This window comes from Runella sp. R0.1_18 (genome assembly GCF_057652155.1).
Genome location: NZ_JBYFCK010000034.1, coordinates 1 through 49,965, shown reverse-complemented (window position 1 = coordinate 49,965; position 49,965 = coordinate 1). Strand labels below are relative to the sequence as shown.

Below are 49,965 nucleotides of genomic sequence, written 5' to 3'. Positions count from 1 at the left end.
CGCCTTCAAGTCCGATATTTCTTTAATCAACTCTTCCATAATCTCATCTATGCAAATAGCGTACCTAAACAGTTACAGTTGTTTTTAAATCAACTGCAAATTTGACCTCTTCATTATGTTTATTTATAAAAGTTAGATCAGGGTAATAATTTTGGTGCTCAGTTAGTAATATTTTATATCCAATTTCGTCAGCAAACTGAAGGATTTGAGGAAAAATGTGTATTTCAAGAATTTTTGACACAATCTTAGTGTCAGAAGAAATTGTATAGATGTTTTTATAAACATCAATGAACCCCTTTACTGACCAGTCGCCATTATCAGTTGAGACATATTTTTCTAACTTATTGGTAAATCTTTCAAGCCCCCTTTTGAAGTCTGCCTTATATCTTTCCTTATCCATTGCTGTCATTTATCAAATTTATTAAAAAATATTGCTCTTTTCGGTGTATCAGGGTTAATACTATCATTTGTTGCCATTGAATATAAGACCGAAACATGATTTCTACTCTGCCCGCACAATGTACTCGGGCTTCACTGTCTCAAATTGATTGAGACGCAGCCAAAGCTGGGCCAAAACCACTACGTCTTCTTTGCAGTAGCGACGGATGCGGTCGAGGTCTTTTTCGGCATAATACACCCGTGTTACATCTTCGCCGCTGATGTCCGATTTACTACTCGGAATTCCAAAAAGCGCCGCCAACAAGTCCAATTGCGCAAAACTTTTATAGTCACCATAGCGCCACATGTCAAGCGTGTCTTGGTGAAGGATTTCCCACGGCTTTTTCCCCGAAAGCTGGAGCGATTCGGGCAGCGTAATACCGTTGACCAACATCCGTCGGCAGATGTAGGGAAAGTCAAACTCCTTGCCATTGTGAGCGCAGAGAATGAGTTGGTTTTGGGGGTATTTTTCGAGCAATTCTTTAAACTCCAACAACAGGGCACGTTCGTCGTCGCCCGCCAGGGATTTTACTTTAAAACGCGGCTGCTCGTCGGTGGTATTCCAATACAACGCCCCAACGCCGATACAAATAATTTTGCCAAACTCCGCATAAATCGCCGCTCGACGGTAAAACAAATCGAATGGCGCTACGTGGTCGTCGTTGCGAATATTGGCTGCTTTACGTTCCCACTGCTCCTGCATTCGTTCGTCAAGCTGGTCAAATGAAGCTTTCGACGAAACCGTTTCGATGTCGATAAAAAGTACGTTTTTAGCTTTTTTGCGGAGATCCATGGCGGTGAAGTTTAAGGGAGGAATGTAAGAACAATTCAGAAGTCGGGTTGCTCACAACCCGACGATTTGTTTACTTCGGGAAGCGCATACGGTAATCTACCTTCACTGCGCCTTTCGTAATGTCAGCCAAGCGTTTTTTGAGCATTTGGCGCTTGAGCATCGGCAAATAGTCCGTAAACAATTTACCTTCTAGGTGATCGTATTCGTGTTGAATGATACGAGCCGCCATGCCATCGTATTCTTCGATGTGTTCGTTCCACTCAGGGTCACGGTATTTTATTTTGAGCTTTTCGGGACGATATACATCCGCCCGAATGCCTGGAATACTCAAACATCCTTCTTCAAACGCCCATTCATCGCCCGTTTCTTCCAAAATTTGGGGATTGATAAACACCTTTTTGAATCCTTCCAAACTTGGATCTTTGTCCTCTTCTTCTTCGTCCTCGTTGAGAATAGTACCATCTACGACAAACACACGAATACTTTGTCCTACTTGTGGCGCTGCCAACCCAATGCCCGACGATTCGTACATGGTTTCGTACATATTTGCTACAAATTCGGCCAAGTTGATTTCGTCCTTTTCAATAGGTCGAGCCACTTTACGCAAAACGGGGTCCCCGTATGCTACGATGGGAAATATCATGGAAATTATTTTTTCGTGGTTAAATACGATTGTAAAATGATAGTCGCGCTCATTTTGTCGATATTGGATTTATCTTGACGGTCACTTTTTTTGGTTCCCATCGAAATCATCGTTTGGAGTGCCATACTGCTGGTAAAACGCTCGTCGTGTTCGTAAACGGGTGTTTCGGGAAAAGCTTTTTTGAGTTGTTTGATAAAGCCCTTCACGTGCGGCGTGTTGTTGGTATCGGTATTATCCAATTTTCGGGGCATTCCTACCACAAACGACTCAACGGCTTCCGTAGCGGCATAGCGCTTCAAAAAGTCGATTAATTCATGCGAACGAACCGTATCTAGCGCCGTCGCAATGATTTGCAATGGGTCTGTCACCGCAATACCCGTTCGTTTGGTTCCGTAATCAATCGCAATGATTCGCGCCATTTATTCGTTGTTTCTAATCGAAACCTTATAGGTTTTAAAAACCTACAAGGTTTACGAATCAATTAAGCTGCAAATATAGCAGAAAATTCGTCAGCCTCTTTGGGGAAAAATGTTGAAAAACCACCCCAACGAAATGACATTTTGGCAGAATTGGCGTGCTCGCATTATTATTTTACAGAAGAAAGTGTTCTCCAAACAATGTCTTGTTAAATATTGTTAAAAGTTAGAAATTGGGGCACGGAATGCTTTTAAAACGCGTTATCTCGGTACTTTTTTACAAGCAATCACTCAAAAAAACCATAACCAAAAGCTCATAAAAGTCATGAATCAGAATTGGAAATCATTGGCATTGGTTGGACTTATTTCAAGTGCAGCGACCATCGGAGGTTACAAGCTTATTGGAGGTCTTGACGATACCAAAGACGTTATTTTCAAAGAAGCCGACAGCCCATTGACGCGCTTCACTTCGGCTCCTCCTGCGGGTGCAGCCGTTGATTTTACCTATGCGGCCGAAATATCCACGCCTGCGGTCGTTCACATCAAAGCATCGGCCATGCGCCAAGCCCAGCAAAGAGGCATGGATTTATTCGATTTCTTTGGAGAAGACTTCGGTTTTCGCCGTGGCGGGCCTCAAAAGCAAGAGTCATCAGGCTCGGGGGTCATCGTTAGCGCCGACGGGTTTATTGTCACCAATAACCACGTAGTAGAAGGTGCCGAAGAACTCGAAGTAGTGATGTCGAACAAGCGCACCTACAAAGCCAAAGTCATTGGAACTGACCCTTCTACAGACATTGCGGTCATTCAAATTCCAGCCAAAGACCTTCCTTCGCTTGCGTTTGGAAACTCCGACGCCATCAAAGTGGGAGAATGGGTAGTAGCCGTAGGAAACCCCTTCAATTTGGAATCAACCGTTACGGCGGGGATTGTAAGTGCCAAAGGGCGTGGAATTGGAATTCTGAACCAACGCCAATCAGCCAACCGCCAAGGAGGTGACACGCCACTTGAGTCGTTTATCCAAACCGATGCCGTTGTTAACCCTGGTAACTCAGGAGGTGCATTGGTAAACCTCAAAGGGGAATTGGTGGGTATTAACACCGCCATCGCCAGCCCAACGGGAAGCTACGCAGGTTATGCGTTTGCCGTACCTGCTAGTTTGGTAAAAAAAGTATCAAGTGATATTATTAAGTTCGGTGGGGTTCAACGTGGATACATTGGTATCATCCCTGAAGAACTCGACAGCAAAAAAGCTGACCAATACGACGTTAGAGTAGCAACGGGAATTTATGTCAAAGGATTTGGCGATGGCAGTAGTGCCGCCAAAGACGCTGGCTTAAAAGTGGGTGACGTTATCACCAAAGTCGATGGCATTGAGGTGGATTCTGACCCTAAATTCCGCGAACTTGTGGCCCGTAAGCGCCCAGGCGAAGCCGTCAACTTGACCGTTAACCGCAATGGCTCGGTGAAAGATTACAGTGTGATTCTCCGTAACCGCGAAGGTGGAAAAGAAATCATCAAAACCGATGAAGCAGATGCCGCCCTTGGTTCGCTTGGTGCTCAGTTTGGCGACCTCAACTCACGCGAAGTACAACGTCTTCAACGTGCCAACATCAGTGGAGGTGTAAAAGTAACGGCTATGCAAGGCGGAAAACTTGCCCGAGTAGGTGTAGAAGAAGGTTTTGTGATTACGAAAGTCAACGACAAACCTGTCCGTTCGGTGAAAGAACTCAAAGCAGCTCTGGCAGACAAAAACGGCGGGCGCGTTCAGATGGAGGGTTTGTACCTTGATTATCCAGAAGACGTCTATTCGTTTGGATTTAATTTGTAATCTTTGATTTTATCCCTCAAAGGGTTAGGACTGCAAAAGTCCTAACCCTTTGTTTTTTTCAGAGGTTTAGTTATTATTGCTCGTTCTCCTAACCAAATTACACCAATGACAACCGCGATTATCATCACCATTTGTCTTTTAATATTAGCTGCTTATATATTTGATATTACTTCTTCAAAAACCAAAATACCATCCGTTATTTTATTGCTACTCATGGGTTGGGGAGTTCGTCAACTTTCGATATCAACGGGGCTTTTTATTCCAAATCTCACACCTGTACTACCAATTTTGGGGACTATTGGACTAATTCTCATTGTCTTAGAAGGTTCACTGGAATTACAACTTAATGGTTCAAAACTTGGGTCTGTCAAAGAATCATTCATGGTAGCACTGCTTCCTATGGTAGTTTTAGCGATCGGAACAACTATCGCTTTTGTCTATTGGGGAGGTGCATCTTTTAAGGATACCCTATTAAACGTACTTCCTTTGTGCGTCATCAGTAGCGCCATTGCCATTCCGAGTGTCAAAAATTTACCGAATACCCAAAAAGAATTTGTCATTTATGAAAGTAGCCTTTCCGACATTTTGGGCGTGGTATTTTTTAATTTTGTGGCCTTCAACGAAACCTTTGGCTTTAGCTCGCTTACGCAATTTGTTGGTCAGTTGCTGGCCATTATTCTCATTTCGTTTATAGCCACGGGAGCGCTGTCTTACTTATTGAGCAAAATCGACCACCACATCAAATTTGCACCCATTATTCTGCTCATCATTTTGATTTATAATATCTCAAAAATTTATCACCTTCCTGCCCTAATTTTTATTCTTATTTTTGGATTGTTTCTGGGAAATTTAGACGAAATCAAGCGATTTGGCTGGATAGAAAAGCTTAAACCCAGCGTTCTTGACCGTGAAGTGGCGAAGTTTAAGGAAATTGTCGTCGAAGCCACATTTGTCATTCGGGTCTTATTCTTTTTGCTCTTTGGGTATTTGATGGAAACGGCCGAAATCCTCAATGCTGACACTTTTGTGTGGGCGATAGGCATCGTTGCGGGGATTTTTATCATTCGAGCGGCGGTTTTGAAGATTTACCGTATTCCACTTTCACCTTTGGTGTTTGTCGCGCCGCGAGGTTTAATCACCATTCTTCTTTTTTTAAGCATTCCTGCCACTCAAATGATTCCCCTAATCAACAAATCGCTTATTATTCAAATCATCATTCTCACTGCCCTCATTATGATGGCGGGCTTGATGTTAAATAAAAAGGAAGAAAAATAAGTTTAGAATGTCGAGGGTAGAATGCAGAATGAGAGTACTATAATTCGACATTTTGCACTTGAAATTTGACACTCAATCTAACATTCCACCCAACGACCTTCTTTTAAGCTCCGAAGGGCGGCAAAAGAGGCTTGGGTTGTATTGACAATTTGGTCAAAAGGAATCAGGGGAGCTCCACCGCTCTGAATTCGTTCCATCAATGCTTGAAACTGCGCTTTGTGCCCTTTGTCTTGCGTAGTTTTAAGCTTTGAAAACCCTTTAAAACCGTATCCTTCCAACGTACGAAAGTTATCTAAAACCAACGTCCGTTCCTGCGAATACACTTCTACTCGCTCTTTTGAATACGCTTTGCTTCCATTGGAAAAATAATTAATGACGCCCGTTGAGCCATTTTCGTACCTCAATAAAATACTGGCGCTATCAGTTGTTTCAGTGGGGTTTGTTCCCATCGCGTTCATACATACTGCCGTCACCCGACTTCCTGTTAGGAATGTAATCAGGTCGATAAAATGACAGGCTTCTCCCAAAATCCGTCCTCCGCCCACGGCACGGTCATGCACCCACGACGAGGCAGGAATAAACCCTGCGTTCATGGTCGCAATCACATTCATCGGGGCATTGCCTAACAGCGATTTCATTTTTTGAGCATGAGGCGAAAAGCGGCGATTGAATCCCACCGTGACACTTGCAGCAGGTGCAACCGACGTTTTTATCGTGAGTAATTCGTTCAATTCTTCCTCAAAAATCGCCAGAGGTTTCTCCACAAACACGTGTTTCCCTGCCTGCAAAGCCTCAATCGTCAGGCGCGCGTGTTGGTGGTGACGAGTGGTAATAAGTACCAAATCCACCTCATCGTCGGCCAACATTTCGCGGTAGTCGGTGGTACTGAGGGCAATGCCGTGTTTCTGGGCCAACGCCGTCCCCGATAGCCCGTTTGCACTCGCAATGTATTTGATATTTGATTGACCTGCTCCACCTTTTAAGGCGGGCAACAAGGTCATTTTGGTAAAATTACCCGCCCCGATAATTCCAACAACTCCTTTTTTTGCTTCAAAAACCGTATCATTATAACGAACGGTTCGGGAAAGCGAAGGTTTTTCGGGATACGCCAGTAGCGAGGCAATCGTGCCACCTCTGCTCATATCACCGTAAATAGTGGCATAATTTTCCAATGGCACTACCTCCGTAATGAGCGGTTTTACATCCAACTGCCCCGATTCCAGCAATTGAAGGAGGGTTTGAAAATTTCGATTTTCGGTCCAACGAACAAACGGCAGCGGATAATCGACGCCTTTCTGTTCGTAATCGTCATCGTAACGACCTGGCCCGTAGGAACACGAAACCTGAAACGTCAATTCTTTTTCGTAAAATTCGGCTCGGCTCAGTTGAAGTCCAATCACACCCACCAAAACAATTCGCCCTCGTTTCCGCGACATACGCGCGGCCTGCGAAATAATCTCGTCGGTTTTGGCCGAAGCTGTTATAATGACGCCATCCGCTCCGACGCCGTGGGTATAGCTTTCCACAAACTTCACGGGGTCGTCGCCCAGGCGTGGATTGCACGGAATGATGCCTTTGCTCGCCGCTATCTTTAACTTTTGTTCGTCCAAATCTACCCCAATTACCCGACAACCATTCAGGCGCAGCAGTTCGGCCGTGAGCAACCCAATCAACCCCAGTCCAATTACTACCACCGTTTCGCCCAAAGTAGGATTCAGTAGCCGAACTCCTTGAAGACCAATAGAGCCAATGACCATAAACGAAGCTTCGTCGTCGGTGACATTGTCGGGAACTTTGGCCACCAAATGCCTTGGTACACACACAATTTCGGCATGAGAGCCATTGGAGGCTACACGGTCGCCTACCCGCAAGTCGGTCACGCCCTCCCCAACGGCAATGATTTCTCCTACGTTGCAGTATCCCAACGGCAAAGGCTGCCCCAATTTGTTAAAAACTGTTTCTAGGGTAGGCATCAAGCCATCCGACTTGATTTTATCCAACACCATTTTGACGCGCTCGGGTTGTTGGCGGGCTTTTTCAATCAGGTTGGCTTTCCCAAATTCGACCAACATCCGTTCGGTCCCCAACGATACAAGGCTCCGTCGGGTGTGAATCAATACCGCACCGCGTTTTACCTGAGGGGCGGGCACTTCCTCCAAAATCGTCTGTCCGTTTTGGAGGTTTTGAATTAGTTGCTTCATGGAGCAAAAATACAAAAGCTACCTTATTCTAAAATTTGTAAACCTACCAATTACAAATACTCCTCACAAAAAGCGCCGAATTACCCACAAAATCGCGCTGGGAGGCAAAGGCTGCTAGTATGTTCCCCAAATCAAAGAGTAGTATCAGCAACAAACCCACTTTTTTTGAAATTTACCGTAAAAAGCACCATTTTCGCCACTTCAACATTAAAACCCTAAAAAACTAACTATGAAATCTTCGGTTCGGATACAACTGATGCTCATGATGTTCCTCCAATTCTTTACGTGGGGATCTTGGTACGGACAAATGAGCGTTTATCTTGGTAAACAGCTCAATGCCACGGGCGACCAAATCGGGAATGCCTATACGGCCTTCTCTATTGCTATGATTATTTCGCCTTTTATTGGTGCTGTAGCCGACCGATATTTTGCGGCTCAAAAAGTACTCGGTGTGCTCAACCTTATCGGCGCTGGGTTGCTATTTGTGCTTTCGCAAGTCACCGATGCTAGTAATTTTTTCTGGTATATTTTATTGTACTGCTTGTGCTTTGCGCCCTGCATTGCGCTTACGACGTCCATTTCGATGCGTCAAATCGAATCGCCCGAGCGAGATTTTCCTACCATTCGGGTGATGGGAACCGTGGCTTGGATTGCTGTTACCAACCTCATTGGTTTCTTGAACGTGGGCGATAAAGCCACTATTTTCCAAATTTCGATGGGAACGTCGTTGGTGCTTGGTCTATTGGCCTTTACGCTTCCCAACACCCCACCACGTGCTACGGGACCCGTTAACATTGGTCAAATCATCGGCGCCGATGCCTTTTCATTGTTCAAAGACCGTTCATTTACGATTTTCTTTATCTCTTCCGTAGCGATTTGCATTCCGTTGTCGTTCTACTACGCATTTGCTAACCCCTCGTTGCGGGCATCGGGCATGGAGTTTGTTGAAAACAAAATGTCACTTGGTCAAGTATCGGAAGTAGGCTTTATGTTGCTTATTCCGTTAGCATTTAGCCGTTTGGGCGTAAAATGGATGCTTGCCGTTGGACTTATTTCTTGGATTATTCGCTTCCTTTGCTTTGGCTATGGCGATGCTTCAACCAGCGAATGGATGCTGTATGCCGCTATTTTACTCCATGGCGTTTGTTTCGACTTTTTCTTTGTGACGGGGCAAATTTATACCGATACCAAAGCAGGTGAGCGTATCAAATCGCAGGCGCAGGGGCTTATCACCTTGGCAACGTACGGCATCGGGATGGGGATTGGCTCTTGGTTGGGTGGACAAGTGCTTGCCAACAACACTAACGCCGAAAATATCACCAACTGGCTGAGTGTCTGGACAGTTCCCGCAGGGATTGCAGCAGGAGTACTTGTTTTGTTCTTGATTTTCTTTAGTGACAAAACCGACAAAAAAGCAGCCATCACTCACTAAATAAACGACGAGGGGCGGCTCACTTCCCCAAAAGAATCTACTAAAGAGCGCATCTCGTTGAGGTGCGCTCTTTATATTTGCGACCAATTTTTATCCCTGCTATGCAAATTCTTACCTACAACGTCAATGGCATTCGAGCTGCCATGCGCAATGGCCTTGTCGAATGGCTCGCCGACAAACCTTTTGACATTCTTTGTTTTCAAGAAGTAAAAGCTACCCTCGACCAAGTGAGTTTGCTTGAGTTCGAAGCCCTTGGTTATCAGCTGGTAGGCTGGAACGCCGCCCAAAAAAAAGGCTACAGCGGAGTGGCTATTTTTGCCAAAACTCCCGCCGACCGCTGTGTACATGGCTGCGGAATGGAGTTGTACGATTACGAAGGACGTGTCATTCGGGCTGATTTTGGCGGTTTGACCGTCATTAATGCTTATTTTCCTTCAGGAACAAGCGGCGATGAGCGGCAAGATGTCAAAATGCGTTTTTTAGAGGATTTTTACGAGTGGATTCATGCACTTCGCCAGACAGGTCAGCACCTAGTCATTGTGGGGGATTATAACATTGCCCACCAAGAAATCGACATTCACGACCCCGTTCGTAACAAAAACACCACAGGATTTTTGCCCGAAGAGCGTGCTTGGATGACCAAATGGTTTGAAAGTGGTTTTACGGATGCTTTCCGCTATGCCAACCCCGACTTGGTAGAATACAGTTGGTGGAGTTATCGGGCAGGAGCACGGGGCAACAACAAAGGGTGGCGCATTGATTATCAGTCAATTAGTAGCGACCTCAAAGACAAAATCGTAGCTTGTCGCCAATTGGCCGATGCAGTACACTCCGACCATTGCCCTGTCTGGCTTGAAATCGCTTACCCTTAAAACACCTATTTTGGGGTAGGTTTTTCATAAATTTTGGTAAAACGGCTAAATTCTTCCAATTTTGCTTCGTTTATCTCGTTTTTTATGATAGATTGAGCCTTAAACAGCACCAGCCAACGAGATTCTCTTAATCAATGAAAAATCCATCCCTTCTCTGGGTCGTCCTTTTTTTGAGCCAATTTGTGATGGCTCAAAAAAATAAACCTGTCGGTGAAACCGACGCCCAAAAATCGCAAAGATATGAGTTAGAATCTTTGCTTGCCGACGGCATGAAATACGCTACGATGGAGGAATACCAGCGGGCTGATAGTGTGCTTCGGACTGCCCTCAAAATGAGCCCTAACATCCCTGCCATTAACTACGAGTTGGCGCGTGTTCTTCTCAAACGTGAACGCTTGGATGAAGCCGCTATTTATGCCCAAAAAGCAACCCAACTTTCACCAGATAATACGTTTTATACCATACAGTTAGCCGAAATTTACAGCCAACAACGCAAATACAGCAAGGCTGCAGAACTGTACAAAGACATTATCCGAAAAGATACTGAAAATGCCGAATATGGACTTGAGCTTGCGGCGGTGTATATTTTGGATGAAAAGTACGAAGAAGCCCTCAAAGCGTACGACGAAGTGGAAAAATCGCTGGGTATTGATGAAGACCTTATTCACCAAAAGCAACGGATTTATCTCAAATTAGATAAGCCCAACAAAGCCATTGACGAAGCCAATAAACTCATCAATGCCGAGCCTACTGAAGCACAATATGTGGTAGAATTGGCGCAGTTGCTTATCATGGGTAAACGCCCCAAAGAGGCACAAGAACAACTCGAAAAAGCCCTCAAAATCAACCCCGACCAAGGCGATGCCCGCATCATGCTGGCGGAACTTTTTAGACAAAATGGGGATAATAAGGCTGCTGACCAGCAAATGGGGCAGATGTTTAACAACCCCAATGCCGACATCGACACCAAAATGCAGGCGTTGGTGGGACTGTTGCGGGAAGCCAAAGACGAGGCTACACGCCAAGAAGTGCTCAACCGTGCCGCCGAAATCGTCAAGGCCCATCCCAAAGACATGCGGGCTTATGTGGTGTATGCCGACCTCCTCGCCAAAGCTGACCGCAAGGCAGAAGCACGTGATGCTTACATGAAAGCCGCCCGTATCAACCCATCAATGTATGAAGTGTGGGGAGCTGTATTGCAACTTGATAGTGATTTGAATCAACTGGACAGCCTCATTGCCCATTCGGAACAAGCCATTGAAACGTTTCCGAACCAAGGGCTTTTTTGGTATTCCAACGGCTCGGCACATCTTGTAAAAAAACACTACCAACAGGCTGTGGATGCCCTCGAAGAAGCGCAAAAATTGACGAGCGAAAACAAAGATTTGCAAGGCGCTATTTTGGCCCAACTTGGAGATGCTTACCACGGACTTAGCGAGTACGCCAAATCGGATGATTCGTACGAAGCTGCCCTAAAAATTGACCCTAAAAACGACCACGTACTCAATAATTACAGCTATTTCTTATCGCTTCGTAAAGATAAGCTCGGGCGCGCCAAAGAAATGGCCGCAAGCGTAGTGGAGCGTCATCCCACCAATGCAACCTACTTAGATACCTATGCTTGGGTACTCTACGTGATGAAAGATTACAAAAATGCCCGTATTTACCTCGAAAAAGCCATTGAAAGCAACAACAAGGTAAGCGGTACCATTGTAGAGCATTATGGGGACGTATTGTACCAACTCGGGGAAAAAGAAAAGGCCGTGGAACAATGGAAAAAGGCCAAAAGTATGGGAGAAAACAGCCAACAAATAGATAAAAAAATTGCAACAGGACAGTTGATAGAATAAAAACAAAGGAATGAAGCTCAATTGGTTGTTTTTTGTGGGAATTACGCTCTTTGCAGGCTTGTCGTCGTGCCATCGCCAACGACAAAAAAGCCAGCAAAGTGTCCCCACCGACAGCATTGCTGTCGTAAAAGTAGATACCATCGTTCAACCTAAGAAGGATACCGCAGTAGCCGTTAAGCCAACCGTTGAACCTGAAGACATTAAAGTCAGCATCGAAAATGTTGATTTTCGGTATTTAAGTGCCAAGTCGAAAATATCGTTTAAAAGCAAAGACCAAGAAATTGATGATGCCAGCGTGACCATGCGGATGCGTAAGGACAGTTTGCTGTGGTTACAGATTTCCAAGGGTCCTATCGAAGTGGTGCGGGGAATCATTACCAAAGACTCCATCAAAATTGTGGATCGTTATAACAAAAAAGTGTACTTATACGATTTCGCAGGACTGAGTCAGCAGTTTAATTTTCAGCTAAGTTTTGACCTCATTCAGTCGATTTTAGTGGGGAATATGCCCATTCCGAAGAAACCAGGGCAGCGCTTCAAAAAAGAAAAAGACTATTTTATGCTTCGCCAAGACGAAGGTAAAATTTCCCTTGAAAATTACATTGGTGAACAAAATCGCCGCTTGAAAAAGCTGTTGGTAACTGAGCAGCCCACCAAAAACTCACTGACGCTCGACTACGAAGATTTTACCCAGCTCAACAATTACTTATTTCCTTACACCAGCTTGATTGAGTTGGATTACGAGTCAAAAAAAGACCAACAACGCTACCAAACGGTGTTTCGGATCAAACACCAAAAAGTTGAGTTGAGCGAAAAACCCTTGAGCTTTCCGTTCAGTATTCCTGCCAAATACGAACGAAACTAACACTAAAATTACTGTATGAATGCCATTTATCGAATACGCTTTGTTTCTTTCTTGATTGTTGGGTTACTCACAGCAAGTCTTCAGGGATTTGCCCAAAAAAGTCGTCAACAATTAGAGAAAGAAAAACGCGAAAACCTCGAACGCTTGCAAGAACTTCAGGGGGTATTGAAAAAAACAACGGAGCAAAAACGTGCTAGTTTGGGGCAGCTCAAGGCCATCAAGCAGCAAATCAACGCCCAAAATCGCAAGGTGGAACTCATCAACGAAGACCTCAAATTAATGGACAATGAGTTGAGCGAGTTGCAAAAAGCAAAATTGGAACTTGATAAAGACCTCTCAAAACTTCGCGAAGAGTATGCAAAGATGATTTATAACGCTGCCAAACGCAATAATAGTCTTAGTGAACTTAGTTTCTTGTTTTCGGCACCTACTTTTAATCAGTTTTTGATTCGTTATAAATACTTAAAACAATACACGGACGAGCGGGAAAAGCAGGTCAGTGAAATGAAAAAAGTGCAAGCGTTGATGATTTCTAAATCAACGAGCATTTCTAACAAAAAGAAAGACCAAGAAAACGCCCTCCAATCCAAGATTGCGGAAGGGAAAAATTTGGAACAATTAAAAGGCGAACAAGACAAAGTTGTAAAAGAATTGAGCGGCCGCGAAAAAGAAATTATTGCCGAAGTATCGGAAGTGCGGAAAGCCAACAAACAACTTGAAAATGCCTTAACCCGCATCATTCAACGCGAAATCGAAGAACGCCGCGAGCGAGCCCGTGTTGCTGCTCGCGAACGAGCCAACCGCGAAAAAGCCGAACGCGCTGAGCGCGAACGGGCCGAACGAGAAGCCGCTCGGAACAAACCTTCTGAAAAACCCCGAGAAAACAACGAGGTAGCCAAAGCCGAACCAGAAAGCAAACCTGAGCCGAAAAAAGAAAGAGAAGTCGAAGAAGTGAATGAAAGCGGGATGAATGAAGCAGAAGTAAAACTTGCTTCCTCTTTTGCAGCCAACCGTGGCCGTTTACCTTGGCCTGTACCAGGGTTCATTTCTGATGGTTTTGGGACCAAAGAAGTAATGAAAAATGTTAACCAAGAAAACCACGGAATCGACATTCAAACAAAAGCAGGTGAGACCGTTAAATCCGTATTTGATGGGGTCGTTTTAGGAATCGAGAACCAATATTTGATGAAAAACGTGGTGCTGGTTCAGCACGGCGACTTTTACACCGTTTATGCAAAACTCAAAAGCGTCAACGTTCAACCTGGGCAGCGTTTAAAAGCGCGTGACGTTATTGGGGTCGTTGCTACGGATGGTGAAGGAATTTCAGAAGTTAACTTTCAGATTTGGAAATTAAATAACAACAAAGCCAATCGCCTCAACCCCGAACCGTGGCTTCGTCCTCGTTAGTAGTACTCCCAAAAATCGTATAATAATTTGCTATGTCAACACAGTTATCTTCTGTCGAAGTAAAACGAATAACGACCCACATCATTCAAGAAATGAAGCACCGAGGCGAGAAAATCTCGGCCCTTACTGCGTACGATTATTCGATGGCTCGCATCGTTGATGCTGCTGGTATTGATATTATTTTGGTGGGCGACTCAGCCTCCAATGTCATCGCAGGCCACGAAACGACCCTGCCGATTACCCTCGACCAAATGATTTACCACGCCCAAGCCGTAGTTAGGGCCGTAAAACGCGCTTTTGTGGTCGTCGATTTGCCTTTTGGTTCGTACCAAGGGAATTCACGTGCCGCGCTTGACTCTGCCATTCGGATTATGAAAGAGTCGGGTGCCCATGCCGTCAAGGTGGAAGGAGGCATCGAAATCAAAGATTCTATTACCCGTATCCTCAGTGCGGGTGTGCCTGTGATGGGGCATTTGGGACTTACACCGCAGTCTATTTATAAATTTGGTACCTATACGGTAAGAGCAAAAGAAGAGGCCGAAGCCGAAAAGCTTTTGCAAGATGCCCAAATGCTTGACGAAATTGGGTGTTTTGGCATGGTGTTGGAGAAAATCCCCGCGTCGCTGACTCAAAAAGTGTCGCAAAGCGTGAGTATCCCGACCATCGGGATTGGAGCAGGGCCTCATGCCGACGGCCAAATCCTCGTTTTGCACGATTTGCTGGGGATTACAAAGGAGTTTAAACCACGCTTTTTACGTCGTTACGCCGATTTGCACGGTATCATGACCGACGCCGTTCAGAACTACGTGAAGGACGTCAAATCCAACGATTTCCCTAACGAAAAGGAATCGTATTGAAACTATCCCCCGCTCGTATCCGTTACCGTTAATTAACACAAACGCTTTATCTCAATGGCAAAGCCATTTCACGTCATATACGAAGACAACCACCTCATTGTTGTCAACAAAGCCCCAGGGATTCTTGTCCAAGGCGACGCCACGGGCGATATACCTCTATTGGAATTAGTAAAAGACTACATCAAGGAAAAGTACGAAAAACCTGGTGAAGTATTTTTAGGAACAGTTCATCGCCTCGACCGTCCCGTGAGCGGACTAGTTGTTTTTGCGCGCACTTCCAAAGGGCTTGAGCGCATGAACGAGATTTTCCGCAAGCGCGAAGTTCAAAAAACCTACTGGGCCGTAGTTCGTCGTCGTCCTCCCAAAAACCAAGATAAATTGACCAATTGGTTGGTGAAAGACGAAGCCAAGAATTTTGTCACAGCCCACGACATGCCCGTACCCAATGCGCAAAAAGCCGAGCTTCATTACCGTGTTTTGGGTGAAATCAATAAGCACTTTTTGTTGGAAGTAACGCCCATCACAGGCCGCCCACACCAAATCAGGGTACAATTAGCCGCAATTGGATGTCCGATTCGTGGGGATTTGAAATACGGATATGCCCGCGCCAACAACGACGGTAGTATCAACCTACATGCCCGTCGGTTGTTTTTTGTTCATCCCGTCAAAAAGGAGTCGATTCTTTGCCGAGCTGCTCTGCCCAATGATCCATTTTGGGAAGAGTTTTTATCACTTGACCCCGAGGAAATTGGCCTTGAGCACCTACCGTTTTTGTACGAGTAGCCTCTTTGGCTATTTTTTCCAAAAAAACAAAAACAAGTCACAACCCTCCATCACCCAATAAATGGGCGTTCAATGAATTGGATAGACAAACTAAAGAAACGGTGGAACGTAAAAAGTGGATGGCAAGTATTGGTCATCCTGCTTGTATTTGCGTGTACTGGCTTTACGGTCATGTACACCAAGCGTTGGATGGTCAAATGGTTAGGGATTGAAGCAACATGGGCGGTCTGGTGCTTCAACATTTTTGTTATTCTGCCTTTATACCAAATTATCTTATTGATATACGGCTGGGTATTCGGTCAGTATCTATTTTTTTTACAATTCGAGAAGAAAATGTTCCAACGGATTGGGAGCTTATTTTCTCAAAAAAAATCATAAATCGGACGTTTCAACTTTATCAGTGGTCGATACATCAGTCCACATTTGGTGGGCCATTTGTTCAACCGTGTTGACTACTCCTTGGATAGCTCCAAACACAATGCACAAAGGCAAGATAACTGGCAGAAAAATAAGCCATTGAAAAACTAAGTGTAGGTTAGGCTTTTTCATTTCGAAGGGTTATTAATGTTTAACAACTGTTTAACGTAGAGGTCATTAGGCGTCTATTTAAGCCCTCTCACAAACAGCGTGCCAAACTTTTTTTACGGGGTGTTTTTTTGTTAAAGTACGGTCAGCTCACAGGTTACTGTCTATGCAAAGTTCAAATATTTGTTTTTTTAATGATAAAAACCATTTTTTTTTCGATTTGTTTTTAGGATATATTTTTTTTCAACAAAATGGCATCTGATAAACGTTTTTCCTGTGTTATTTTGTTATCTATTCTTGAAAGCCAACGCTCGATATGCAAGATATAATTCGCCTGCTTCCTGATGCCATTGCCAACCAAATTGCTGCGGGGGAGGTAGTTCAACGGCCTGCTTCTGTGGTAAAAGAATTGTTGGAAAATGCCATCGATGCACAGGCTAAAAATATACAGGTAATTATTCGTGATGCGGGCCGTACGCTCATTCAAATCATCGACGATGGTGTTGGCATGTCTGAAACCGACGCCCGCATGAGTTTTGAACGACATGCAACCTCCAAGATTCGCACAGCCGACGACCTGTTCCGTATTCGGACGATGGGGTTTCGCGGAGAAGCGTTGGCGTCTATTGCGGCGGTGGCTCAAGTAGAAATGCGTACACGCCGTGCGGCCGACGAAGTAGGGGTACTGCTTCGTATCGAAGGGTCTGACTTAAAATCGCAAGAGTCGGTGGCATGTTTGCCAGGGACGAACATTTTGGTAAAAAACCTATTTTTCAACGTACCTGCTCGTCGCAACTTTCTCAAAACAAACTCGGTAGAAATGCGTCATATCCTCGACGAGTTTCAGCGTGTTTCCCTTGCTCACCCCGAAGTAAGCTTGTCGCTCTACCACAACGATACCGAGATTTACAACTTGTATTCGGGTAAAATTAGCCGCCGTATCGTGGATATGTTTGGAAAAAACTACCGCGAGAATATCATTAATTGCCAAGAAGAAACCCCTTTTGTAACCGTAAAAGGCTACATCGGGAAACCTGAGTTTGCCCGCAAAACTCGGGGCGAGCAGTTCTTTTTTGTCAACGACCGATATGTAAAACATAATTATTTGCACCATGCGGTGTTATCGGCTTACGAAGGTACCATCAACGAGGGAAGCCATCCGTTTTATGTACTTCACCTCGACCTCGACCCATCGCACATTGACATCAACATTCACCCAACCAAAACCGAAATAAAATTTGACGATGAGCGCTCGGTCTATGCCCTGTTGATGGCCGCCGTCCGAAAAGCAATCAGCGTCAACCACCTTTCTCATTCAATTGATTTTGACTCAAATGTCAACTTCTTGAGTCCGTTGCCATCGCGTTCTACTCCCATCAAGCCGCTGTCTATGCCCTCTTCCCGAGAGAGTAATCCAAGCTTAGGTAGTGATAACAGTGGTAATTCTTTCGCTTCTTCTTACTCACCTCCGAGCAAAACTCCGAGGGAAGAGTCAAACCTAGCCAATTGGGATAAATTGTTTGAAGGGTTTCAGAAAACAGACACCACGCCTGTTCAGGCCACGCTCGATTTGGGAGAAGAAGACGAGTTTATCCCAATGGCACCCTCCGCGCCAAGTCCAACGCTGGGCAGCCGCGCCAACGACGTCCAAATCAAAGAAGACGAAGAACTCCAAAATCGTCGTTTGGCCGTTCAAATCCAGAATCGTTACATTGTGTCATCGGTCAAATCGGGCATGATGCTTATCGACCAGCGCGCGGCTTACGAGCGGGTACTTTATGACCGCTATTTGAAACAACTAGAATCGCAAACCGCCGTTTCGCAACAACTTTTGTTTCCGATTACGGTTCGGTTACCGCTGGCCGACGTGCCGCTTGTCCTCGAAATGCGTGACGAAATTTTGGCCCTTGGGTTTGATTTTGACTCCTTAGGTCCCGATACGCTTGTGGTGAGAAGTATGCCAACCGATTTTCCTGCCGAAGATGCGCAAAAGATTTTTGAAGAACTGACCGAACAACTCCGCCAAAGCTATGCCGACCTTCAACTTAATCGAGCCGAAACAACCGCTCGAAGTTTGGCCAAACGTTTTGCATCGCGGCATTTGATTCGCCTTTCTTCTGATGAAATGGAACGACTTATCAACCAACTTTTTGTCTCCTCTAATCCTAATTACACCCCAACTGGTGAACCGATTTTCTCCATTTTGGCATTAGATAAAATAGCTAATTTATTAAAATAAGCCCAGAAAGCCATGTTTAACATCACCCCTACTGTTAGAAATTTACTTATTCTAAACGTACTCATTTATTTCTTACAAAGTCTTAATCCCCTCATTGAGAATTTGTTTGCGCTTTACCCCGTCACTGGGCCTAGTTTTAAGCCGCACCAATTTGTCACGTACATGTTTTTGCACGGAAACGTAGGGCATTTGTTTAGCAACATGCTTGGGTTGTTTTTCTTTGGCCCTTTGCTCGAACAACACGTTCTTGGCCCCAAACGCTTTGTGATATTTTACTTTATTACGGGTATTGGCGCAGGTTTTCTTTACTCAGCGATTAATTTTTATGAGATGTATGAGTTAAAACAAGCGGTGGATTTGTACAGCCAATATCCTTCTCCCGAAGCATTCTTGGATTTTTTGACTCGTTTTGCACCCAATGTGAAGCACTCCGCCCTTGATTTTCTCAATAGTTTTGAAGATCAGCCTAAGAATATTTCGTACATCAACGACAGTATTGCTTTTGTAAAAAGTACCATTGACAACCGAATCAATATCCCAATGCTAGGAGCATCGGGTGCTATCTTTGGTATCATTGCCGCTTTTGGACTCATTTTCCCAAACATGGAAATGATGTTGTTGTTTTTTCCTGTTCCTATTAAAGCCAAATATTTTGTTACTTTTTACGCCTTGTACGAACTTTATGCAGGAATTAACATCCAAGATTCGGGTGTTGCTCACTTTGCACACCTCGGAGGCATGATTTTTGCGTATATACTATTGAAAATCTGGAAAATTAGACGAATGTATTAATTTGACTTTTTGTATCTTTTTCTCTAATTTTCAGTCACAAATCAAAACTTGTTTGACAATAAACGGGTTATTTTGTAACACCTATTTGAACAGAAGAGAGCGATGAGCAGCATTTTTGATGATGTTAGAGGCGAATTTTCAAAGACGAACAACGCGGTCATCAAACTTATTTTGACCAATGTCATCGTCTTTGTGGCGATTATCATTTTGTACATCGTCTTCACGATTGCTCAATACCCCCATTATTACCAGTGGGTAATGGATCAGCTTAGTTTACCTGCGAGCTTCGGTGCTTTTTTATACAAGCCTTGGACGCTTTTGACCAATTTTTTTGTTCATCAAGGCCCTTTTCATGTTTTCTTTAATATGCTCTCGCTCTACTGGTTTGGGCAAGTATTGGAAGAATACCTCGGTAGCCGACGTTTGATTGCGATTTTTTTACTAGGTGGCTTGGCGGGAGGTATCCTGTTTTTGACCATGTATAACCTGGTGCCCTATTTCCAACCAGAGCTTGCTAACACCAGTTTAATCGGGGCTTCGGGCGCGGTGTTTGCCGTGATTTTGGGGGCCGCTACGTTACTACCCGAGCATACTTTCTTTGTCTTTCTCATTGGCCCCGTTCGTCTCAAATACATTGCCGCCCTGTGTATTATCATCACGATGGCACAGTTGGTAGGCCCCAATGCAGGCGGGAATTTGGCCCACTTGGCAGGAGCGATGGTTGGGTTTGGATTTATTAAATCACTCCAAAATGGGTACGATTGGGGAAAACCTATCTACAATATTGGAGAATTTTTTCAGAAAATTTTTACCTCAAAACCACGCATTCAAGTGCCTCAGCGAGCGCGTGCCACCACCTCCACTACCGCTCGTCATTTTAGTCAAAAAAGTGAGAATGCTTCGGTAATAATCCCTAATCAGGACGAAATTGACGCAATTCTGGATAAAATTTCAAAATCTGGCTACGAAAGCCTCACCCGAGAAGAGAAGCAAAAACTCTACAAAGCAAGCCAACAATAAGCCATTGCGTATATTGCTTTACCGCCAATGCGCCGCACAAAGTGTGGGTAGCGATTGGCATTTTTCATAACTTTGCAAAACACTTTTATCAGCAAGCAAGTTATATTTCTACGTTTAGTTTCAAGCCGTTAAACGATGCTCATAACTCCCGGTAAATTACTTTCGCAAATCAACACGCCCGATGACTTGCGGAAATTTGACTCAGCAGACCTCCCCCAAGTTTCTCAAGAACTTCGGCAGTATATCATTGATTTAGTTTCGGTGTATGGAGGACATTTTGGCGCGAGTCTGGGTGTAGTAGAACTGACTGTTGCGCTACACTATGTGTTTAACACACCTACCGACCAGCTTATATGGGACGTAGGTCACCAAGCCTATGGTCATAAAATCTTGACGGGACGTCGGGATGTATTTCATACCAATCGACTCTACGGTGGAATTTCAGGATTTCCGAAACGTAAAGAAAGTCCGTATGATGCTTTTGGCGTTGGACACTCTTCTACGTCTATCTCTGGAGCATTGGGTATGGCGGTAGGGGCTCAACTAAAAGGTCTCAAAAACCAACATTCGATTGCGGTAATCGGCGACGGTGCCATGACGGGCGGTATGGCGTTTGAAGCAATGAACCACGCAGGAGGACTAGCAGATACAAATTTGCTCATTATCCTTAACGATAATTGCATGAGTATAGACCCCAACGTTGGGGCATTGAAGGAATATTTGACTGACATCACCACTTCCCATACGTATAACCGCGTAAAAGAGGAAGTGTGGAACTTGTTAGGCAAAATGAGTCAATTTGGCAAAAGTGCGCGGGAGATTGTCTCAAGGGTAGAAGATGGCCTCAAGGCCACCTTATTACGTCAAAGCAACTTATTTGAGTCGCTCAATTTACGTTATTTTGGCCCTATCGACGGGCATGATGTTGACCATCTTGTACACGTTCTCAATGATCTTAAAGATATTCCTGGTCCCAAACTGTTGCACTGCGTCACGGTCAAAGGAAAAGGTTTTGCGCCAGCTGAAAAAGACCAGACCAAATGGCACGCCCCTGGAAAATTTGATAAAATAACGGGAGAGATTTTCAAAAAAATCCCCGATACACCACAGCCGCCGAAGTACCAAGAGGTATTCGGTCATACGTTGGTGGAATTGGCTGAGCAAAATCCCAAAGTGGTAGGTGTTACTCCCGCCATGCCTTCGGGTTCATCAATGAACTTGTTGATGAAAGCCATGCCTGAACGTGCCTTCGACGTAGGCATTGCCGAACAGCACGCAGTTACGTTCTCGGCAGGAATGGCTACGCAAGGCTCGGTGGTGTTCTGCAACATTTACAGTACGTTTATGCAGCGTGCCTACGACCAAGTGGTGCATGACGTGTGTATTCAAGAGCTTCCAGTGGTGTTTTGTCTCGACCGTGCAGGTTTTGCTGGTGCCGATGGCCCTACGCACCACGGCGCGTACGACATTGCTTACATGCGTTGTATCCCTAACATGATTGTGGCCTCACCGATGAATGAGCAGGAGCTTCGCAACATGATGTACACGGCACAGCTCGACGAAACTCAAAGCGGAAAACAAGCTTTTACGATTCGCTACCCACGTGGCGAAGGTATGATGCCGCAGTGGCGCACCCCGTTTGAAAAGCTGGAAATTGGCAAAGGAAGAAAAATAAAAGACGGAGAAGATGTGGCGATTCTGACCATTGGTCACATCGGAAACTATGCCGTGAAAAGCTGCCAATTGCTCGAAAACGCAGGCATAAGCGCTGCTCACTACGACTTGCGTTTTGTAAAGCCACTGGACGAAGAATTGTTGCACGAGGTGTTCCAGAAATTCGACAAAGTGATTACCGTTGAAGATGGTTGCTTACAAGGAGGAATGGGAAGTGCGGTGTTGGAATTTATGGCTGACCATGGCTACACTGCTAAACTCAAGCGTTTGGGTATTCCTGACCGAATTGTGGAGCACGGCGAACAAATAGAACTTCATCGTGAGTGTGGTTTTGACCCTGAGGGCATTGCCAAAACCGCAAAAGAAATGGTACATATTGTTGTTTATTCCTAAGTTAGACAATAGTCGGACTAGAAACAAAAAGCCGTCTGACTATCGTCTGACGGCTTTTTCATAACCTCTCAGACGATAGTCAGACTTACTACAGCGCTTGATTGAGGGTCTGACTATCGTCTGACCCTTACTTTAGCCATTTATCAAACCAGGCAAACGCTTCTTCTTGCATTTTTTTGTCAAACTTATGTGGTCCTGGGTAAAACGAGCATTTGTAACGCTCGGCACTCCCCGCTTTCGTATATACTTCTTTTACTATCGTATCGGCTCGTTTCATTTCCGAAAGCGTATATAAATCGTCGTCAATGTCGTTGAGAACCATGGTTGGTAGCGGTGCTCGTAACCCCAAAATTTCTGGAAAATCTAGCTCATTGGGCAAAATGGGTACGTAGGTCATCCAGGTGTGCGTAAACGATTTGTGAAGTACTAAATCTTTCCATGTAGTCATAAAACCAACGCAAACGGCGCATTGGATGCGTTCGTCCAAGCCACCCATAAACACCGTACGCATTCCTCCGCCAGACAATCCCGCACAGCCTACCCGCGTGGCATCCACATCCTTACGAGCACAAAGAATATCTAACGCTTTTTTATCTTCGGCATAAAATACCCCCGCCCAGGTCGTGCCTGCGCTCAAGAGCGACTTAGACATTACGTGCTCGTGTTCGCCCGCCCATTCGTTGTACTTACGGATATTCTCCGAATTTTCGGGGTCGTTGTCACTCAAACCCCGACGAAGGTGCGCGGGGACGTCTTGCATCCATACGCGTCGGCTCGCAAACGGAAACGCATCCGACACCAGTACTACGTAGCCCCGTTTGGCGATTTCGTTGGCCCAGGCCAGCCCTTCGTAGTATTCCTGCTGATGTTCTTTCATCAAAGGATGTTGTTCATCAGAAGTTTTGGTAATCTTTCTCGTGCCAAAATACTTGTTTCCGCCGTGGTCGTGAAAGGCCAAAATAGCGGGCAAAGGAGTCTTCGCTTTGGCTGGTTTTAGCAAAATACCTTCGGTTGGTCGCCCATAGGGTAGCCGCCAAGTCAACTCTTCAATGTGAAGGCCATCGTACTCGTACTGCTTTTTGACGGTGACGGTAGGCATTCCTCCAATATCAGGAACACCCATGCGTTCAATTAAGCGCTGTTTAGCCATTTTACGCCATTGGTCAAGGTCACTCCACTCTTTTTGTCGAAATGACAGAGATGGAAGTTTTCCTTCAATGAGTGACACAGCCCAAGGGCCATACAGCCCAATGAGGTTTTCGGTACTATCGTTGGCATTCATGGTTGAAAAAGGCGATAAAAAATCATTAAATAATGGATTGAGCACGTCCAACCCCGCCATTCCAATGCTTGCTACACTGCTCTCTTTAAGGAAATTACGACGGTTTGGCATGGGGGGTTGATGGTTATTTTTAAGATAAAAACTTGCTCGATGCTTTGTCCAAATACATACCACAATTGGGGTGGTTTTGTAAAATACTAGCTGGGAAAAGCGGACTCACTTCGCCTTTCAAGCAGTTTTTTACGGCTTCAGCTTTACGCTCATCGGGCACCGAACAAATAAGGGCCGCCGATTTCATAATTTGACGAATCGACATGCTAATCGCTTGTTTGGGTACGTCATCTAACGTGGCAAACCAGCCTTCCCCTAACTGTTGACGGCGGCAAGCTTCGTCGAGATTCACGACGATGTAGGGGTTTTCGGTATCAAAATCAGCAGGAGGGTCATTGAAGGCCAAGTGTCCATTTTCTCCAATTCCTACCAAAGCCACGTCAATCGGGTGTTGTAAAATAAGCTGCCCCAATCGTTCACATTCGGTTTCGGGTTGCGTTTCGCCGTTGATAAGATGGCTTATTTTCATTGTCACTTTCGTCAATACTCTTTCTTTCAAATACTTACGAAAACTAGCGGGGTGTGATTCTGGCAAAGCAATGTATTCGTCTAAGTGAAACATGGTCACTTTGCTCCAGTCAATATCGGGTTCGTTGAGCAATTGCGTCAGGGTTTCAAACTGACTGGTACCCGTCGCTAAAATTACGTTGGCTTCGTCTCGTTCGGCGAGGGCTTTACGGATATATTCAGCAGCGGCAGCACCTGCTACTTGGCCAAGTTCTTGGGGATTTTCGGAAATATGGATAATCATTGAGTTTTATTTTTATTTGGGTTTAACGGGGGTATTGCCTCCTTGGGCAAGGGAAATGTCAACGGGGCGGTTGTTTTTCCACGCACCTGCCGTAAAATCAGGAATATCAATGGAATTAGAACGGTTAGCAACCGACTTTTCGCTCAACGGCCCAATGACACTCCAGGAAGCAGCATCATAGACGTCTTGGTCTAACGGAAGGCCATTGCGAAGACAATCAATCAAGCGCCAATCCATCAAAAAGTCCATGCCGCCGTGTCCGCCTACTTGCTTGGCTAATTCCCCGATTTTTTTGACAAGTGTGGGTTGGTATTTTTCCTCCAACGTCTTCATCTCTTGTTCTGAAATCCAGTCGTGACCCGTCGAAATTTTGCCTGGCAACGGGTACTTGAGTGCGGTCGCTTTGGTGCCGCTTACCAGATGTATGCGAGAATACGGACGCGGCGAGCTTACATCGTGCTGCAACATAATCGTTTTACCTTTGTTAGTCCGAATTGTCGTAGTGTTCATGTTACCACGAAACGTTTTATGGGCCAACGGCTGAAAAGTGGCATCGGTTTTAGCCAATTCTTTTACCTTGGCTTCCAACATAAAATCATTGCTTGACATCGATACCAAATAGTCCATTTTATCGCCACGGTTGATGTCTAATACTTGACAAATCGGCCCTAAACCATGGGTAGGGTACAGGTTTCCGTTACGGGCGTTTTCTTTAAGTCGCCACAGGTCGTAGCGTTTCCCTTTGTCAAAAAAGGAGTCAAAAATATCGTGAATGTATGCGCCTTCTACGTGGACAATTTCGCCAAAGAACCCTTGGCGCGCCATGTTGAGCGTCAGCAATTCAAAGAAATCATAGCAGCAGTTTTCGAGCATCATACAATGCTTCCGAGTACGTTCCGACGTCTCTACCAGTCTCCAGCAATCATCAACGGTCGTAGCCGCTGGGATTTCGACGGCGACATGCTTGCCTTGCTCCATGGCATACAGCGCCATGGGTGCGTGCAAGCTCCAAGGCGTGCAGATATAAATCAGGTCAAGGTCGGGACGTTCGCAGAGTCTTTTCCAGTCGTCCGCTTTACCCGCATACATCTCTGGTGCGTGCTTCGTTCCCACCAGTTTTTTCTTAGCCAAATCAATACGCTCAGGGCGAATATCCGACAGCGCTTTGATTTCGACGTTATCAATATATACAATTCGGTCGAGCGCGCCCAAACCACGGTTTCCTAAACCAATGTACCCAATCCGCACCGTATTGATTTTGGGCGCTCCGTACCCACACATATTGAACGTTTGCCGAGGAGGAAGCGGGAGTGGTGGAGGTTCGGCAGCGGTGGCTTCTTGGGGCAATGTACTCCCAGTAACGCCGAGCCCGACGAGTTTGATAAAGTCTCTTTTTTTCATGAGTGGCATTGGTTAACGGTCATAGTATCAAGGCAATCAAAGCGCTTTTTTACTTTGTTGCGTTTGTAGTGTTACTCAAAAATCGGCGAAGAGGCTATTGGGGTTGATGTTAAGTTTGCTTGAAAAAAAGTAAGTTTTTATTAAATTTAACCAGCCTTTATTTTTAAATAACTAAAGTATGAAACGTGACGACGCTTTATGGAAAGCAATTTTAGAGGATGTATTTGATGACTTTCTCCGATTTTTTGTGCCCAATGCAGAGAAAATTTTCGATATAGAGCGTGGATTTGTCTTTTTAGATAAAGAATTAGAGCAGCTTTTTCCTTCTAATCAAGATGAATTTAACCCAAAATATGTAGATAAACTCGTAAAAGTCTTCACCAATGAAGGTAATGAGCAGTGGATACTCGTTCATATAGAAGTACAAGGGGCAACTGACAAGGACTTTAGCAAAAGAATGTTCACGTATTTCTATCGTATATTTGACAAGTATCAGCGGCCTATAACTGCTTTTGCTATTCTTACCGACAGAAATAAACAGTTTCATCCCACACGTTTCGAACAAAACTACCTCGGTACAAAGCTTTTATATGATTACACTACGTTTAAAATAATAGAGCAAGATGAAAACGAGCTAATGCTAAGTGAGAATCCTTTTGCTATCGTTATTTTGACAGTAAAAACGGCACTTCTCAAAGGGAAAATTTCTGACAATGAGCTATTTGACCAAAAAGTAAATTTGGTCAAACGGCTATTAAGTAAGCAATTTGATAAAGATAAGATTCGAGCCTTGATGAATTTTCTAAAACTGTATGTGCGTTTTGAAAAAAAGGACTTAATCACTAAATTTGACAAGGAATTAGATACGCTCACAAATAAACAACAACCAACTATGGGTATTGAAGAGTTTGTATTGACCCGTGAAAGAAAGCTGGGGGAATTGAAAGGGATTGAGAAAAAAAACCTTGATTTTGTTCAAAACCTACTTACAAAAACCGACTTTGACAATGCTAAAATAGCTGAATTGGCAGGGGTAAAAGTTACGTTTGTGCAAAAAGAGCGCCTCAAACTTCAAAAATCGTAGTTCTTTCCCTATTTTCTTTAAAAGCCATAGCCCATATCATGGCCGTCAAAATCAGAATGGGTTGGTTCGTGATTGAAAGTAGAAAAATCTTGGTGGGTTTCGTGTAGGTGGGGCGTGGCCGCAAACGTAGCTTGCTGATAATCATCTTGATGATAAAAATCGCTTATTTGTGGGCTTGCTATAAGGTTTCTCTTGGAAATTACTTTTTCAAAAAATTCACTCTAAGTCAGTGAATTTTTTATTTGAAACCAGCTTTTTTGCACGGCTGGTTTACCGAGGCTTCCCTTTGTAGTGTTAACTAGTTGATATACAGTTTATTTATAAATAAATTAACCCCGAAAAAGAACCAAAATTGGCAATTTTCGGGGTTTTTGTGTATTTTGTTTTTACGACAAAACAGAAATACAGATGCAATCGCAGCGGCGACCCGCATACACTTTTCGACGTTAATTCTGCAAACTCTTCAAAATTGTACATTTTTAAGAATTGTACCGATTTAGGAGCTATTAATAAGGCTATTGATTTGGAATCTTTAGTTGAATTGCTTCCTGAAAAAACGATGGTTGGAGCTGCCTCTTGGCTTTCTCAACAGGGCTATTTTGGCTTAGTTCTTCAAGCATTATCTAAAACTCAGTGACGAAAAATTATTAGAAAGATTTAACACAGAGCAGTCCGCCGCGCAGCGATATTTTTTGGTATCCACACCGTCAATGTCGTTAAGGTCACAAAAAGAAGAAAAAAGTTTACTATTCACCCTCCCACCTCCAGCAATTCCTGCCAGCGGGTAGTGTAGCATTTTGATTTTCGTTCTTGTCGCAGTTGCCAATCTCGGCCAAAACCCTGCACCGCTACTTTGACGGTATCGCGACCCATCCGTTTGTTCAGTCCATCCAAGGCTTTCATCGCTTTGGTGTCCATTTCCCGCTTTCGGGTATCAAACAAACTTACTTGTACCTGATCGTCGGGTACAATTCCCGAAATCATCACCCCCGCTTTTTTGTAAATGAAACCTGGTTTAAAGATAAGCTCCAAACCGCGCAAGGCGTACCGAATTATCTCAAAGTTTGAAGCGGTTGATGTCGGCAATTGGAGTACTTTGGAGTTGAAATAAGAGGGTTCGTCCAAACGGTGCGGATTCGTATATAAAAATACGTGGACGATGTGCGCACAACTATTTTGTTTTCGTAGTTTTTCTCCTGCTCGGGCGGCAAAATTGGCCACGGCCTCCGTAATCACTTTGAAGTCGGTGGTCGATTTTCCAAATGAGCGAGAAACACAAATGCCTTTTTTGGGCGCGGGCTCGTTTTCTAAGTTATAACACACCTCGCCTTGCAACTCTCGGAACATTCGTACGCCCACTACGCGCATTTTTTGGCGTATCCACTCCTCTTTGGCCTGCGTCAATTGAAGGCCGTGGTGGATGTTGTTTTCCTTGAGCATTTTGGCGTACCGATGCCCAATTCCCCAAATGTCCTCTACTGGCGTATTGACCAGTGCAATTTCGGCGTCAGTATCGGAATCAATCAGGTACACCCCTTTTTGAGGAGAACGTTTTTTTGAGAAGCGATTGGCTACTTTTGCCAGCGTCTTGGTGGGGGCTACGCCAATACTTACGGGAATTCCTGTGTATTGCTTGACAGTTTGGCGGATGTTTTGTGCCAGTTCTTCCAAGTTTTCGTAGGGCATATTCCGCAAGTCAACAAAGGCTTCATCGATGGAATATACTTCGATACTTGGCACCATTTGGGCAATGGTTGTCATGACTCGGTTGGACATATCGCCGTACAAGGCGTAATTAGAAGAAAATACCTGGACTTGGTGCTTGTCGAATAAATCTTCTTTCTCAAAGGCTAAATCACCCATTTTTAAGCCTAGTGCTTTGGCCTCGTTAGAGCGAGCAATGACGCATCCATCATTGTTACTCAAAACCACTACGGGTTTCCCTTCTAACTTCGCGTTGAAGACACGCTCGCAACTGACATAGAAGTTGTTACAGTCAATAAGGCCGAACATTATTGGGCTGATTGATAATAAATGTCACTACTCCCCATATCTGGAAATCCATGTCTTCTTTAACCAATATCTGCTCATACGCAGGATGTTCGGGAATGAGCCATACGTTACCTTTTTCTTTTCTGAAGCGTTTTACAGTATATTCTCCGTTCAATACAGCGATGATAATATCGTTGTTTTTAACTGTTTTGGAGCGGTCAACTACCAACAGTGAGCCATCCACGATGGTGGCACCTTCCATGCTATTTCCCTTTACTCGCACGCAAAAAGTAGCGTGAGGCTTATCGACCATGAATTTGAGCAAATCCAACGATAATTCTACATAATCATCCGCTGGAGAGGGAAACCCCGCCTGCACGCTAGAACTATAATAAGGCAAAATTACCGAATGCTCGGGAGTCTCAATGTCGTAAATTTCTAGCCCGTTGGGGCCGTTGGGTAAATGTAGGGAGTGCGTCATACGATTCAAAGGTTCAGAGAAAAAGCTAAATACGTGAATAATCTCATGTAAGTCAAAAATTTCAACAATTTCCCGCAGGCTGTTTAGTAGTGAAAAATAGGATTTTTAGCCTTTTTATGCCCTTCTCTCTCGTTTTTTTCCTAATTTGTGCCACAAACAGGCTTCTTTTGCCCTAAACCTGAAATCATTATGTTTCCTATTTCCAAAATGCTACATCCGTAGTAGGCACTTTGAGTGTCTTACTTCCTTTGAAAATCTCTAAATCATCATATCCGCAAACCTAACTTATACATCAAAATCTAACACTTCATGAAACTAAACATTACTACCAAAATTGTCATTGGCTTCGTTCTAGGGGTAGTTATCGGGCAAATTTTACACAGCACGATGGACGCCGAGCAGGCAGCCGAAATATCCAAGAAATTCCAGATTCTCAGCAAAGTCTTCCTCAAACTGATCAAAATGATTGTGGGGCCGTTGGTGTTTTGTACACTTGCGGTGGGAGTTGCCAAACTCGGCGATTTTAAAGTCGTGGGTCGTATTGGTATCAAAACCCTGTTGTATTTTTATTTCGCTACTATCTTATCCCTACTCGTGGGTCTATTGGTCGTGAATGTAACTCGACCTGGCGAAGTACAACAGTGGCCTCGTCCTGCTGCGGGTACCGACACGGGCGTGACGGGCAAGTCGATGAAAACTGTCGAAGATTTTATTTTGCATATTTTCCCTGATAGCTTCTTTAAAGCCCTTTCCGAAAACGAAATCCTCCAAATTGTGGTGTTTTCGCTATTTTTTGGGATTGCTCTGGGCGCTGTAGGAGAGCACGGCAAAAAACTCATCAAAGCCATTGAAAGCCTTTCGGAGGTAGTATTTAAAATTGTTGGGTACGTGATGGAATTGGCTCCTTTTGCCGTTTTAGGGGCAATGACGGGTGTAGTAGCTATGAAAGGACTCGGCATTTTGATTTCGTATGCCTACCTAATGGTATGCTTCTTCGGAGGTTTGCTCTTCTTTATTTTCGGGGTATTGTGGGTTATTTGTCTTGTCATGAAAATCCCGTATCTCAAACTGTTGGCGCACGTCAAAGATTCGATGATTTTGACTTTTAGTACGGCCAGTTCAGAGGCTTCTTTGCCGCAACAAATCACTGCTTTGGAAAAATTTGGTTGTAGTCAGCGTATCATTGGGTTTGTCTTGCCGTTGGGTTATTCTTTCAATCTTGATGGCTCGATGATGTACATGACCTTTGCAACGGGTTTTATTGCCCAAGCATACGGCATTCCGCTCACCATTCAGCAACAAATAGCCATGCTCCTTACCTTGATGATTACTTCCAAAGGAATTGCGGGTGTACCGCGTGCCTCGTTGGTAGTGATTGCGGGGACGTTGGCACAATTTAACCTACCCGTCGAAGGGTTGGCACTACTACTCGGTATTGACCCCTTCTTAGACATGGGGCGTTCGGCAACTTCGGTCGCTGGAAATGCCGTAGCAACAGCAGTTATTTCAAAACTTGAAGGAGAATATACCGAAAGCTAATAAAAAGCGGCTTAACTCCTTGACTATTTGATTGAAAAGGAGTAGGTTAGATAAATTTTTTCCTATACCTAAAATCTATCACCTTATCCTTTTCAATCCCATGGCACAACCACTTCCCCTCGAAAACGAAATCGCAGGCGTATTTACTAAATTCCCTCAGCTGCCTGACAACGTCAAAGAAATTCTGGTCAAAATTTCCCCATTCCTCTGCATCATTGGAGTTATTTTTGGCGCCTTAGGGCTACTCGCCGTGCTAGGTATTGGTGCGGGTGCTACTGCCATCGGACTAGCTTCGTTTGGTAGCATGGGCGTTTACTGGATTTCGATGGCTATTTTGGCTGTTATGGTACTTATAGAAGGGCTGGCTATTTCGCCACTGATGAAACGCCAAAAGAAAGGTTGGGATTATATGTACTATCTTTTCTTGTTGAGCTTGGTGAGTGGAATTATCAATTTAGCAGGAATAGGAAGCTTATTCAGCAACTTGATTAGCCTCGCGCTGTCGTTTCTGATTGGAGGCTGGTTACTGTTCCAAGTTCGAGAAAAATACGTCTAGTAAGTATTTATGAAAAAATAGACTTTCCACGTTTTAGGCTTAACTTGGAAAGTCTATTTTTTTATTTTGCAGCTTCTACCATTGCCAACAACCCATCCAAGCCCGTTTCTCGCTCATTGAGAAACAACGGTTTATGAAAAAAGTGCAGTTTTTGAAGTAAGTGTAACAATTGCATTTTTTCCGCTTCATTGAGCGTTCCTGCAATAATTAAGCTCGCTTTTCGCATTTCTTCAAACGTCCCGAAAAGTACCCCCATTCCTTTCCCCGTAATCAATAAGCGTTTGCTTCGGCGGTCTTTTGGATCGTCCGTTTGTTCGATGAGGCCATTGTTCAATAACCGCTTGATGACTTCCATCCCCGTCGTTTTTTCGTGGATGTTCATGTCAATAATCTCCGTTTTGGTGCAGCCGCCCGTTTGCCAAATGCCCGCCAAATACGAAAAATCATCAATCGTAATCAGGTGAGCAGAGTCCAGCGCTTTTTTGATATACCCTTTGGCATAGCGATACAAAAACGCCACCAACTGCGATAGCAGTACCTCTACCGTTTCTCCATTTTCAAATTTCAGCTTGGGGTCAGACGATTTAGCGAAAACTTGTTGATTAAGGTATGCCACAAACCCCTCCATGTCTTTCCGTTGAAGCGGCGAACGCTGCGCTTCGTAGTTGGCTAAGTGCCCAATCAGCTCTTGTAATAATGCGTAGTTCATTTTTTAGTAGTGAAAACATTCTAAAAATTGAAAAATATTTTGTTTTCGTACAAACAATAATTCATTTGGAATGTTATCGTAGTAATTAACACAATTCCAATCATAAATGTTTTTTACTGCTCATTTTAAAATTCGCATGAAAACACACCTATTCGCTCTACTACTCATCGTTAGTTTTACCAATGCGTTCGCCCAAAACACAGGAACCATTTTGGGGTCTGTGCGCGACAAACGTACCCAAGAAACGCTCATTGGGGTTACGGTACAGATTGAAGGTACGACCCAAGGCACCACCACCGACGTGGATGGAAAGTTTAAACTAGTCCTTCCCGTAGGAAGCTACAACCTCAAAGCATCTTTTGTAGGCTACAAAACTGCCAGTAAATTCAACGTCGTACTCACGTCGGGAAATGCCCAACAAATTACGTTTGACCTTGAAGAAGAAGCGGTACAATTGACCGAAGCCAAAGTCGTCTATAATCGTTCTATTTCAGTTGCCTCGGTCGAAACGCCCAACTCCATTCAAAAACTGACTACCGAAGAAATCAAAAACAACCCAGGCGGGAACTTTGATATTTCGCGCGTGATTCAGGTACTTCCAGGCGTTGGTGGGACGGCAGGCTCGGTGGGAGGTTTTCGTAACGACCTCATCATTCGTGGTGGTGGCCCCAACGAAAACGTTTTTTATCTCGATGGCATCGAAATCCCCGTTATCAACCACTTTGCGACTCAGGGCAGCTCCGGAGGCCCCACGGGGATTTTGAACGTTTCTTTTATTGAAGATGCCACGTTGAGTTCGAGTAGCTTCAATGCCCGTTATGACAATGCCCTTTCGTCGGTGTTACAATTCCGTCAGCGCGAAGGCAATCCCGAACGCCTCCAAGGTAACTTTCGCGTCAGTTCAACCGAGGTAGCAGGGACATTTGAAGGGCCACTTTCACCCAAAACCACCTTTTTGGCATCGGTGCGTCGCTCTTATTTGCAATTTTTGTTCAAAGCCATTGACCTCCCTATTCGTCCCAACTACTGGGATTTTCAATACAAAGTCACGCACAAGCTCAACAAAAAGACTACATTAACAGCCATTGGAGTGGGAGCCATCGACGAATTTTCGTTTGCGGTTCCCAAAGAATCTTCCCCCGAAAAAGAGTACGTGCTTCGTTCTAACCCCACCATTAATCAGTGGAATTATACCACAGGGTTTTCGCTTAAACGCCTTCTGGAAAACGGCTACCTTAACGTTTCCTTGAGCCGAAATATGTTCAACAACCGCCTTGATCGTTTTGAGGATAACCGCCAAGGTGACGAGAATTATCGGGCGCTTAAAAGTGTATCTCAAGAAATTGAGAACAAACTCCGCTTGGATGTGAATAAGTTTGTGGGTAAGTGGGAATATAGCTACGGTGCTATGCTTCAGTATGTTAAGTATAACAACGACTTCTTTAACGTACTGCGCCGTGAAGTCAAAAATACCCAAGGAGAGGTGATTCAACCTGCCGTAAACATTGCGTTCAACACGGCCATTGATTTTTTCAAGTTCGGGGCTTTTGCTCAAGTAAACCGTAAGCTATTAGACGACCGCCTGAATCTTTCGGCTGGTTTGCGTACCGACATGAACTCATTTACCTCGGACGGAAACAACCCGCTCGAAACCATTAGTCCGCGCATTTCGGCAAGTTACCAATTGAGCGACAAATGGCGTTTAAATGCGTCGGTGGGGCGGTATTTCAAAACGCCGATTTATACGGTTTTGGGGTATAAGCAAGACGGCAATTTTGTCAATAAATCAAGCAAATATATCCGTTCCGACCATTTGGTTGCAGGCTTAGAATTTATCCCAACACCTACCACTCGCATTACGCTCGAAGGATTTATGAAGCAATACGATAACTACCCCGTTTCGGTACGTGATGGTATTTCGTTGGCCAACCAAGGCGGGAACTTCGGAGCCATTGGCAACGAAGCTGTACTAAGCACGGGCAAAGGACGTAGCCGCGGGCTTGAGTTTTTCTTCCAACAAAAGCTGACCAAAAATTTCTTTGGGGTCTTTAGCTACACGCTCTTCCGTTCTGAGTTTTCGGGAAAAGATGGAAAGTATGTGGCTTCTGCGTGGGATACGCGCAACCTAATTTCAACACAATTAGGGTATAAATTTAAAAAAGGCTGGGAGTTGGGTCTTAAATGGCTCTACCAAGGGGGCGCACCTTACACGCCTTACGACTTGGCCGCTTCGCAGCGCAACTACCTCACCACGGGCGTAGGTACCGAAGATTATACTCGACTTAATAGCCTACGATTGAAGTCATTTAGTCGTGTAGATTTTCGTATTGATAAAAAATGGAATTACAAGAAAACCTCCATTGATTTGTTTTTTGACTTACAAAACGCCCTATTAACAGCCAACCCTGCTTTACCTCAATACACTTTTGAGCGCTTAGCTGATAATTCTGGATTTAGAACTACGGATGGGCAAGCGTTACGAAGCGACGGCAGTAATGGTATCCCGCTCATTCTTGCGAACGAAGACGCCAATTTCACCCCTGCGCTGGGTTTTGTGATTGAGTTTTAATTAAGTGTCGAGGGTAGAATGCAGACGGGGTCGCCCGAGCGATGTCGAATGGAGTGTTCTTGTTCGACACTCTGCACTCGACCCTCGACATTCCCTTAAACACTTGCGCCTACGCGCTCAAGAAGTTTCTTTGTGGCTTTGATACCGTCGTATTCTGACGTTACATTTCCTTCGTATTCGATACCTACAATGCCACGGAAGCCCGCGTCTTTCACAATTTTGAGAAGCTTCGCGTAGTCCATTTTCGCTTCGTTGCCATTGGCATCAAAATCGTTGGTTTTGGCACTTACACCTTTGGCAAATGGCATCAACTCTTTTACCCCCAAATAACGGTCGTATTCTTCGGTGCAGCTTCCGCCCCACTCACCCCCTGTACTACGCTTAATGCAGAAGTTGCCAAAATCAGGAAGGGTACCTACGTTTTTCATATTCACTTGCTTCATTACGCCCGACAACCACTTCCCATCGGAAGAAAAACCTCCGTGGTTTTCTACAATTACATTGATGCCCACAGGAGCGGCAAATTCACCCAATTTACCCAATCCATCAACGGCAGCTTTGGCTACCTCTTCGGCTGTACCCCGACCAAATGAGTTTACCCGAATCGTCTTACAACCCAAGTATTTGGCACATTCTACCCATTTTTTGTGGTTGTCAACGGCCTTATTACGCGTTGCATCATCAGTCTCGGCCAGGCCACCTTCGCCGTCAATCATAATGAGGTGATTTTTGATGTCGTTGTCTTTGCAACGCGTCAAAAGCTCATTCAGGTAGGCCGTGTCTTTGGCTTTGTCTTTAAACATTTGATTGACGTACTCCACAATACCAATCCCAAATTCTTTACGAGCTACCACAGGGAAGTCTAAGTTGGTCAGTTTTTTCTCATTAAAAATGGCTTTGTGCAACGACCACTCCGCCAATGAAATCTCAAACCATAGTTTCTTCTGTGGCTCAAAGGCCAACACTTCAGGAGCAAGCGCTGCAGCCCCTGCCACAGCCCCTAATTGCTTGATAAACGAGCGACGATTATTCATGTAATTAGTTTAAAAGGGTTTGTAATTATTTATACGTACCCATTGAAGTTGACAACAAAATCATCACACTTCAATGGGCTTTCTTTTTAATCTTCAAAAGGCAGTCGTGGAAGTATTTTTACTTCTTCCCAACGTACCGCTCAAAAAACTCATAAATCCGCAACATACGGTCGATGCGCTGACGAGGGTTTCCGCTGCGGCTCAATTCATGCGTTCCGCCTGGCATACGGACATACTCCACTTCTTTCCCCATGATTTTCAACGACTTGTACATCATCTCACTTTGAATCACTCCCGTGCGCAAATCGTTTTCACCGTGTTTAATCAGAAACGGAGTTTTTATTTTATCCACAAACGTATAAGGTGAATTTGCATCCATCGACGCTTTGGTTTCGGCCTCCCACGGGTAGCCTCCAAAATAATTAGGCACCAAGCGCCACGCGTTTCCTTCGCCCATAAATGTCGTCAAGTCATACACGCCCCGCTGCGCAAACGCTGCCTTAAAACGGTGGTCGTGTGCAATAATCCAAGCCGTCAAATAGCCCGCATACGAACCACCCGTAATCACCTGACGCGACGTATCGGCCCACGATTCTTTGGCTGCTTCCGAACAAGCACGCAATACATCTTCGGCAGGGCCTGTTCCCCAATCACGGTAGTTGGCGCGCATAAACTCGACGCCGTAGCCTCCCGAACCGCGCGGGTTGGCATACACAACTCCGTAACCTTGGGCACAGAAATACTGGAACTCATGCCACATAGAGCCTTCACCTGGCCCCCACATGGCAGTTGGGCCACCGTGCATGTTGAGTAATAAAGGGTACTTTTTACCTGCTTCCACCACTGTTGGCTTCATAATCCAGTACTCCACCGTTTGGCCTTTCGAGTTCGTAAACGTATGTTTGGTCGGAATACTCAAGGCTTTTTTGGCAACCCAATCGTTGTGCGACGACAGTTTTTGAGCATTTTTCATCAACACATCCGCACGATACAACTCAGATGGATTCGTAATTTCAGTTTTGACAAAAACTACTTGATTGGGCTGTACGTCAAAATCAGTTACCCCTGTGTCATAGTCAGAAAGTTGTTCTACTTTATCTACCGTAGGCACAGCACGATACAACGGCGTTCCGCCGTTTGACGAGGCTGTAAAATAAACATACTCGACTTTACCTACTTCTTTTTTGTTTTTGGGGAATGTCAACGTCACCCATTTCACATTCCCAGGAGAACGGTCAAAAGAATGAATAGTATAGGTCGTTCCTGTATTTTTCAAATTCAAAAAACCTAAATGAGACTGATCAAGCGTACCCGATTTGATGGCCGCTTGCGACGTTGTGAACGCCAACCACTGCCCATCGGGCGAAGGCGTAGGCTGTCCAAAACTACGGGCTTTGTCCGTCAAGACAGTACGAACACCACTTCCGTCAGCATTCATCACACAAATGCGGTTTGCCAAGTCGCGGTCAGGATGAATGAGGGTATCGGTACGAGTAGCAAACCAAATTTGTTTTCCATCTCCCGACCATGCACCTGAGCTATAAGAATAAAACCCTTTCGTCAACGGCAGAGGCTTTGCCCCTTCTTTGACGTCAACCACCAACAGATGCGAAAAGCTCAACTCTTGACCCGCTGAAGCTTCACCTTGAAAATTGAGACGGTTGATTACTTTCGCTTTTTTATCCTCCACATCTTTATCAAGGTACGCTCTAATTTCCTCAATTGTGCCATCAGGATTAGGTTTGACGGTGTTTTTCTTGAGTTGTTCGTTTTTCAAAAAACCTGCTTTTTCCAAACTCCATGCGGGCCCCCCTTTTGACGGGTTCAGAATCGAATCTGTCATCAAAGTAGCAAAGCTCACCGAGGTCGAGAACAAAATTTTAGCGCCATCGGGCGAAAACTGCGGCCCACCTGCTCCGTGCTTGTAGTCCGTCAACTGCCACGCTTCCCCTCCATCCAAAGGCATCACGAAAATTTGAGATTTTCCCTTTACACTGCGGGTAAAAGCAATGCTTTTTCCATCGGGGCTCCAAACAGGCCCCACGGCGCTTTCGCTGCCACGGGTGAGGGCACGAGGCGCTGTTTTCCCATCTGCATCCGCCAGCCAAATGTGCAATTTGTAGTCATAATCACTGCCGTCAGCGTTAGGTTCAATGGTATTTACGTTGTAAACGATACGTTTTCCATCGGGCGAAATCGCGACGTTGCCCAGTTGTTTGATGCGAGTGAGGTCAGAAGCGACCACTTTTTCTTTGGTTTGGGCCACGCTCCCAAACGATATACTTATCAAAAGAGCGCAATGTAGAAAAGCGCTTGCTAGGTTAGTAAATAAACGCATAATGAAGGGTTTGTTGATTTTTGTCCGAAAGTACAGACTTTTGAAGACTTATAAAAAATTGACAAAAATCCCTTTCAGGTTGTAGATACCTAGCTACCCGTTATTTTTGCGGTCTAAAATCATTTTCAAATGCGAAACGTAAAAGTAGGTTTGGTACAAATGAGCTGTACCGCCGATGTCAACGATAATCTAGCGAAAGCCATCGCCAAAACCCGCGAGGCCGCTGCGCAAGGTGCTCAAATTGTTTGCCTTCAAGAATTGTTTAAGTCACTCTATTTCTGTGACGTAGAAGACCACGCTAATTTTAGCCTCGGCGAAGCCATCCCAGGGCCTACCACCGACGTTCTTAGCGAATTAGCCAAAGAACTCGGTATTGTGATTATCGCTTCCTTATTTGAAAAACGTGCGCCAGGTTTATACCACAACACCACTGCCGTTTTGGACGCTGACGGAAGCTATTTGGGGAAATACCGAAAAATGCACATTCCCGATGACCCAGGCTACTACGAAAAGTTCTATTTTACCCCAGGCGATTTGGGTTATAAAGTGTTTCAAACCAAATTTGGAAAATTGGGCGTGCTTATTTGTTGGGACCAATGGTATCCCGAAGCAGCCCGTATCACGAGTTTGATGGGGGCGGAAATTTTGTTTTACCCAACGGCCATTGGCTGGGATGTCAACGAGCAAGACCCTGCCATTAGCCAAGAACAATACAACGCCTGGCAAACCATTCAGCGAAGCCACTCCGTTGCCAACGGCGTATATGTCGTTTCGGTCAATCGCGTAGGGCGCGAAGCTGATCAGCAGTTTTGGGGCGGTTCGTTTGTTTCTAATCCCTTCGGAAGTCTGATGTACTTGGCTTCGCACGACCAAGAAGAAACGAAGGTAATCGAACTCGATTTGGACAAAACGGAGTATTATCGCACCACCTGGCCTTACCTCCGCGACCGCCGCATCGACAGCTACCAGCCAATTACGAAGCGCTTGATTGACGAGTAGTTTGTGCCTTAATAGAATAGGCGGTTTTCAGAAACTGCCTATTCTCCCTTTTTCTCAAAACATCCCCTCCTCAATTTCAGCATCGACTTCACCTTTTCCTTCCAAAATCTGCAAGATAGGCTTGATTTGATAAATGCTTCGATTGTAACGGTTGCTCAGGAGGATAATGACGAACTTATCTTTGGGGCTAAACCACATCAAGGTATTGTAGCCTTTCCACCAGCCTGTATGATAGACATATTTGGGTTGTTTCGTTGCTTCGTCCACGTGCATCCGAAAACCATAGCCGTAGTTTCTGATACCTTTTTTCTCAAAACTACGAGGGGTAAAAGCTTCTTTTAACGTTTCGGGGCGTAACACACACCCACCACTCAGCCCTGCATACCAGCGAAAAATATCATCCATGGTAGAATACACCCCTTTATCACCCACCACATCGTCAAAATTATCTTTTGGCAAACGGCGGTTATACTGGTAGCCCGCTGTGCGCAATTGATTGAGCGAATCATTTTTAGTGGTGACAAGCCACGTATTTTTCATGCCCAATGGCTTAAAGATGGAGTCGCGGAGAAAAGTCTCGAACGTTTTTCCCGAAACCTTTTCAACAATAGTGGCTAGCAACGCATAGTTGGTGTTACTATAACTGAAGTAGGTGTTTGGGGTATTATAAGGTCTTGGTTTTACGGCGCAGTACCAGCGCACGATGTCATCGTTGGTCGGATAAGGATTGCGTTTACGTACGCTGTCGGTGAGTACATAAGCATAATTGGGCAAGCCACTACGGTGCGAGAGCAAGCTTTTGACCTGAATACCCGAGTACGGAAACTGAGGAATAAATTTCTTGACGGAGTCTTCCAAACTAAGCTTACCCGCCTCATAAAGTTTGAGAATAGCTACCGCAGTGAATGTTTTTGAAAGTGACGCCAACTGAAATTTCGAATCAGGCCGAAGGGTATCTTTTTTTTCAACTTGGGCGTAGCCGTTGGAATTACGGTACAAAACAACGCCTTGTTGGGCAATGAGCACATTGCCATTAAACCGTTCTAATTTGAATTTCCGCTGAAAAAGTGAATCCAAACGAGCCGCTTTTTCGTCGGCCTTGATACGTTTTTTTACTTCGGAAAGTTTTTCGGGAGAAAGCGATTTATCCGAAACACAGTCGATTGAGGCGTGAAGAAGATTGGATGCTTGGTGTTGATTATCGCTGGTGTTGTTACATGAAAAAACAACCACTAAGGCGAGAAATGCAATGGTTCTAATCATTCTAAAGTGGGTTAACGAGCGGGGTGAATATAAATAAAAAGGCTTTGGCAGCCAAGCCAAAGCCTTTTTATGAATGAAAGTTTATCGTTTGAAGAACACTTTCAAGGGCGATTATTTACCACTTTTAGCAGGTGTAGCTGTTTTGTTGGCAATCACCTCACCTTTGAGTGTTAAGTAAACGGTTCCGTTTTCAGCGTTGCTTGGTACAGTCACAGTCTTGTTGAAAGGTCCCATCACGCCAGCGTTAAACGTAGCTTTTACCGTTCCTTTTTTGTTTGGCATCACTGGCTCACGCGTCCACTCAGGAGTTGTACATCCGCAAGAAGCCGCTACGTTACCCAATACGATTGGGTCAGTACCTGTATTTGTGAACTCAAATACGTAAGTCACTGGCTTTCCTTGCTCGATTTTACCGAAATCATTTTCGTTCTTAGCGAATTTGATTACTCCTTTTTGGGCGAAGCTAACTGCGCTAAATGCTAAAATTGCTACGAATAGTGAAAAAACCTTTTTCATGTTGTGTGTAAAATTAAGTTTTGTGAAAGTTGGTTGCTAGTCTAACAAAAATTGTAGGAGCAAAAGTTTTGCCAAATGTTATTTTTGTTCAAAATTTTAGAACAAAGAAACTCAAAAAAGTTGTATTTTGAAACATCCGTTGTTTTCCTGTATATTTACTTGCCAAAACAACGAAATCTTACAAAATAATACTCATCAAGAAACGTGATAGAAAACGAACTCGCCACCGACCTTATTGCGCTAACGCGCCAAAATATTCTGGACGACTATCGTTTGGTATGTGAGAGTCGTCAAGCAAGCTTGTTGGGAAGAAAAGATGTGATGGGAGGTCGAGCGAAATTCGGAATTTTTGGTGATGGAAAAGAATTGGCCCAAATAGCCATGGCCAAGGCATTCCGAAAAGGGGACTTTCGTTCGGGCTATTATCGCGACCAAACCGTCGTGGCAGCTCTTGGAGGACTCACGTGGCAGCAGTTTTTTTCCCAACTTTATGGCCATGCCGACGTCGAATTTGAGCCGCACACCGCAGGCCGTTCGATGAACAACCACTACACCACGCGTTATTTGGACGAAAATGGTTTGTGGAAACCCCAAACAACTACCTATAATCATATCAATGACCTTGCTCCTACGGCTGGACAAATTCCGCGCTCAGTAGGGTTAGCGTACGCGTCAAAACTCTACCGTGGCAACGAAAGTTTGCATGGAATGACGGATTTCTCGCACAATGGCGATGAAATAACGTTTGCAACCATCGGAGATGCTTCTACTTCTCAAGGGATGTTTTGGGAAACGATGAATGCCGCAGGGGTATTACAAGTACCTCTTTTAATGTCGGTATGGGACGATGGCTTTGGGATTTCGGTACCTGTCGAATATCAAACCACGAAAGCCAGTATTTCTAAAGCACTCGGTGGGCTGCAAAGAGAAGAAGGAACCAACGGTATTGAAATCTTCACCGTCAAAGCTTGGGATTATGTAGGACTGATTGAAACCTACCAAAAAGCGGCCGAACTGTGTCGTACTCAGCACATTCCAGTATTGGTACACGTAGAAGAAGTCACCCAGCCGCAAGGCCATTCTACCTCAGGCTCACACACCCGTTACAAATCAGCCAAGCGCCTCCAATGGGAACAAGAAGGTGACTGCAATCTGAAGTTTAAAGAGTGGATTTTGACCAATGGCTACGCGTCCCCTGAAGAATTAGAGGAGATTGACGAAAATGCCAAAAAGTTCATTCGTCAAGAACGAAACAATGCGTGGAAAGTATATAGTGAGGCAATCCTCCATGAACAAAATGAAGTAGTAACCTTGCTACAAACAGCCGCTCACGAAAGTCGATTCACTTCTGAGCTGCTCAAAATGAGCGACGAGTTAAAACGAGAAATTGTTCCTCTGCACCGCCACAATACATCGGCTATCCGCAAAGCACTTCGTTTTTTACGCTTTGAACCTTCCGCTACTCGAAACGCCCTGGTAGAATGGTTGGCCAAAAATACAGAAGTTAACCACGACCGCTTTAGCTCGCACTTATACAGCGAATCGCCCGAATCTCCCCTGAAAGTAACGCCCGTAGCTGCCCAATACCTCGAAGACTCTCCCCTACTAGATGGCTACCAAATTATTCGCGCCAACTTTGATGCCTTGTTTGAACAAGACCCGCGCATCGTTGCGATGGGTGAAGACGTAGGAAAAATCGGCGACGTTAACCAAGGTTTTGCGGGACTTCAAGAAAAATACGGCGAATTGCGCATTACGGATACGGGCATTCGGGAAACCAGTATTATTGGCCAAGGCATTGGTTTGGCCATTCGAGGTCTAAAGCCTATTGTTGAAATCCAGTACTTTGACTATATCTTTTATACACTAGCTACCCTCACCGACGACCTAGCTTCGCTGCATTATCGTACCAAAGGTGGGCAAAAAGCACCGCTTATTATTCGTACACGCGGTCACCGTTTAGAAGGTATTTGGCACTCAGGTTCGCCAATGGGTTCGGTGATTCACAGTTTACGCGGTTTACACGTTTGCGTACCACGCGATTTGACGCAAGCGGCAGGGATGTACAACACGCTACTGCGTGGCGATGACCCCGCCCTCGTTGTGGAGCCTCTCAACGGCTATCGCCTCAAAGAATACCTTCCTTCTAATTTAGGGCAATTTTGTGTGCCGCTCGGCGAGCCCGAAGTATTGCGAAAAGGTACCGACCTCACCATTGTCACCTACGGCTCGATGTGCCGCATTGTACAAGAGGCAGCCGAGCAGCTTTCTCAGCTCGACATAAGCGTAGAAATTATTGATATTCAAACACTTTTACCTTTTGATATTCACCATTCGATTGTAGATTCTATCAAGAAAACTAATCGGGTGATATTTGCCGATGAAGATATGCCAGGAGGGGCGTCAGCTTACATGATGCAACAAGTTTTGGACGGACAAAATGCCTACCAATGGCTTGATTCGGCACCAAGATGTGTATCAGCCAAACCTCACCGCCCTGCGTACAGTTCCGACGGTGATTACTATTCAAAACCCAATGTTGAAGACATTGTAGAGGCAGCGTATGGCCTCCTTCACGAAGCAAATCCACAGCAATTTCCAGCGCTGTACTGACCTATATTGACTTCCAAACCCCACGCTTTTACCCGCAGAGTATTCTGCGGGTTTTTTGTTAAAGATTGATGAAAGTCAGGTTATTTTCTTAGGCACTTTAGTAGGTTGTGGTTGGAATCGCTAATTTTGCGGTTTACTTTCAAAGACATACCTAACCAAACGATATGAATTTCAAACTATCGCAAGTCCCCGACCGCACTTCCAAACCACGTCAGTATGGATTAACAATGGTCATGGACAAAGGGTTGAGCATTCGTCAAGTCGAAGATATGCTCGACATTTCGGCTCCTCATATAGATATTGTTAAACTTGGATGGGCTACCTCATTTGTTACGCCTAATCTCAAAGATAAAATTGCCGTCTATAAAAGTGCAGGCATTCCCGTTTACTTTGGTGGGACGCTGTTTGAGGCATTTGTCGTAAGAAACCAATTTGAAGACTATCGCCGCCTTATCGACGAATACCAGCTGGAATACGCCGAAGTATCGGACGGTTCGATTGAAATGCCTGCCGAAATTAAGTGTGATTTTATTCGCGTTTTGGCCGAGCAAGTAAAGGTGTTGTCGGAAGTTGGTTCAAAAGACGAAACCAAGATTATTCCACCTTACAAGTGGATTCAGCTGATGAAAGCCGAGTTGGAAGCAGGCGCCTGGAAAGTAATCGGTGAAGCGCGCGAATCGGGTAACGTAGGTCTTTTCCGTTCAAGTGGAGAGGTTCGTCAAGGGTTGGTAGAAGAAATTTTGACCCAAGTTCCCAACAAAGACATCATCTGGGAAGCACCGCAGAAAGCCCAACAGGTATGGTTTGTCAAACTGATTGGTGCTAATGTGAATCTTGGAAACATCGCCCCTAACGAAATCATTCCGCTCGAAACCATTCGCTTGGGGCTACGTGGGGATACGTTCGCCAATTACCTCAACGACAAAACCCGCAAACGTTGGAAGTTGTCGAAATAGGTTGGAGCGTCCATAGGCTGTAGTCCATAGTCCATAGTTGACAGTCCATAGACGCTAGTATCGTCCAAAACCATGTACTATTGACAATCGACTACTAACTATCGACCGTGGACCATCGACCATAGAACTATCAACTGTTAACCCCCGACAATACACTAAAAAAAACAAAATGGCCTTTAAGTTTGAACAGTTAGTAGTTTGGCAGAAAGCTGTGGAGTTTAGTGGCGCTATTCATGAGCTTACACTTTCTTTTCCAAAAGATGAGTTATTTGTTCTTACATCTCAAATAAAACGTGCAGCTGACTCTATTTCTCTCAATATTGCTGAAGGTTCAACGGGACAGTCTAACGCTGAATTTGGTCGATTTTTAGGATACGCCATACGTTCAAGTATTGAAGTAGTTTCATGCCTGTATGTTGGACAACGACGAAATATCATCAATAAATCTGACTTCGAAAAACTTTATTCGGAGATAGAGCAAATTATCAAAATGACTCAAGCTCTCCGAAATTCACTTGGGTAGTTTGGAGTGAATAGTCGATAGTCCATGATCCATAGACCACTAACCGCCGACTGTGGCTCATTAACCATAGACTATTGACCATCGACTGTGGACTAAATAAAAATGTAAACCAAAAACGATAAATAATGGAATTTCTCGCACAAGTAGTAGATTTTTTTCTGCACCTCGACAAGCACCTTGCTGACATTATTACCGAATACGGTACGTTGACGTACTTGATTTTGTTTTTAATCGTATTTACGGAGACTGGCTTGGTTGTGATGCCGTTACTCCCAGGTGATTCGTTGCTATTTGCGACGGGGGCATTGGCGGCTTCTACGGGGGCGCTAAATCCTTGGATTGTGATTCCGTTGTTGATTGTGGCGGCGCTAATGGGCGACAACGTCAATTATTTTGTGGGTAAATTTTTAGGCTCAACCATCAAAAAACGAGAACGGATTCTGTTTTTCAAACGCGAATATTTGGAACAAACCGAAGCGTTTTACCAAAAACACGGAGGCAAAACCGTTATCATGGCGCGTTTTATCCCGATTGTCCGTACGATTGCGCCGTTTGTGGCAGGGGCAGGAAGCATGACTTATTCGCGTTATATTCTTTTCTGCGTTGTGGGGGCGTTTTTGTGGGTACCGACTTTGACGATGCTGGGCTTCTTCTTCGGGAACTTGCCCATTGTGAAGAAAAACTTTGAATTAGTGATATTTGGTATCATTGGCCTTTCGGTATTGCCAATGGTATGGCAGTTTGTCAAAGCCAAGTTTTTGACGCCAAAGGCGTAGGAAACCTTTTAAAAATACGAAGCTCCGTAGGTCAGGATTTGCCTGATTTGCGGAGCTTTTTTAGTTTCATCCGACGCAAAACCACGTTCACCCAGCTTGGGGCTTATTTCGTGTATTATTTTTGGGCAGTTACCCGCGATTTTTGATTTTTGTTGAACCTAACAAGCCGCTGAAACAATGGACGAATTGACAATAAAAGTTCGAACCCTTCGAGAGATGTACGGATATTCACAAGAAGCAATTGCCTATCAGTTAGGCATTAGCCAAGCCGCCTACTGCAAGCGAGAAAGTGGTAAAACCCGCTTTACGTTTGAGTGTATTCAAAAATTGGCAGAGGTATATCAGCTACCAATGACTGAATTGATTTCTCGTACGGCGCAGGAGTTGGCCTTACAAGCACTAACCAAACGACACGCAAGTGCTGCCTAGTGGGTTTATTCTGAGAAGTTATAAATTATAACCAACTCGAATAAAGTATAACGCTAGGTTATTGAAAAATGCAGTTGTAGCGATGACCTTTGTATCATCAATTGATAATCAAAGGGAGTGCGGCCAACCTCCCAAAGGCGAAACCCGAAAAGCCTGAAAAGAGTAGGGACATGAAATCAAATTTTTTTAAAACATGAAAAAGTTAGAAGTTTTGGAAATGGAAAAGTTTGAGGGAAAAGGAAAAGGGTGGCAATATTATGCAGGTTCTTGTGGAGTGTCTGCCGCTTTACTTGAAATCTCTTGGTCATTGGGACCTGTAGCATTTGGAGCTAATGCTATTTATTCATCCGTTTGTGTATTATTAGTGCCATTAGCAACTGCTTCAGGGAAGATTTAGCAGTATTATAATTGGAGTAAAAATATCAATGTTAACAACCATAAATATGAAAAAAATTAACACTGTTTCCATGTCAAACATAGCTGGTGGTGGCTGGAAAAATGGAGTAGATTATGTATGTGGTGGAGTAGATGCCGCAGACTTAACCGTTCTTGCATTAGCACGGCTAGGAGCTCGTGTTGCACTTGGCCCTATCGGCGCAGGTTTAGGAGTTGCCTGCGCTGCATGGGGAATTGGTCGTACTTTTGATTGGATTTAAGAAAACAGTTCTACTAATTCATGAAAATCAAAGATTCATGAATTAGTAGAGCCTAAAAAGAAAAATAAAATGAATAACATAACACTACGTCAATTGTTTTATACAACTTTGTATATTGTAGCTATATATTCCCTTTTCAATTTTTATTTTATCGAAAATAGTTTTAAAAAATTATTTGGGATTATAGGCCATATTTTACTGACTTATTTTTTGTTTTCATATTTATATAAATCAAAATTTAAAAACTGAAAACCTTTTCAATAACCGAATCACAGCCATGAACAATTACTATCGTTATTTATTGTTTTGTACTATTGTACTGGGGCTTTCGTGGCTTATGAAAGAAACATTGATTTCAGACACGCTCTATTTTAATACTCTTGCTGACCAGCTTTCGTATGAACAAATAGAGGCCATGATTGCTCAAGGGAAAAAATGGGAATGGCTCAGTTATGTGCTTGTTCCGCTGGTGTATCTTATCAAGTTTTCGTTGGTAGCTTTGGTGCTAAGTTTGGGCGTATGGCTGGCGACCAATCGCTTTTGGTTTAAATCCTTGTTTGCTGCCGCTATTGAGGCTGAGGTCATTTTTTTGATTCCAGTTATTGCCAAGATTCTTTGGTTTTTATTTATTCAGCCTAATTATACACTTCAAGATTTACAGTTGTTTTATCCTTTATCGCTCCTTAGCCTGTTTGAACCTAATACCTTAGAAGCTTGGTGGCTTTATCCGTTACAGGTGCTCAACGTATTTGAAGTGGTTTATTGGGGGATATTGGCTTATCAAGTAGCACCCCTTCTTCAAAATCAACACGGGTATGAACACGAGGGGGTGGTTGATCGTTTAGGCCGTGGCTTAAGTGTTGTTTCGGCAAGTTATGGGGCTGGGCTGGCAATTTGGATAGCAGTAGTGATGTTTTTGACACTTTCTTATTCATAAAAACATGAGCCGAATTGGGTTAAAATACGCCTTACTGATAAGTTTGGCGGTGGGAGGTGCGTACCTAGGGTATGGTATAGTTCAGAAAATTACCCACAAAAAAGAAATTAACGACCGCACTACGCACGTACCAGTTTTTCAATTTACGGATTTGGAGGGGCGTGCTTTCACACAAAAAGACATAGCTGACAAAACAACTTGGCTGGTGTATTTTGATTCGAGCTGTGAGTTTTGCCGCATGGAAATAAAAGACATCGTTAAAAACAAAGCCGCCTTGTCAGATATAGAAATGGTGCTCGTGTCAACCGAAGAGCGAGATGTGCTGCAAAAATTCAGCAAAGACTACGGTTTTGAGTCACTCAAAAATTTTCATATTGTCCAAGATAAAACCCATGAATGTCATGAACGCTTTGGTTTTGTTTCTACTCCTTCTTCTTTACTATATTCTGCCCAAGGGGCTTTGATTGAGCGCTTTAAAGGCGTAGTGAAAGTTGAAAAAATTGTTTCGTTGCTTACTGATAACCCACCTAAATATTCTCTTACAAAGCTATGAAAAAGTTACTTTTCCATGAGTTATCAGCTATTAAAGGTGGTTTTCGCCCACGTTGCAGCAGTCGGTTTTCGTTTAAAATCATGCCCTTGTTTATGACTGAACTATTGGTTTGGGACTCGTTTATCCTGTGCCGTTTGAGGGTTTGGGAAATAAAGTAAGAAGGTAAGTTGTATGAAAATACTGATTTTAATTTCATTTATCAGTTGTTTCGGAATTGTAAACGCATGGGCGCAGCGTACTTCAAATGATAACGCCTTTTCTAAGAGTGACAGCACTGCTTATTTCTATTTTTACCGCCCCTTCAAACTAATGGGCGCGGCTATCAGGTACCACATTTATATCAACGATACCAAAGTGGGCCGTCTTGGAGTGAGAGATGCGTTTAAAGTGCCTATTATTCAGCCTGGTAAAACTGAGCTTTGGGCAAAAACAGAAATAACCAAAGGTCTTATAATTGATGTCCAACCGCATCAATCGTATTATATAAAATGTGGAATAAGTTGGGGACTATTGGTAGGACATCCTAAATTAAAACGAATGAGTCCTGGTATAGGAGAGTGGGAGTATAAAATAATGAAGGGACAAATCTCACCCAAGCAGCTCAGAAAATTGAAAAGACAACAGAATGATTCGTCAAAGCCATGAATAAACAACAAACAGCCCTTAAAAAATCATTTATTCTTCAACAAGACTCGTCCGATTGCGGCGTAGCATGTTTGCGAATGTTGCTGCGATATTATGGAAGCGATGCTTCGCTCGAACGCCTGCGCGAACTCAGCGGTACGACCAAAGAAGGCACTACCCTTTTGGGGCTTTATCAAGCAGCCAATTCACTTGGCTTAGAAGCCGAAGGTTGTGAGGCCGATATTGAGGCACTTATTGAACACCGTCAGCCTGTTATTTTACATATAGTGATGGAGGGAAATTTACAGCATTACATAATTTCTCTCCCCTCTCTGGAAAGGAGAGGGGCAGGGGGTGAGGTTTTTACTGTTGCCGACCCTGCCAAAGGTATTGTTACCTATTCGGAAGAAGAACTAAAGAAAATATGGAAATCGGGCAAATGCCTGACCCTACGCCCTACCGAACGACTGCAACTGGTAAAAGTGCAGCAACAGGCCAAGAAAAAGTGGCTGTTAGATTTATTACAAGACGACTGGGGACTATTGGTTACAGCATCGGCTTTAGGCTTAGGTATGGCACTGCTGGGTATGGTGATGGCGGTATTTTCTCAAAAACTGATTGACGATATTTTGCCATCACGAAATGCCACAAAATTAGTTGGAGGAGTGGCTTTGGTGGCATTTTTGCTGTTGGTGCGGGTAGGTTTGGAGTCGCTGCGAACGTATATTCTTATGCGGCAATCTAAGCAGTTCAATAACAGAATGGTTGGAGGGTTTTATGAAACACTACTGGATTTGCCAAAGTCGTTTTTTGATTCTCGGAAAATAGGAGATTTGGTAGCTCGCCTCAACGATACGGCGCGTATTCAACGGGTTATCAGTCAATTGGCTGGAAGTGTCCTGCTCCCGTAAGGTGTAACCATTTAAAATTGGAGGGAATTTCTTAGGTTTCACAATCAAAATGGTAAAAC

Annotated in this window: 48 protein-coding genes; 32 read left to right on the top strand and 16 right to left on the bottom strand. The window is 44.3% G+C overall.

What is annotated here, in order from left to right; genetic code table 11:
• Window positions 1–64: 64 nt before the first annotated feature.
• From AC23P2_RS29715 to ruvX, 4 genes are all read right to left on the bottom strand, one after another.
• Window positions 65–409: a type II restriction endonuclease gene (locus tag AC23P2_RS29715; protein ID WP_487776558.1), complete on the bottom strand. Its 345-nt coding sequence runs from the start codon at window positions 407–409 to the stop codon at window positions 65–67.
• A 93-nt stretch (window positions 410–502) separates the two neighbouring features.
• Window positions 503–1,231, bottom strand: a complete 729-nt coding sequence (locus AC23P2_RS29710) for a ribonuclease H-like domain-containing protein (protein WP_122932060.1) — start codon at window positions 1,229–1,231, stop codon at window positions 503–505.
• Between the two features lie 70 nt (window positions 1,232–1,301).
• Window positions 1,302–1,874 carry a peptide deformylase gene (gene def / locus AC23P2_RS29705; RefSeq protein WP_122932061.1) on the bottom strand — a complete coding sequence of 191 codons (573 nt, stop codon included), beginning with the start codon at window positions 1,872–1,874 and terminating at the stop codon, window positions 1,302–1,304.
• Between the two features lie 5 nt (window positions 1,875–1,879).
• Window positions 1,880–2,293 carry a Holliday junction resolvase RuvX gene (gene ruvX, locus AC23P2_RS29700; RefSeq protein ID WP_472493634.1) on the bottom strand — a complete coding sequence of 138 codons (414 nt, stop codon included), beginning with the start codon at window positions 2,291–2,293 and terminating at the stop codon, window positions 1,880–1,882.
• Between the two features lie 322 nt (window positions 2,294–2,615).
• Here ruvX and AC23P2_RS29695 point away from each other — a divergent pair, with 322 nt between their 5' ends.
• Both AC23P2_RS29695 and AC23P2_RS29690 read left to right on the top strand, forming a co-directional pair.
• A complete protein-coding gene (locus AC23P2_RS29695) occupies window positions 2,616–4,118 on the top strand; it encodes a trypsin-like peptidase domain-containing protein (protein ID WP_487776557.1) in 1,503 nt (500 codons plus the stop codon).
• 105 nt (window positions 4,119–4,223) lie between these two features.
• Window positions 4,224–5,393 carry a cation:proton antiporter gene (locus AC23P2_RS29690; RefSeq protein ID WP_487776556.1) on the top strand — a complete coding sequence of 390 codons (1,170 nt, stop codon included), beginning with the start codon at window positions 4,224–4,226 and terminating at the stop codon, window positions 5,391–5,393.
• Window positions 5,394–5,470: 77 nt separating this feature from the next.
• Here the strand turns inward: AC23P2_RS29690 and AC23P2_RS29685 are convergent, their stop codons facing one another.
• Window positions 5,471–7,594: a bi-domain-containing oxidoreductase gene (locus AC23P2_RS29685; RefSeq protein WP_487776555.1), complete on the bottom strand. Its 2,124-nt coding sequence runs from the start codon at window positions 7,592–7,594 to the stop codon at window positions 5,471–5,473.
• A gap of 229 nt (window positions 7,595–7,823) precedes the next feature.
• Here AC23P2_RS29685 and AC23P2_RS29680 point away from each other — a divergent pair, with 229 nt between their 5' ends.
• From AC23P2_RS29680 to AC23P2_RS29645, 8 genes are all read left to right on the top strand, one after another.
• Window positions 7,824–9,026, top strand: coding sequence for an MFS transporter (locus tag AC23P2_RS29680; protein WP_122932110.1), 1,203 nt, complete (start codon window positions 7,824–7,826; stop codon window positions 9,024–9,026).
• Window positions 9,027–9,127: 101 nt separating this feature from the next.
• Window positions 9,128–9,898 (top strand): exodeoxyribonuclease III, encoded by a 771-nt coding sequence (locus tag AC23P2_RS29675; protein ID WP_487776554.1) that lies wholly within the window; start codon window positions 9,128–9,130, stop codon window positions 9,896–9,898.
• Between the two features lie 134 nt (window positions 9,899–10,032).
• Complete coding sequence (locus AC23P2_RS29670) at window positions 10,033–11,748, top strand: tetratricopeptide repeat protein (protein WP_487776553.1); 1,716 nt, start codon at window positions 10,033–10,035, stop codon at window positions 11,746–11,748.
• A 10-nt stretch (window positions 11,749–11,758) separates the two neighbouring features.
• Window positions 11,759–12,613 (top strand): lipoprotein insertase outer membrane protein LolB1, encoded by an 855-nt coding sequence (lolB1, locus tag AC23P2_RS29665; RefSeq protein WP_487776552.1) that lies wholly within the window; start codon window positions 11,759–11,761, stop codon window positions 12,611–12,613.
• Between the two features lie 15 nt (window positions 12,614–12,628).
• A complete protein-coding gene (locus AC23P2_RS29660) occupies window positions 12,629–14,020 on the top strand; it encodes a murein hydrolase activator EnvC family protein (protein WP_487776551.1) in 1,392 nt (463 codons plus the stop codon).
• Between the two features lie 32 nt (window positions 14,021–14,052).
• Window positions 14,053–14,877, top strand: coding sequence for a 3-methyl-2-oxobutanoate hydroxymethyltransferase (panB, locus tag AC23P2_RS29655; protein WP_122932105.1), 825 nt, complete (start codon window positions 14,053–14,055; stop codon window positions 14,875–14,877).
• Window positions 14,878–14,931: 54 nt separating this feature from the next.
• Window positions 14,932–15,660: an RluA family pseudouridine synthase gene (locus tag AC23P2_RS29650; protein WP_472491711.1), complete on the top strand. Its 729-nt coding sequence runs from the start codon at window positions 14,932–14,934 to the stop codon at window positions 15,658–15,660.
• A 72-nt stretch (window positions 15,661–15,732) separates the two neighbouring features.
• Window positions 15,733–16,038 (top strand): DUF6787 family protein, encoded by a 306-nt coding sequence (locus tag AC23P2_RS29645; protein WP_472491712.1) that lies wholly within the window; start codon window positions 15,733–15,735, stop codon window positions 16,036–16,038.
• Here the strand turns inward: AC23P2_RS29645 and AC23P2_RS29640 are convergent.
• The gene (locus AC23P2_RS29640) at window positions 16,033–16,209 is read right to left on the bottom strand and encodes a hypothetical protein (RefSeq protein WP_164490095.1); all 177 of its coding nucleotides are present in this window, start codon (window positions 16,207–16,209) and stop codon (window positions 16,033–16,035) included. The two genes, AC23P2_RS29645 and AC23P2_RS29640, sit on opposite strands and share 6 nt — an antisense overlap.
• Window positions 16,210–16,501: 292 nt before the next feature.
• Between AC23P2_RS29640 and mutL the strand changes: the two genes are divergently transcribed.
• The 4 genes from mutL (at window position 16,502) to dxs (ending at window position 22,303) form a co-directional block, all read left to right on the top strand.
• Window positions 16,502–18,424, top strand: a complete 1,923-nt coding sequence (gene mutL, locus AC23P2_RS29635; RefSeq protein ID WP_487776550.1) for a DNA mismatch repair endonuclease MutL — start codon at window positions 16,502–16,504, stop codon at window positions 18,422–18,424.
• 12 nt (window positions 18,425–18,436) lie between these two features.
• Window positions 18,437–19,216 (top strand): rhomboid family intramembrane serine protease, encoded by a 780-nt coding sequence (locus AC23P2_RS29630; protein ID WP_472491716.1) that lies wholly within the window; start codon window positions 18,437–18,439, stop codon window positions 19,214–19,216.
• A gap of 102 nt (window positions 19,217–19,318) precedes the next feature.
• The gene (locus tag AC23P2_RS29625) at window positions 19,319–20,236 is read left to right on the top strand and encodes a rhomboid family intramembrane serine protease (protein ID WP_472491717.1); all 918 of its coding nucleotides are present in this window, start codon (window positions 19,319–19,321) and stop codon (window positions 20,234–20,236) included.
• Window positions 20,237–20,371: 135 nt separating this feature from the next.
• On the top strand, window positions 20,372–22,303 hold the full coding sequence (dxs, locus tag AC23P2_RS29620) for a 1-deoxy-D-xylulose-5-phosphate synthase (RefSeq protein WP_487776549.1): 1,932 nt from the start codon (window positions 20,372–20,374) through the stop codon (window positions 22,301–22,303).
• A gap of 127 nt (window positions 22,304–22,430) precedes the next feature.
• On the opposite strand, the gene AC23P2_RS29615 is transcribed toward dxs, so the two are convergent.
• Genes AC23P2_RS29615 through AC23P2_RS29605 form a run of 3 tightly spaced genes read right to left on the bottom strand, consistent with a single transcriptional unit; the run spans window position 22,431 to window position 25,848 of the window.
• On the bottom strand, window positions 22,431–23,696 hold the full coding sequence (locus AC23P2_RS29615; protein ID WP_487776548.1) for an alpha/beta hydrolase family protein: 1,266 nt from the start codon (window positions 23,694–23,696) through the stop codon (window positions 22,431–22,433).
• A gap of 19 nt (window positions 23,697–23,715) precedes the next feature.
• A complete protein-coding gene (locus AC23P2_RS29610; protein ID WP_487776547.1) occupies window positions 23,716–24,447 on the bottom strand; it encodes a glucosamine-6-phosphate deaminase in 732 nt (243 codons plus the stop codon).
• A gap of 12 nt (window positions 24,448–24,459) precedes the next feature.
• Window positions 24,460–25,848: a Gfo/Idh/MocA family protein gene (locus tag AC23P2_RS29605; protein ID WP_487776546.1), complete on the bottom strand. Its 1,389-nt coding sequence runs from the start codon at window positions 25,846–25,848 to the stop codon at window positions 24,460–24,462.
• Between the two features lie 178 nt (window positions 25,849–26,026).
• Here AC23P2_RS29605 and AC23P2_RS29600 point away from each other — a divergent pair, with 178 nt between their 5' ends.
• Window positions 26,027–26,932 (top strand): RpnC/YadD family protein, encoded by a 906-nt coding sequence (locus tag AC23P2_RS29600; protein WP_487776545.1) that lies wholly within the window; start codon window positions 26,027–26,029, stop codon window positions 26,930–26,932.
• A 469-nt stretch (window positions 26,933–27,401) separates the two neighbouring features.
• Window positions 27,402–27,569 carry a hypothetical protein gene (locus AC23P2_RS29595; protein ID WP_487776544.1) on the top strand — a complete coding sequence of 56 codons (168 nt, stop codon included), beginning with the start codon at window positions 27,402–27,404 and terminating at the stop codon, window positions 27,567–27,569.
• Window positions 27,570–27,682: 113 nt separating this feature from the next.
• Here AC23P2_RS29595 and AC23P2_RS29590 read toward each other — a convergent pair whose 3' ends face one another.
• Together AC23P2_RS29590 and AC23P2_RS29585 are read right to left on the bottom strand one after the other, a co-directional pair.
• Window positions 27,683–28,945, bottom strand: a complete 1,263-nt coding sequence (locus AC23P2_RS29590) for a Y-family DNA polymerase (RefSeq protein WP_487776543.1) — start codon at window positions 28,943–28,945, stop codon at window positions 27,683–27,685.
• Window positions 28,929–29,405 carry a LexA family protein gene (locus AC23P2_RS29585; protein ID WP_487776542.1) on the bottom strand — a complete coding sequence of 159 codons (477 nt, stop codon included), beginning with the start codon at window positions 29,403–29,405 and terminating at the stop codon, window positions 28,929–28,931. Before AC23P2_RS29585 ends, AC23P2_RS29590 begins: the two co-directional genes overlap by 17 nt.
• 309 nt (window positions 29,406–29,714) lie before the next feature.
• Between AC23P2_RS29585 and AC23P2_RS29580 the strand changes: the two genes are divergently transcribed.
• Window positions 29,715–30,944, top strand: coding sequence for a dicarboxylate/amino acid:cation symporter (locus AC23P2_RS29580; RefSeq protein ID WP_487776541.1), 1,230 nt, complete (start codon window positions 29,715–29,717; stop codon window positions 30,942–30,944).
• A 100-nt stretch (window positions 30,945–31,044) separates the two neighbouring features.
• Window positions 31,045–31,500, top strand: a complete 456-nt coding sequence (locus AC23P2_RS29575; RefSeq protein ID WP_487776540.1) for a hypothetical protein — start codon at window positions 31,045–31,047, stop codon at window positions 31,498–31,500.
• Window positions 31,501–31,561: 61 nt separating this feature from the next.
• On the opposite strand, the gene AC23P2_RS29570 is transcribed toward AC23P2_RS29575, so the two are convergent.
• On the bottom strand, window positions 31,562–32,209 hold the full coding sequence (locus AC23P2_RS29570; RefSeq protein WP_487776539.1) for a MarR family winged helix-turn-helix transcriptional regulator: 648 nt from the start codon (window positions 32,207–32,209) through the stop codon (window positions 31,562–31,564).
• 136 nt (window positions 32,210–32,345) lie between these two features.
• Between AC23P2_RS29570 and AC23P2_RS29565 the strand changes: the two genes are divergently transcribed.
• Window positions 32,346–34,778 carry a TonB-dependent receptor gene (locus AC23P2_RS29565; protein WP_487776538.1) on the top strand — a complete coding sequence of 811 codons (2,433 nt, stop codon included), beginning with the start codon at window positions 32,346–32,348 and terminating at the stop codon, window positions 34,776–34,778.
• Between the two features lie 95 nt (window positions 34,779–34,873).
• On the opposite strand, the gene AC23P2_RS29560 is transcribed toward AC23P2_RS29565, so the two are convergent.
• Together AC23P2_RS29560 and AC23P2_RS29555 are read right to left on the bottom strand one after the other, a co-directional pair.
• Window positions 34,874–35,812, bottom strand: a complete 939-nt coding sequence (locus AC23P2_RS29560; RefSeq protein ID WP_487776537.1) for a sugar phosphate isomerase/epimerase family protein — start codon at window positions 35,810–35,812, stop codon at window positions 34,874–34,876.
• Window positions 35,813–35,930: 118 nt separating this feature from the next.
• Window positions 35,931–38,150, bottom strand: a complete 2,220-nt coding sequence (locus tag AC23P2_RS29555) for a S9 family peptidase (protein ID WP_487776536.1) — start codon at window positions 38,148–38,150, stop codon at window positions 35,931–35,933.
• Between the two features lie 129 nt (window positions 38,151–38,279).
• On the opposite strand from AC23P2_RS29555, the gene AC23P2_RS29550 reads away from it, so the two are divergent.
• The gene (locus AC23P2_RS29550) at window positions 38,280–39,149 is read left to right on the top strand and encodes a carbon-nitrogen hydrolase (protein WP_028524391.1); all 870 of its coding nucleotides are present in this window, start codon (window positions 38,280–38,282) and stop codon (window positions 39,147–39,149) included.
• Window positions 39,150–39,203: 54 nt separating this feature from the next.
• Here the strand turns inward: AC23P2_RS29550 and AC23P2_RS29545 are convergent, their stop codons facing one another.
• Both AC23P2_RS29545 and AC23P2_RS29540 read right to left on the bottom strand, forming a co-directional pair.
• Complete coding sequence (locus tag AC23P2_RS29545; RefSeq protein WP_487776535.1) at window positions 39,204–40,412, bottom strand: serine hydrolase domain-containing protein; 1,209 nt, start codon at window positions 40,410–40,412, stop codon at window positions 39,204–39,206.
• A gap of 111 nt (window positions 40,413–40,523) precedes the next feature.
• Window positions 40,524–40,928 (bottom strand): DUF1573 domain-containing protein, encoded by a 405-nt coding sequence (locus tag AC23P2_RS29540; RefSeq protein ID WP_122932073.1) that lies wholly within the window; start codon window positions 40,926–40,928, stop codon window positions 40,524–40,526.
• A gap of 204 nt (window positions 40,929–41,132) precedes the next feature.
• On the opposite strand from AC23P2_RS29540, the gene AC23P2_RS29535 reads away from it, so the two are divergent.
• The 12 genes from AC23P2_RS29535 to AC23P2_RS29480 all read left to right on the top strand — a co-directional run bounded on the left by AC23P2_RS29535 (window position 41,133) and on the right by AC23P2_RS29480 (window position 49,906).
• Window positions 41,133–43,541 carry an alpha-ketoacid dehydrogenase subunit alpha/beta gene (locus tag AC23P2_RS29535; protein ID WP_487776534.1) on the top strand — a complete coding sequence of 803 codons (2,409 nt, stop codon included), beginning with the start codon at window positions 41,133–41,135 and terminating at the stop codon, window positions 43,539–43,541.
• 164 nt (window positions 43,542–43,705) lie between these two features.
• The gene (locus AC23P2_RS29530) at window positions 43,706–44,497 is read left to right on the top strand and encodes a phosphosulfolactate synthase (RefSeq protein WP_028524387.1); all 792 of its coding nucleotides are present in this window, start codon (window positions 43,706–43,708) and stop codon (window positions 44,495–44,497) included.
• Window positions 44,498–44,666: 169 nt separating this feature from the next.
• Entirely contained in the window at window positions 44,667–45,020 is a 354-nt protein-coding gene (locus AC23P2_RS29525; RefSeq protein WP_028524386.1) for a four helix bundle protein, read from the top strand.
• Window positions 45,021–45,145: 125 nt separating this feature from the next.
• A complete protein-coding gene (locus AC23P2_RS29520) occupies window positions 45,146–45,796 on the top strand; it encodes a DedA family protein (RefSeq protein ID WP_487776533.1) in 651 nt (216 codons plus the stop codon).
• Between the two features lie 177 nt (window positions 45,797–45,973).
• Window positions 45,974–46,225, top strand: coding sequence for a helix-turn-helix domain-containing protein (locus AC23P2_RS29515; RefSeq protein ID WP_487776532.1), 252 nt, complete (start codon window positions 45,974–45,976; stop codon window positions 46,223–46,225).
• A gap of 193 nt (window positions 46,226–46,418) precedes the next feature.
• Entirely contained in the window at window positions 46,419–46,622 is a 204-nt protein-coding gene (locus tag AC23P2_RS29510) for a hypothetical protein (protein ID WP_487776531.1), read from the top strand.
• Window positions 46,623–46,692: 70 nt separating this feature from the next.
• On the top strand, window positions 46,693–46,881 hold the full coding sequence (locus tag AC23P2_RS29505) for a hypothetical protein (protein ID WP_487776530.1): 189 nt from the start codon (window positions 46,693–46,695) through the stop codon (window positions 46,879–46,881).
• A gap of 277 nt (window positions 46,882–47,158) precedes the next feature.
• A complete protein-coding gene (locus AC23P2_RS29500) occupies window positions 47,159–47,818 on the top strand; it encodes a hypothetical protein (protein WP_487776529.1) in 660 nt (219 codons plus the stop codon).
• Window positions 47,819–47,822: 4 nt separating this feature from the next.
• Complete coding sequence (locus tag AC23P2_RS29495) at window positions 47,823–48,371, top strand: TlpA family protein disulfide reductase (protein WP_487776528.1); 549 nt, start codon at window positions 47,823–47,825, stop codon at window positions 48,369–48,371.
• Complete coding sequence (locus tag AC23P2_RS29490) at window positions 48,368–48,529, top strand: hypothetical protein (protein WP_487776527.1); 162 nt, start codon at window positions 48,368–48,370, stop codon at window positions 48,527–48,529. Before AC23P2_RS29495 ends, AC23P2_RS29490 begins: the two co-directional genes overlap by 4 nt.
• Before the next feature lie 13 nt (window positions 48,530–48,542).
• The gene (locus AC23P2_RS29485; protein ID WP_487776526.1) at window positions 48,543–49,016 is read left to right on the top strand and encodes a hypothetical protein; all 474 of its coding nucleotides are present in this window, start codon (window positions 48,543–48,545) and stop codon (window positions 49,014–49,016) included.
• Window positions 49,013–49,906, top strand: a complete 894-nt coding sequence (locus AC23P2_RS29480; protein WP_487776525.1) for a cysteine peptidase family C39 domain-containing protein — start codon at window positions 49,013–49,015, stop codon at window positions 49,904–49,906. Before AC23P2_RS29485 ends, AC23P2_RS29480 begins: the two co-directional genes overlap by 4 nt.
• Window positions 49,907–49,965 lie beyond the last annotated feature (59 nt).

Bases quoted from the DNA above. Each gene is read 5' to 3' on its own strand.
- AC23P2_RS29715 (WP_487776558.1), bottom strand. From the start codon at position 409: ATGACAGCAATGGATAAGGAAAGATATAAGGCAGACTTCAAAAGGGGG.
- AC23P2_RS29710 (WP_122932060.1), bottom strand. From the start codon at position 1,231: ATGGATCTCCGCAAAAAAGCTAAAAACGTACTTTTTATCGACATCGAA.
- def (WP_122932061.1), bottom strand. From the start codon at position 1,874: ATGATATTTCCCATCGTAGCATACGGGGACCCCGTTTTGCGTAAAGTG.
- ruvX (WP_472493634.1), bottom strand. From the start codon at position 2,293: ATGGCGCGAATCATTGCGATTGATTACGGAACCAAACGAACGGGTATT.
- AC23P2_RS29695 (WP_487776557.1), top strand. From the start codon at position 2,616: ATGAATCAGAATTGGAAATCATTGGCATTGGTTGGACTTATTTCAAGT.
- AC23P2_RS29690 (WP_487776556.1), top strand. From the start codon at position 4,224: ATGACAACCGCGATTATCATCACCATTTGTCTTTTAATATTAGCTGCT.
- AC23P2_RS29685 (WP_487776555.1), bottom strand. From the start codon at position 7,594: ATGAAGCAACTAATTCAAAACCTCCAAAACGGACAGACGATTTTGGAG.
- AC23P2_RS29680 (WP_122932110.1), top strand. From the start codon at position 7,824: ATGAAATCTTCGGTTCGGATACAACTGATGCTCATGATGTTCCTCCAA.
- AC23P2_RS29675 (WP_487776554.1), top strand. From the start codon at position 9,128: ATGCAAATTCTTACCTACAACGTCAATGGCATTCGAGCTGCCATGCGC.
- AC23P2_RS29670 (WP_487776553.1), top strand. From the start codon at position 10,033: ATGAAAAATCCATCCCTTCTCTGGGTCGTCCTTTTTTTGAGCCAATTT.
- lolB1 (WP_487776552.1), top strand. From the start codon at position 11,759: ATGAAGCTCAATTGGTTGTTTTTTGTGGGAATTACGCTCTTTGCAGGC.
- AC23P2_RS29660 (WP_487776551.1), top strand. From the start codon at position 12,629: ATGAATGCCATTTATCGAATACGCTTTGTTTCTTTCTTGATTGTTGGG.
- panB (WP_122932105.1), top strand. From the start codon at position 14,053: ATGTCAACACAGTTATCTTCTGTCGAAGTAAAACGAATAACGACCCAC.
- AC23P2_RS29650 (WP_472491711.1), top strand. From the start codon at position 14,932: ATGGCAAAGCCATTTCACGTCATATACGAAGACAACCACCTCATTGTT.
- AC23P2_RS29645 (WP_472491712.1), top strand. From the start codon at position 15,733: ATGAATTGGATAGACAAACTAAAGAAACGGTGGAACGTAAAAAGTGGA.
- AC23P2_RS29640 (WP_164490095.1), bottom strand. From the start codon at position 16,209: ATGAAAAAGCCTAACCTACACTTAGTTTTTCAATGGCTTATTTTTCTG.
- mutL (WP_487776550.1), top strand. From the start codon at position 16,502: ATGCAAGATATAATTCGCCTGCTTCCTGATGCCATTGCCAACCAAATT.
- AC23P2_RS29630 (WP_472491716.1), top strand. From the start codon at position 18,437: ATGTTTAACATCACCCCTACTGTTAGAAATTTACTTATTCTAAACGTA.
- AC23P2_RS29625 (WP_472491717.1), top strand. From the start codon at position 19,319: ATGAGCAGCATTTTTGATGATGTTAGAGGCGAATTTTCAAAGACGAAC.
- dxs (WP_487776549.1), top strand. From the start codon at position 20,372: ATGCTCATAACTCCCGGTAAATTACTTTCGCAAATCAACACGCCCGAT.
- AC23P2_RS29615 (WP_487776548.1), bottom strand. From the start codon at position 23,696: ATGCCAAACCGTCGTAATTTCCTTAAAGAGAGCAGTGTAGCAAGCATT.
- AC23P2_RS29610 (WP_487776547.1), bottom strand. From the start codon at position 24,447: ATGATTATCCATATTTCCGAAAATCCCCAAGAACTTGGCCAAGTAGCA.
- AC23P2_RS29605 (WP_487776546.1), bottom strand. From the start codon at position 25,848: ATGAAAAAAAGAGACTTTATCAAACTCGTCGGGCTCGGCGTTACTGGG.
- AC23P2_RS29600 (WP_487776545.1), top strand. From the start codon at position 26,027: ATGAAACGTGACGACGCTTTATGGAAAGCAATTTTAGAGGATGTATTT.
- AC23P2_RS29590 (WP_487776543.1), bottom strand. From the start codon at position 28,945: ATGTTCGGCCTTATTGACTGTAACAACTTCTATGTCAGTTGCGAGCGT.
- AC23P2_RS29585 (WP_487776542.1), bottom strand. From the start codon at position 29,405: ATGACGCACTCCCTACATTTACCCAACGGCCCCAACGGGCTAGAAATT.
- AC23P2_RS29580 (WP_487776541.1), top strand. From the start codon at position 29,715: ATGAAACTAAACATTACTACCAAAATTGTCATTGGCTTCGTTCTAGGG.
- AC23P2_RS29575 (WP_487776540.1), top strand. From the start codon at position 31,045: ATGGCACAACCACTTCCCCTCGAAAACGAAATCGCAGGCGTATTTACT.
- AC23P2_RS29570 (WP_487776539.1), bottom strand. From the start codon at position 32,209: ATGAACTACGCATTATTACAAGAGCTGATTGGGCACTTAGCCAACTAC.
- AC23P2_RS29565 (WP_487776538.1), top strand. From the start codon at position 32,346: ATGAAAACACACCTATTCGCTCTACTACTCATCGTTAGTTTTACCAAT.
- AC23P2_RS29560 (WP_487776537.1), bottom strand. From the start codon at position 35,812: ATGAATAATCGTCGCTCGTTTATCAAGCAATTAGGGGCTGTGGCAGGG.
- AC23P2_RS29555 (WP_487776536.1), bottom strand. From the start codon at position 38,150: ATGCGTTTATTTACTAACCTAGCAAGCGCTTTTCTACATTGCGCTCTT.
- AC23P2_RS29550 (WP_028524391.1), top strand. From the start codon at position 38,280: ATGCGAAACGTAAAAGTAGGTTTGGTACAAATGAGCTGTACCGCCGAT.
- AC23P2_RS29545 (WP_487776535.1), bottom strand. From the start codon at position 40,412: ATGATTAGAACCATTGCATTTCTCGCCTTAGTGGTTGTTTTTTCATGT.
- AC23P2_RS29540 (WP_122932073.1), bottom strand. From the start codon at position 40,928: ATGAAAAAGGTTTTTTCACTATTCGTAGCAATTTTAGCATTTAGCGCA.
- AC23P2_RS29530 (WP_028524387.1), top strand. From the start codon at position 43,706: ATGAATTTCAAACTATCGCAAGTCCCCGACCGCACTTCCAAACCACGT.
- AC23P2_RS29525 (WP_028524386.1), top strand. From the start codon at position 44,667: ATGGCCTTTAAGTTTGAACAGTTAGTAGTTTGGCAGAAAGCTGTGGAG.
- AC23P2_RS29520 (WP_487776533.1), top strand. From the start codon at position 45,146: ATGGAATTTCTCGCACAAGTAGTAGATTTTTTTCTGCACCTCGACAAG.
- AC23P2_RS29515 (WP_487776532.1), top strand. From the start codon at position 45,974: ATGGACGAATTGACAATAAAAGTTCGAACCCTTCGAGAGATGTACGGA.
- AC23P2_RS29510 (WP_487776531.1), top strand. From the start codon at position 46,419: ATGAAAAAGTTAGAAGTTTTGGAAATGGAAAAGTTTGAGGGAAAAGGA.
- AC23P2_RS29505 (WP_487776530.1), top strand. From the start codon at position 46,693: ATGTCAAACATAGCTGGTGGTGGCTGGAAAAATGGAGTAGATTATGTA.
- AC23P2_RS29500 (WP_487776529.1), top strand. From the start codon at position 47,159: ATGAACAATTACTATCGTTATTTATTGTTTTGTACTATTGTACTGGGG.
- AC23P2_RS29495 (WP_487776528.1), top strand. From the start codon at position 47,823: ATGAGCCGAATTGGGTTAAAATACGCCTTACTGATAAGTTTGGCGGTG.
- AC23P2_RS29490 (WP_487776527.1), top strand. From the start codon at position 48,368: ATGAAAAAGTTACTTTTCCATGAGTTATCAGCTATTAAAGGTGGTTTT.
- AC23P2_RS29485 (WP_487776526.1), top strand. From the start codon at position 48,543: ATGAAAATACTGATTTTAATTTCATTTATCAGTTGTTTCGGAATTGTA.
- AC23P2_RS29480 (WP_487776525.1), top strand. From the start codon at position 49,013: ATGAATAAACAACAAACAGCCCTTAAAAAATCATTTATTCTTCAACAA.